The sequence below is a fragment of the Halorubrum lipolyticum DSM 21995 genome (assembly GCF_000337375.1).
Lineage (GTDB): Archaea > Halobacteriota > Halobacteria > Halobacteriales > Haloferacaceae > Halorubrum > Halorubrum lipolyticum.
The window spans coordinates 1-57,671 of record NZ_AOJG01000020.1; the positions used below are offsets into that span (position 1 = coordinate 1).

At 67.8% G+C, this 57,671-nt stretch carries 48 protein-coding genes, 4 tRNA genes and 3 rRNA genes (1 of these 55 running past the window's edge); 30 read left to right on the top strand and 25 right to left on the bottom strand.

Features of this window, described 5'->3' with window-relative positions; all coding sequences use genetic code 11:
* Window positions 1–3: 3 nt before the first annotated feature.
* The 8 genes from C469_RS08210 to C469_RS08245 all read right to left on the bottom strand — a co-directional run bounded on the left by C469_RS08210 (window position 4) and on the right by C469_RS08245 (window position 8,660).
* Window positions 4–237 carry a DUF7529 family protein gene (locus C469_RS08210; protein WP_008005559.1) on the bottom strand — a complete coding sequence of 78 codons (234 nt, stop codon included), beginning with the start codon at window positions 235–237 and terminating at the stop codon, window positions 4–6.
* 53 nt (window positions 238–290) lie between these two features.
* A complete protein-coding gene (locus tag C469_RS08215; protein WP_008005560.1) occupies window positions 291–698 on the bottom strand; it encodes a DUF7555 family protein in 408 nt (135 codons plus the stop codon).
* Between the two features lie 3 nt (window positions 699–701).
* A complete protein-coding gene (locus C469_RS08220) occupies window positions 702–2,060 on the bottom strand; it encodes an ABC transporter ATP-binding protein (RefSeq protein WP_049911163.1) in 1,359 nt (452 codons plus the stop codon).
* The gene (locus C469_RS08225) at window positions 2,057–3,421 is read right to left on the bottom strand and encodes an ABC transporter ATP-binding protein (RefSeq protein WP_008005562.1); all 1,365 of its coding nucleotides are present in this window, start codon (window positions 3,419–3,421) and stop codon (window positions 2,057–2,059) included. The genes C469_RS08220 and C469_RS08225 overlap by 4 nt, the downstream gene beginning before the upstream one ends.
* Complete coding sequence (locus C469_RS08230) at window positions 3,421–5,151, bottom strand: ABC transporter permease (protein ID WP_008005563.1); 1,731 nt, start codon at window positions 5,149–5,151, stop codon at window positions 3,421–3,423. Before C469_RS08230 ends, C469_RS08225 begins: the two co-directional genes overlap by 1 nt.
* Window positions 5,148–6,218, bottom strand: coding sequence for an ABC transporter permease (locus tag C469_RS08235; RefSeq protein ID WP_008005564.1), 1,071 nt, complete (start codon window positions 6,216–6,218; stop codon window positions 5,148–5,150). The genes C469_RS08230 and C469_RS08235 overlap by 4 nt, the downstream gene beginning before the upstream one ends.
* A 105-nt stretch (window positions 6,219–6,323) precedes the next feature.
* Window positions 6,324–8,213 (bottom strand): ABC transporter substrate-binding protein, encoded by a 1,890-nt coding sequence (locus tag C469_RS08240; protein ID WP_082230122.1) that lies wholly within the window; start codon window positions 8,211–8,213, stop codon window positions 6,324–6,326.
* Between the two features lie 84 nt (window positions 8,214–8,297).
* Complete coding sequence (locus tag C469_RS08245) at window positions 8,298–8,660, bottom strand: dihydroneopterin aldolase family protein (protein ID WP_008005566.1); 363 nt, start codon at window positions 8,658–8,660, stop codon at window positions 8,298–8,300.
* A gap of 140 nt (window positions 8,661–8,800) precedes the next feature.
* Between C469_RS08245 and C469_RS08250 the strand changes: the two genes are divergently transcribed.
* The 12 genes from C469_RS08250 to C469_RS08300 all read left to right on the top strand — a co-directional run bounded on the left by C469_RS08250 (window position 8,801) and on the right by C469_RS08300 (window position 19,202).
* Entirely contained in the window at window positions 8,801–10,144 is a 1,344-nt protein-coding gene (locus tag C469_RS08250) for an amidohydrolase (RefSeq protein WP_008005568.1), read from the top strand.
* 601 nt (window positions 10,145–10,745) lie between these two features.
* Window positions 10,746–12,104 (top strand): hypothetical protein, encoded by a 1,359-nt coding sequence (locus C469_RS08255; protein ID WP_008005570.1) that lies wholly within the window; start codon window positions 10,746–10,748, stop codon window positions 12,102–12,104.
* A 103-nt stretch (window positions 12,105–12,207) separates the two neighbouring features.
* Window positions 12,208–13,497, top strand: a complete 1,290-nt coding sequence (locus C469_RS08260) for an adenosylhomocysteinase (RefSeq protein ID WP_008005571.1) — start codon at window positions 12,208–12,210, stop codon at window positions 13,495–13,497.
* Window positions 13,498–13,555: 58 nt separating this feature from the next.
* A complete protein-coding gene (locus tag C469_RS08265) occupies window positions 13,556–13,792 on the top strand; it encodes an antitoxin VapB family protein (RefSeq protein ID WP_008005573.1) in 237 nt (78 codons plus the stop codon).
* Window positions 13,737–14,183, top strand: a complete 447-nt coding sequence (locus C469_RS08270; protein ID WP_241429992.1) for a type II toxin-antitoxin system VapC family toxin — start codon at window positions 13,737–13,739, stop codon at window positions 14,181–14,183. Before C469_RS08265 ends, C469_RS08270 begins: the two co-directional genes overlap by 56 nt.
* 147 nt (window positions 14,184–14,330) lie before the next feature.
* Complete coding sequence (locus tag C469_RS17200; RefSeq protein WP_169330833.1) at window positions 14,331–14,480, top strand: hypothetical protein; 150 nt, start codon at window positions 14,331–14,333, stop codon at window positions 14,478–14,480.
* A 53-nt stretch (window positions 14,481–14,533) separates the two neighbouring features.
* Window positions 14,534–15,304, top strand: a complete 771-nt coding sequence (gene nucS / locus C469_RS08275) for an endonuclease NucS (protein ID WP_008005577.1) — start codon at window positions 14,534–14,536, stop codon at window positions 15,302–15,304.
* Between the two features lie 108 nt (window positions 15,305–15,412).
* Window positions 15,413–15,943 carry a 50S ribosomal protein L16 gene (locus tag C469_RS08280; RefSeq protein WP_008005579.1) on the top strand — a complete coding sequence of 177 codons (531 nt, stop codon included), beginning with the start codon at window positions 15,413–15,415 and terminating at the stop codon, window positions 15,941–15,943.
* Window positions 15,944–16,084: 141 nt separating this feature from the next.
* On the top strand, window positions 16,085–18,139 hold the full coding sequence (locus C469_RS08285) for a DEAD/DEAH box helicase (RefSeq protein ID WP_008005581.1): 2,055 nt from the start codon (window positions 16,085–16,087) through the stop codon (window positions 18,137–18,139).
* A gap of 54 nt (window positions 18,140–18,193) precedes the next feature.
* A tRNA-Pro gene (locus C469_RS08290) sits at window positions 18,194–18,264 on the top strand.
* 119 nt (window positions 18,265–18,383) lie between these two features.
* Window positions 18,384–18,457 (top strand) — tRNA-Phe (locus C469_RS08295).
* 250 nt (window positions 18,458–18,707) lie between these two features.
* Window positions 18,708–19,202 carry a DoxX family protein gene (locus tag C469_RS08300; protein ID WP_008005583.1) on the top strand — a complete coding sequence of 165 codons (495 nt, stop codon included), beginning with the start codon at window positions 18,708–18,710 and terminating at the stop codon, window positions 19,200–19,202.
* Here the strand turns inward: C469_RS08300 and C469_RS08305 are convergent.
* Entirely contained in the window at window positions 19,199–19,486 is a 288-nt protein-coding gene (locus tag C469_RS08305) for a zinc ribbon domain-containing protein (protein WP_008005585.1), read from the bottom strand. The genes C469_RS08300 and C469_RS08305 overlap by 4 nt on opposite strands.
* A 75-nt stretch (window positions 19,487–19,561) precedes the next feature.
* Window positions 19,562–20,077 carry a hypothetical protein gene (locus tag C469_RS08310; RefSeq protein WP_008005587.1) on the bottom strand — a complete coding sequence of 172 codons (516 nt, stop codon included), beginning with the start codon at window positions 20,075–20,077 and terminating at the stop codon, window positions 19,562–19,564.
* Window positions 20,078–20,361: 284 nt separating this feature from the next.
* On the opposite strand from C469_RS08310, the gene C469_RS08315 reads away from it, so the two are divergent.
* Entirely contained in the window at window positions 20,362–20,556 is a 195-nt protein-coding gene (locus C469_RS08315; RefSeq protein ID WP_004048101.1) for a cold-shock protein, read from the top strand.
* Between the two features lie 228 nt (window positions 20,557–20,784).
* Here C469_RS08315 and C469_RS08320 read toward each other — a convergent pair whose 3' ends face one another.
* Window positions 20,785–21,099, bottom strand: coding sequence for a 2Fe-2S iron-sulfur cluster-binding protein (locus tag C469_RS08320; RefSeq protein WP_008005589.1), 315 nt, complete (start codon window positions 21,097–21,099; stop codon window positions 20,785–20,787).
* A 140-nt stretch (window positions 21,100–21,239) separates the two neighbouring features.
* Between C469_RS08320 and C469_RS08325 the strand changes: the two genes are divergently transcribed.
* The 6 genes from C469_RS08325 (at window position 21,240) to C469_RS08350 (ending at window position 29,071) form a co-directional block, all read left to right on the top strand.
* A complete protein-coding gene (locus tag C469_RS08325; protein WP_008005591.1) occupies window positions 21,240–22,391 on the top strand; it encodes a DUF7093 family protein in 1,152 nt (383 codons plus the stop codon).
* A 121-nt stretch (window positions 22,392–22,512) separates the two neighbouring features.
* The gene (locus C469_RS08330) at window positions 22,513–22,896 is read left to right on the top strand and encodes a DUF5611 family protein (RefSeq protein ID WP_008005592.1); all 384 of its coding nucleotides are present in this window, start codon (window positions 22,513–22,515) and stop codon (window positions 22,894–22,896) included.
* An 88-nt stretch (window positions 22,897–22,984) separates the two neighbouring features.
* Window positions 22,985–24,886, top strand: a complete 1,902-nt coding sequence (locus C469_RS08335) for a pentapeptide repeat-containing protein (RefSeq protein WP_008005594.1) — start codon at window positions 22,985–22,987, stop codon at window positions 24,884–24,886.
* 47 nt (window positions 24,887–24,933) lie between these two features.
* Window positions 24,934–27,297, top strand: coding sequence for a TIM-barrel domain-containing protein (locus C469_RS08340; protein WP_008005595.1), 2,364 nt, complete (start codon window positions 24,934–24,936; stop codon window positions 27,295–27,297).
* 204 nt (window positions 27,298–27,501) lie between these two features.
* Complete coding sequence (locus C469_RS08345; protein ID WP_008005597.1) at window positions 27,502–27,960, top strand: universal stress protein; 459 nt, start codon at window positions 27,502–27,504, stop codon at window positions 27,958–27,960.
* 130 nt (window positions 27,961–28,090) lie between these two features.
* Complete coding sequence (locus tag C469_RS08350; RefSeq protein WP_008005599.1) at window positions 28,091–29,071, top strand: ROK family protein; 981 nt, start codon at window positions 28,091–28,093, stop codon at window positions 29,069–29,071.
* A 49-nt stretch (window positions 29,072–29,120) separates the two neighbouring features.
* On the opposite strand, the gene C469_RS08355 is transcribed toward C469_RS08350, so the two are convergent.
* Window positions 29,121–30,131, bottom strand: coding sequence for a PrsW family intramembrane metalloprotease (locus C469_RS08355; RefSeq protein WP_008005601.1), 1,011 nt, complete (start codon window positions 30,129–30,131; stop codon window positions 29,121–29,123).
* Between the two features lie 118 nt (window positions 30,132–30,249).
* On the opposite strand from C469_RS08355, the gene C469_RS08360 reads away from it, so the two are divergent.
* The 3 genes from C469_RS08360 to C469_RS08370 all read left to right on the top strand — a co-directional run bounded on the left by C469_RS08360 (window position 30,250) and on the right by C469_RS08370 (window position 36,312).
* Complete coding sequence (locus C469_RS08360) at window positions 30,250–30,708, top strand: DUF7532 family protein (RefSeq protein WP_008005603.1); 459 nt, start codon at window positions 30,250–30,252, stop codon at window positions 30,706–30,708.
* Window positions 30,705–32,168: a DUF402 domain-containing protein gene (locus C469_RS08365; protein WP_008005605.1), complete on the top strand. Its 1,464-nt coding sequence runs from the start codon at window positions 30,705–30,707 to the stop codon at window positions 32,166–32,168. The genes C469_RS08360 and C469_RS08365 overlap by 4 nt, the downstream gene beginning before the upstream one ends.
* A gap of 157 nt (window positions 32,169–32,325) precedes the next feature.
* The gene (locus tag C469_RS08370) at window positions 32,326–36,312 is read left to right on the top strand and encodes a glycoside hydrolase family 97 catalytic domain-containing protein (protein ID WP_008005607.1); all 3,987 of its coding nucleotides are present in this window, start codon (window positions 32,326–32,328) and stop codon (window positions 36,310–36,312) included.
* Window positions 36,313–36,386: 74 nt separating this feature from the next.
* Here C469_RS08370 and C469_RS08375 read toward each other — a convergent pair whose 3' ends face one another.
* From C469_RS08375 to C469_RS08385, 3 genes are all read right to left on the bottom strand, one after another.
* A complete protein-coding gene (locus C469_RS08375) occupies window positions 36,387–36,713 on the bottom strand; it encodes a NifU family protein (protein WP_008005609.1) in 327 nt (108 codons plus the stop codon).
* A gap of 127 nt (window positions 36,714–36,840) precedes the next feature.
* Complete coding sequence (locus C469_RS08380; RefSeq protein WP_008005610.1) at window positions 36,841–37,167, bottom strand: hypothetical protein; 327 nt, start codon at window positions 37,165–37,167, stop codon at window positions 36,841–36,843.
* 122 nt (window positions 37,168–37,289) lie between these two features.
* Window positions 37,290–37,892: a 2Fe-2S iron-sulfur cluster-binding protein gene (locus C469_RS08385; RefSeq protein WP_008005612.1), complete on the bottom strand. Its 603-nt coding sequence runs from the start codon at window positions 37,890–37,892 to the stop codon at window positions 37,290–37,292.
* Between the two features lie 136 nt (window positions 37,893–38,028).
* Between C469_RS08385 and C469_RS08390 the strand changes: the two genes are divergently transcribed.
* Together C469_RS08390 and C469_RS08395 are read left to right on the top strand one after the other, a co-directional pair.
* Window positions 38,029–38,511 (top strand): RNA-binding protein, encoded by a 483-nt coding sequence (locus tag C469_RS08390; RefSeq protein ID WP_008005614.1) that lies wholly within the window; start codon window positions 38,029–38,031, stop codon window positions 38,509–38,511.
* Window positions 38,512–38,947: 436 nt separating this feature from the next.
* Window positions 38,948–39,790 carry an endonuclease/exonuclease/phosphatase family protein gene (locus C469_RS08395; protein WP_008005616.1) on the top strand — a complete coding sequence of 281 codons (843 nt, stop codon included), beginning with the start codon at window positions 38,948–38,950 and terminating at the stop codon, window positions 39,788–39,790.
* A gap of 54 nt (window positions 39,791–39,844) precedes the next feature.
* Here C469_RS08395 and C469_RS08400 read toward each other — a convergent pair whose 3' ends face one another.
* Window positions 39,845–40,528, bottom strand: coding sequence for a DUF1028 domain-containing protein (locus C469_RS08400; protein ID WP_008005618.1), 684 nt, complete (start codon window positions 40,526–40,528; stop codon window positions 39,845–39,847).
* A gap of 411 nt (window positions 40,529–40,939) precedes the next feature.
* On the opposite strand from C469_RS08400, the gene C469_RS08405 reads away from it, so the two are divergent.
* From C469_RS08405 to C469_RS08420, 4 genes are read left to right on the top strand one after another with little or no spacing between them, the layout of a single operon-like run.
* Window positions 40,940–43,015 carry a PrkA family serine protein kinase gene (locus tag C469_RS08405; protein WP_008005619.1) on the top strand — a complete coding sequence of 692 codons (2,076 nt, stop codon included), beginning with the start codon at window positions 40,940–40,942 and terminating at the stop codon, window positions 43,013–43,015.
* A 1-nt stretch (window position 43,016) separates the two neighbouring features.
* Window positions 43,017–45,482, top strand: a complete 2,466-nt coding sequence (locus C469_RS08410; protein ID WP_008005621.1) for a PrkA family serine protein kinase — start codon at window positions 43,017–43,019, stop codon at window positions 45,480–45,482.
* Window positions 45,473–46,858, top strand: a complete 1,386-nt coding sequence (locus C469_RS08415; RefSeq protein WP_008005623.1) for a DUF444 family protein — start codon at window positions 45,473–45,475, stop codon at window positions 46,856–46,858. The genes C469_RS08410 and C469_RS08415 overlap by 10 nt, the downstream gene beginning before the upstream one ends.
* Entirely contained in the window at window positions 46,855–48,933 is a 2,079-nt protein-coding gene (locus C469_RS08420) for a SpoVR family protein (protein ID WP_008005624.1), read from the top strand. Before C469_RS08415 ends, C469_RS08420 begins: the two co-directional genes overlap by 4 nt.
* Before the next feature lie 45 nt (window positions 48,934–48,978).
* On the opposite strand, the gene C469_RS08425 is transcribed toward C469_RS08420, so the two are convergent.
* Together C469_RS08425 and C469_RS08430 are read right to left on the bottom strand one after the other, a co-directional pair.
* Complete coding sequence (locus C469_RS08425) at window positions 48,979–49,713, bottom strand: alpha/beta hydrolase (protein WP_008005625.1); 735 nt, start codon at window positions 49,711–49,713, stop codon at window positions 48,979–48,981.
* Window positions 49,710–50,324 (bottom strand): VOC family protein, encoded by a 615-nt coding sequence (locus tag C469_RS08430; RefSeq protein ID WP_008005627.1) that lies wholly within the window; start codon window positions 50,322–50,324, stop codon window positions 49,710–49,712. The genes C469_RS08425 and C469_RS08430 overlap by 4 nt, the downstream gene beginning before the upstream one ends.
* A gap of 159 nt (window positions 50,325–50,483) precedes the next feature.
* Here C469_RS08430 and C469_RS17205 point away from each other — a divergent pair, with 159 nt between their 5' ends.
* Entirely contained in the window at window positions 50,484–50,630 is a 147-nt protein-coding gene (locus tag C469_RS17205) for a hypothetical protein (protein ID WP_008005628.1), read from the top strand.
* A gap of 43 nt (window positions 50,631–50,673) precedes the next feature.
* Here C469_RS17205 and C469_RS08435 read toward each other — a convergent pair whose 3' ends face one another.
* Entirely contained in the window at window positions 50,674–50,883 is a 210-nt protein-coding gene (locus tag C469_RS08435; protein WP_008005630.1) for a hypothetical protein, read from the bottom strand.
* 132 nt (window positions 50,884–51,015) lie between these two features.
* Window positions 51,016–51,822, bottom strand: a complete 807-nt coding sequence (locus C469_RS08440) for a hypothetical protein (RefSeq protein WP_049911171.1) — start codon at window positions 51,820–51,822, stop codon at window positions 51,016–51,018.
* 301 nt (window positions 51,823–52,123) lie between these two features.
* Between C469_RS08440 and C469_RS08445 the strand changes: the two genes are divergently transcribed.
* A complete protein-coding gene (locus tag C469_RS08445; protein WP_008005634.1) occupies window positions 52,124–52,927 on the top strand; it encodes a DUF7839 domain-containing protein in 804 nt (267 codons plus the stop codon).
* 64 nt (window positions 52,928–52,991) lie between these two features.
* On the opposite strand, the gene C469_RS08450 is transcribed toward C469_RS08445, so the two are convergent.
* From C469_RS08450 to C469_RS16305, 5 genes are all read right to left on the bottom strand, one after another.
* Window positions 52,992–53,067 (bottom strand) — tRNA-Cys (locus tag C469_RS08450).
* A gap of 140 nt (window positions 53,068–53,207) precedes the next feature.
* Window positions 53,208–53,337 (bottom strand): 5S ribosomal RNA (gene rrf, locus C469_RS08455).
* 231 nt (window positions 53,338–53,568) lie between these two features.
* A 23S ribosomal RNA gene (locus tag C469_RS08460) occupies window positions 53,569–56,485 on the bottom strand.
* Between the two features lie 269 nt (window positions 56,486–56,754).
* Window positions 56,755–56,826 (bottom strand) — tRNA-Ala (locus C469_RS08465).
* 158 nt (window positions 56,827–56,984) lie between these two features.
* Window positions 56,985–57,671 (bottom strand): 16S ribosomal RNA (locus C469_RS16305) (it continues 874 nt past the right edge of the window).
* Together the 16S, 23S and 5S rRNA genes with 2 tRNA genes alongside form the textbook arrangement of a ribosomal RNA operon.

Consider the following 57,671-nt stretch of genomic DNA (forward strand, 5'->3'; position numbering starts at 1 on the left):
CGCTCAGAGATGTGTATAAGAGACAGGGACGTGCATAAGTCCGAACCGGTCGTGGTCGTTCATGTCCCTGCTCACCGTGTCGGTGTGCGGTGCCATGACGACGGTCGTCTCCCAGCCGTCTTCCCGGCGCTCCTCGGCGAGCAGCTCCGTCTCCTCGAGGGTCTGTTCCCAGGCCTCGACGTGCGCCTCGCCGAGTCGCTGTCGCTTTTCTACGAACGGGTCCGGATCGGGAACCATGAGCTATTCGTCCGGTCCCGCAGGGCATAATTCTTTTCGAGTTCGGTCGGCGGTCAGCGCACGCCGAACCCCGTCTCCAGAAGGAACGAGACGCCGAGAACGATGACGCCGGCGAGAAACACCTTGCCGGCCACGCCGATCCGGTCGGTCGGCGCCGGGAGTCGGACCCAGCGGAGCGGCGGGAGCCGTCGGACGATTCCCTCCAGTCGCGTGCCGCGCGCGCTTATCGGCGGTCCCGACAGGTCCTCGATCGACGAAGGCCACAGCCGGACCGTGCCGTAGCCGACCAACAGCCAGCCGCCGACGAACGTCAACGCCTTCCCGCGGACGAAGCCGCCTCCGGTCGCGATTCCGACGGCGAGCGCGACCCCGGTCACCAACGCGGCGAGCGCGACGGCGTACGCGGCGGCGTCCGCCCACGCTCGCGCGAGCGTGGCGAGTCGGTCCCGAGCGGCGCCCATCGGTCAGTTCCGCGCTTCGATCACGTCGGCGGTTTCCCGATACTCCGACTCGTGGCGGTGGCAGTAGCTCAGCCGCCCGCTCTCGCTCACCTGGTGGAACGCCGGCTTGACGCCTTCGTCGACGCCGCTCGCGCCGACGCCGTCACAGACGCTGCCGAACGCCTGGTTGAACCGGTCGAGCGCCTCGGCCTCGTCGTGGTCGCCGGCGGTGTCGGCGACCTCCGTGAGGATCTCCTCGACCTCGTCGGGCACCGCGACATCGCCGAACAGCTCCTCGTACGTGTCGTCCATGGTGGCGAAGCGAGTCTCCATGCCGAACCGCTCGCGGAGCCGCTCGCGGATCGAGCGCTCGGCCCGCATCCGCTCGCGGAGGATCTCGCGGAAGGAGTTGAGGCTGTCCCAGAGATCGTCGTCGAGCTCCTCGTACCCGTCGGGGCGGATGCGGGCCGGACAGCGCGTACTGAACGGACAGCCCGAGGGCGGATACCGCGGGTTCGGCGGCGTGCCGTGGAGCGTGATCCGGTCGCGGCTCGCGGTCGGGTCGGGCTTGGGAATCGCCGACAGCAGCGCGTGGGTGTACGGATTCGCCGGGTCGGTGAACAGCTCCTCCGTCGGGCCGATCTCCATGATGTTACCGAGGTACATCACTGCGACCCGGTCGCAGATATGCCGGACGACCGAGAGGTCGTGTGCGATGAACAGGTACGTCAAGTCGAACTCGTCTTGAAGATCTTCGAGGAGGTTGATGATCTCGGCCTGGACGGAGACGTCGAGCGCCGAGACCGGCTCGTCGAGCACGATGAACTCCGGGTTGAGCGCGAGCGTCCGGGCGATCCCGATCCGCTGGCGCTGGCCGCCGGAGAACTGGTGCGGGTAGCGGTAGTAGTGTTCGGCCTCCAGCCCGACTTTGTCGAGCAGGTCCCTGACCCGCTCGCGCCGCTCCGCCGGGGTCTTCCACTCGTGGACGTCGAGCGGTTCGCGGACTATCTCGCCGACGGTCATCCGGTCGTTCAGGCTGGAGTCGGGGTCCTGGAACACCATCTGGGCGTTCTGTCGCCACTCGTAGAGCTGGTCGCCGCGGATCTCAGTGATGTCGGTCCCGTCGAAGAAGATCTCGCCGTCGGTCGCGTCCTCGAGCTGGATGAGGGTTCGACCGAGGGTGGTCTTCCCGCAGCCCGACTCGCCGACGAGCCCTAGGGTCTCGCCGCGGCGGATATCGAAGCTGACGCCGTCAACTGCCTTGACCGGCCTGTTGTCGAGCAGGCTGCCGCTGTCGTAGTACGTTTTCAGGTCGCGGACCTCGACCATCGTGTCGGACGTCGCGTCAGGTGTCGTGCTCGGTTGTGCGGTGTTAGAACTCATTCGCGCTCACCTCCGTGGGACCGCCCGCGGTGGCGGGCGATCGCCGCCTCGGTCGACTCGTCCTCCGGATAGAGGAGACACGCCGCCGTGTGGTCGTCCGCGGTCTCGTCGACCGGCACCGGGATCGGATGGACCGCTTCGCACTCCTCGAACGCCTTGGGACACCGTGGCGCGAACCGGCAGTACGTCGGCTCCTCGTTCGGCGTCGGAACACTGCCGTCGATCGTCGCGAGCCTCCCGCCCACCTGTCCGCCGGGTATCGAGTTGAGCAATCCCTCAGTGTACGGGTGTTTCGGGTTCGCGAACAGCGGTTCGACGTCGGCGGACTCGACGATCTCGCCGGCGTACATCACGTTGACCCGGTCGGAGACGTCGGCGATCACGCCCATGTCGTGCGTGATGAACATCACCGCGACGTCGCGAGTCTCTTGGATCTCGGCGATCAAGTCGAGGATCTGCGCTTGGATCGTCACGTCGAGCGCGGTCGTCGGCTCGTCGCAGATGAGCACGTCCGGTTCGCAGGCGAGCGCCATCGCGATCACGGCGCGCTGGCGCATCCCGCCGGAGAACTGGTGCGGGTACTCGTTGACCCGCCGCCTGGCGTCGGGGATCCCGACCGCTTCCAACAGATCGGCCGCCTCCTGTGTCGCCTCCTTACCGGTGAGCCCCTGGTGGAGCGAGAGCGATTCTTTGATCTGGTTGCCTACCGTGTAAACGGGGTTGAGGCTCGTCAGCGGGTCCTGAAACACCATCGAGATCCGGCCGCCGCGCATCTTCCGTTGCGCCTCGCCGGAGACCCGAGTGAGTTCGACGAATCCGCGCCGGATCGACGAGGGGTCGCCGGCGTCGCCGTCGAGGACGAAGACGCACTCGTCGCCGCTCGTGAGCCCGACCTCGTCGCCGTACCCGGCCGCGACCACGTCCACGAGGGGGACGTCTGCCGGGTCGGCGTACCCGAACTCGGCCGGCGTCGCGGCGGTCTGATCGAACACGCGCACCGGGTCGTACCGCGACTCGAGGTCGGCGACGGAGACGGTCCGTCCCGAGAACGCGTCGGCGAACGACCGAACGGTGTCGAGGTCGCGGTAGCGGATGCTGCTGCCGCGCAGGACGCGGCCGGGCGACTCGATGAGCCCCATCAGCGACCGGGCGGTGACGCTTTTGCCGCTCCCGCTCTCGCCGACAATCCCGACGGTCTCGCCGGGGTCGATCGTGAAGTCGATCCCGTCGATGGCCCGGATCGTCTCCTTGTCGGTGAAGAACGTCGTCTGGAGGTTGCGGACGTCGACGAGCGACTCGTCGCCGCCCCCGTCGTCGGTCGCGCCGGTCGGCGTGGCCGACGAGCGGTCGTCGGTCGACATCAGGCGCCACCTCCGGCGGTCGCGGCCTCGGCCTCGTCGACGTCGGCCTCCGGATCGATGGCGTCCCGGATGGCGTCACCGAGCGCGTTGAACGCGACGACCACCAGCACGATCGCGATCCCGGGGACGGTCGCGACGTGCCACGAGGAGGTTGCGACGTACGTCCGTCCGCCGTCGATGAGCCGTCCCCACTCCGGGGTCGGCGGGTTGATCCCCAGCCCGAGGAACGTCAGCGCGGCGGTGGAGATGATGACCCCGCCGATCAGAAGCGACGCGTAGATCAGGATGTAGCCGGCGATGTACGGCGCCATGTGTTTCTGCATCGTCCGCAGCGGCGTCTGGCCGTAGCTCTTGGCGGCGTCGACCCACTCCTGTTCGGAGACCTGGAGCGACGGCCCGCGTATCGCGCGCCACATCCCCGGCCAGAGAGTGAACGCGAAGATCAGCGCGAGCAGTAACCCGCCGTCTAACGGCTGTGCGATCGGGTGGTCCGCCTCCTGGAAGACGACGGAGACGAGCATGATGAGCAGCAGGGCGGGAACCGCCTGTATCGTGTCGCTCGTCATCACCGTCGCGATGTCGGTGATGCCTTTATAATAGGCCGAGAGGAGCGAGAGCACGACGGCGACGAACGCCCCGAGCCCGATGGCCGTCATCCCGATGGTGAGGGACGTTCGCGCCCCGTACGAGAGGTGCGTCATCATATCCTGTCCCCGGTTCGTCGTGCCGAGCGGTGCCCATCTGTCGTAGTCGTCGTAGCTCAACAGCCCGACGGTGTTCTGGCCGTCGGACCGGCTGTCGAGGTTGGCGAACACGTGGTTCACTTCCTGGACCTCGCCGTTCTCGTCGAGGTACTCGAAGCCGTTCGCGTTCGGTTCGTAGATGTTGTGTTCCGCCTCCACGGGGCTGACCGCCGGCGCCCAGAGCGCTAGCACGACGAAGATGAACACGATGGCAAAGCCGAACAGCCCCCAGTAGTTGCTCCGGAACCGACGGACCGTGTCGTCGGTCGGCGTCCAGTCGGCGCCCCGGTAGTGTGTGCGGTACGTCTCGTATCCCCGCCACACCCAGGCGAGGAGCGCGGTCGCGTACGCGAAGACGAGCCCGGTCCGGATCGCCCACGCGACCGCGGGAGAGAGCCCGAGGAAGGTGTCGTCCCAGCCGCCGTCCGGCGTGCGATGTCCCGTGTTCGAGATCAGTTCGCGGCTCGTGAGCGACGGCAACGCGGACGAGAGCGCGTCCACGCTGCCGGTGATCGCGGCGATCGCCGCGGAGAACGCGCCGCCGACCGGGGTGTACGCGATCAGCGCGGCGACGGCGACGAGAGCGCTCGCGAGCTCGACGCGTTTCGCCCAGCGATGCCCCCGACGCGACAGCTCGAGGCCGAGGACGTCGACCGTCGCGTCCGGCACGTACTCGCTGACCGGGATCGAAACGGCGAACGCCAGCGCGAAGCCGAAGACGACGGTCGCGACCGCCCCGGCGGCGGGGCCGAGCGTCCCGGCGACGTTCCCTCCGATAGCGGCCGGCGTGGCCGCGAAGAGGTCGACGACGAATCCGATGACCGCGAACAGCGTGTCGATACCGGCGAACACGCGGCCGATCTCCAGCGCGAGCAGCAACGCCAGCACGCCGAGCCACACGGCCGCCGGACGCGGGTTCTCTCCGAGGAGTTTGCGGAACGATTTATCAGAGTCTCGCTTGTCGACGTCGGTCTGTGTCGTGCTCATTGGTCGTACCCCACGCGCGGGTCGATGATCGTGTAGAGGAAGTCCTGAAGGATGTTCAAAAACAGGATGATCAGGGTGAAGATGAAAAGCAGCGCGCCCGCCATCGGGAGGTCGCCCTGCGTCACCGACTGGAAGAAGATCCGGCCGAGACCGTTGATGTTGAAGATCTGTTCGACGATCACGGATCCGCCGATGAGGAGGAACGCCTCGCTCGTGATCACCGGCAACAGCGGGATCAGGGCGTTCCGGAAGATGTGTTTCCAGACGATCACGCGGCTGGTGAGTCCCTTCGCGCGGGCGGTCTCGACGAAGTTGGCGTTGACCGTCTCCAACATCGCCGTCCGTCCGATCCGCAGCTCGGCCGCCATCGACGCCGACCCCAGAATGAGCGCCGGCGGAAGGATCAGCTTGACGTCGATCGCGAGGGCGGTCCAGTCGCTGACGTACGGCACCGGGAAGAACAGGAGATCCATCGTCGAGAACCAGTCGAAGTCCGGCGTTCCGGTGATACTGATGTCCCTCGACAGGAAGTCGGGGCCGAACGCGTACCAGTCGAAGCCGAACGGGCCCCCGCCGTTGCGCGTCTGTCGGAGCGTCGCGAGCGCCAGCACGCTCAGCCAGAAGTTCGGGAGCGCCTGCCAGAGGATCCCGCCGAAGGACGCGGTGTAGTCGCCGAGCGAGTTCGGGTTGAGACCGGCGTAGAAGCCGAGCGGAATCCCGATGAAGAGGGGCAACAGGATCGCCCAGAAACCGAGCCAGAGGGTCGCGGGGGCGGCCCCGACGACGATCTCGATGATGGGGCGACCGGCCTGAACGACCCACGACTGGCCGAAGTCGAACGTCAGGAAGCTGGTGATGAAGTCCACGTACTGTTGCCAGAGCGGCTCGTCGAGTCCGAGTCGCTCGCGGATCGCTTGGGCGTCACCACCTGTCGCCTGGGGGCCGAGAATCGCCGCGACGGGATCGATCGGCCCCATTCGAAGCATGACGAACAGGAAGCTCAACACGAGGAACAACACGGGGACCGTGAGCAGCAGCCGTTTGACGAAGTACTCCCAGCGGCTCATGGAAGTACCCGTTCTTGCGTGGTCATGGTGGGCATACGTCGAGTGAGTATCCGGGGAGAGACCCGTGATCTAACTAAATGCTTCGATAACGTGGGGAGACCGAAGTTACTCGGCCTCTTCTTCGAGGTTCGTGTGCCAGTCGAGGTAGAACCCGTTGGTCTCTTCCGGCATCACCGACGTGTTGGTGTTGAGCGGCTCGAGCTGGAACATACCGTACGGAACCGCGGGCCAGCTCCAGATCCAGCCGAGCGAGTACATCTGGAGTTCGCCGTCCTCACCGCGGCTCTGGAGCGTCGAGAACTGCGACGTCTCGAGTGACAGGTCGAGGCCGGTCCCGGACAGCAGGTCGCGGATGAGCTCAGCTGCCGTCTGGAACACCTCGCTCTCGTAGGTGGTGAGCGTCATCTCGGTCGGACTGTCGGAGGTGAATCCGGCCTCTTCGAGGACCGTCTGGGCCCCCTGCGAGTCGCTCTCCCCGAGGCCGTAGGGGTAGTCTTCGAGGAACGACTCGTACCCGTCCTGGCCAGTCGGCCAGATCGCCGGCGGCAGGAAGCTGTATGCCGGCGTGCCGCGGCCCGCGAACACCTCCTGGACGATCTGCTCTTTGTTCATCACGTACGCGACCGCCTGTCGCGCCGCCCGCTCCGTGTTCGAGGCGTTGAACCCGAAGTAGAAGGTGCTGATCTCGGAGACCCCGAGGTAGTTCACTTCCTCCTCGAGGTCGCCGGCCGGACCGTACGTCCCGACCTGTCGGCCGCGGTCGTCCTCCTCGGCGTCGATGGCGTCCGCCTCGTAAGCGAACGTCGGCATCTCGAACCGGTCGGCGTTCTGTTCGAGGGAGTACGTCCAAGCGGCCTGGTCGTCCTCGATGATCTCCCAGTTGACGGCCTCGACGCTTGCGGTCTCACCCCAGTAGTCGTCGTTGCGGACGACGCTGACGTCCTCGTCGACGTTGAACTCGTCGAGCTCGAACGGGCCGGTTCCGTTTGCCACGTCGGTGCTGAACTCGTCGTGGGAGACTTCGCCGTCGTAGCCCTCGATGTCGTCGACGTACCCCTCGGGGATCACCGCGAAACTGCTGTACGCGATGATGGAGAGGACGTCGGGGTTCGGGCCGACGAGCTGGATCTCGAGCGTCTGGTCGTCGATGACCTCGACGGCGAGCGAGTCGGGCTCCGGGTCGCCCTCGTCGTCCATCTCGACGTCGATCCCGAGCCCGGTAGGCTGGTTGAGGGTGAACGTCGCGCGCTCGGAGTTCGCCGACTCGACGGTGCGCCGCCAGGAGTACTTCACGTCCTGTGCGGTCACGGTTCCGCCCCCGTGGAACTGGATGTCCTCTTTGAGCGTGAACGTCCACGTGGTCCCGTCCTCGGAGACCTCGTACTCTTCGAGGAGCTGGTTTTCGACTTCGGGGACGCCGTTCGGGAACTCGGTGAGGTTCTCGTAGATCTGCGTGATGACGATCGACGACGCCGTGTCGGTCGACATGATCGGGTCCAGCTCGTCGAAGGTGCTGTTGATGAGGTTGAGCGTGTCGTCACCCTCGACCGTCGTCGTGTTGAGCTGCTGCCAGTGCTTGCCGAGCGCGCCGGTCAGCGGCACGTCGACGTAGTCGTACCAGAACAGCTCGGTGAATCCGTGGTACAACGGGGTGAGCACCGCGTCGTCGCGGACCGCCTCCTCCATCTCGACGTAGGCCTCCTGGCGGAGATCCTCGTCTTCCGGGAGGGGATTCTCGACCGCGCGTTCCCACGCGGCCTGCGCCTGGTCGGCGTAGGTGGGTCCGCTGTCTCCCCCGTCTTCGCCGTCTTCGCCGTCTTCGCCGTCCATTCCGTCGCTACCGTCTTCGCCGTCGGTGTCGTTACCGTCGCTACCGTCGGAGGGCTCCTGATCGGAACAGCCGGCGAGGCTTACCGCCGCCCCGCCGCCAAGGAGGCCGAGTAGCCGTCGTCGCTTCGTGCTCTCAACTGCCTCTCCATTTGCTGGATCGGGCATAGTACTTCGATTTTGCTAGGTGATACTAAAGTCTTCCTCAAGGTTCCGTATAGTCCTCAGGAGAATTCGAACGCGAGTGAACGCTCAGTTGGTCTCGTCGCTCGCCACGCCGTCGACCGAGACCAGCTCCATCAGCGGGTACCCGTCACGCATCGCCATCCGGGTGCGGACCGTCACGCCCTCGTAGGCGATCCGCATCTCGACGTCCATCAGCGAGCCGGTCAGCTCCGTGTAGCCGTTCTCGTGGTCGATCGCGTCCGCGACCCGATCGTCGTGGATCTCGACGGCCACCGACTCGCAGAAGGGCTGGTTCTCGATCGCCTCTGCCATCGCGGCCTCCAGGCTCCGCGTGCTCGACGGGCTGACGGGCGTCCCGGCGAACTGGTGGTACAGCGAGCCGAACTTGATCCCGGCCTCGAAACACGCCTGCTGGGCGTCGGTTGCCATGGGTCGAACTCCGACGGCGGCGGGGAAAGAACGTTCGGAGGCGGAACCGGCGAGGGCGACGACAGCGCCCTGGAATCACCGCGACGCCCGCCCCGCCGCCGAACGGAAGGCGTTAGGTCCGCCGGCCGGAATCGGGGTCCATGGACACGCTTCGCGTGACGGGCGGACGGGTGCTCCGACCCGACGGCCGCGTGACGGAGTCGGACGTGACGGTCGACCGCGACGCCGGCACGGTCGTCGCGGTGGGCGACGAGACCGTGAACGGTGGCGAGACGGCCGGAAGCGGCGAGACCGTCGAGGAAACTCTCGACGCCGACGACACCCTCGACGCCGACGGCGGGCTCGTGATCCCCGGGCTCGTCAACGCCCACACGCACGTCGCGATGACGCTGCTGCGCGGGTACGCCGACGACAAGCCGCTCGACCCGTGGCTGCGCGAGGACATCTGGCCGGCCGAGGCCGAGCTCACGCCCGACGACATCGAGGCGGGCGCCGCGCTCGGCGTCCTCGAGATGATCCGGTCGGGAACGACCGCGTTCGCGGACATGTACTTCGCGATGGACCGCGTCGCGGACGTGGTCGACCGCGCCGGCCTGCGCGCACGGCTCGGGCACGGCGTGGTGACTGTTGGCAAAGACGACGCGGACGCTCGCGAGGACGTCGAGGAGAGCCTGCGGGTCGCCCGCGATCTCGACGGCGCCGCGGACGGCCGGATCCGGACCGCGTTCATGCCCCACTCGCTGACGACGGTCGGCGAGGAGTTCCTCCGCGAGGGCGTTGCCGAGGCGCGCGAGGCGGGCGTGCCGGTCCACCTCCACGCGAACGAGACGACGGACGAGGTCGACCCGATCGTCGACGAGCGCGGGGAGCGCCCGATCGCGTACGCCGAGGAGATCGACGCGCTCGGGCCGGACGACTTCTTCGCCCACGGCGTCCACCTCGACGACTCCGAGATCGACCGGCTCGCCGACGCCGGGACCGCGGTCGTCCACTGCCCCGCGTCGAACATGAAGCTCGCCAGCGGGATGGCCCCGGTCCAGCGGCTCCGCGAGGCGGGCGTCACCGTCGCGCTCGGTACGGACGGGGCGGCCTCGAACAACGACCTCGACCCCTTCGACGAGATGCGCGACGCCGCGATGCTCGGGAAGCTCGCCGCGGCCGACGCGACCGCGGTGCCCGCCACCGCGGTCGTGGAGATGGCGACCGCCGATGGAGCCGACGCCCTCGGGCTCCCCGGCGGGCGGATCGAGCCGGGCGCGGCCGCCGACCTCGCGGTCGTCGACCTCGACGCCCCGCATCTGACGCCGGTCCACGACCCGATTTCTCACCTCGCGTACGCGGCGCGCGGGAGCGACGTGCGCCACACGGTCTGCGACGGCGAGGTGCTGATGCGCGACCGCGAGGTCCTGACGCTCGACGCCGACGCGGTTCAGGAGCGGGCGGCCGCGGCCGCGAGCGACCTCGTCGATCGAGTCGGCGAATAGGAATTTCGAGTCTTAGGCGCTCGGGCTCGATATCGGGAGTGGGTATAGCGAATTGGTGAAACGATTATTTGTAAGCGATCGAGTGACGTTGCTGTCGGCTGTTTATACGTGATCGACGCTTCTGCGGTGAACACCTCCAAAGCCCCAGCCGTGAGGATGGCCCTTTGAGTCCCACCCCGCACCGCAACCGCACAGCCTCACGCCTCCCCAGCCTCGTCGGTCGCCGGAGGCGACCGACTCCCTCGTGCGGGCTGCTCGCGCCCGGTGGGCGCTCGCAGGCGCACGCCACCGCCCTCGTTCAGTTATAAGCGATTGTCGCCGTCACTCTCGGCTTTTAAATACCTCATCGCTACCGACGAACTACAACACCCGCTCCCGATCTGCTTCATCACACACAAGCCGATCGAAGTCGGGTCGCGCCCGAGCCGCGAACCGGCCCTCTCGAGACGCAAATCGACGGCGGTACAGATCGATTAACCGCTCGGTCCCGCCAAAACGCCAAACCGCTGGGACAGCGCCGTTAACCCGAATACAATCCGGGTAAAACCGGCTTAACCGAGTTCCCTTTTTATACGGTAACGGTGTCACGACCCGAGTGGACATGAGCAAACGCACGATTGGCCTGCTGTTGATCGCGGTCGTCGCGCTCGGCGCGATGACCGGCGTCGCGGCCGCCGAGGGCGACCTCGGCGTGGCCGTCGACAGAGGCGCGGACGGGGCATCGACGGTCACGGTGACCGAGAACGACACCGCGGTCGAGAACGCCACCGTCAACGTGAGCGTCGTCGACCCCGCAAACGAGTCGTACGCGGGAGCGGGCGAGTACGAGACTGACGCGAACGGTACCGTCGACCTCGACGCCCCCGAGGAGGACGTGACGGTGAACGTGACGGCGAGTAACGGGAACGACACCGCGTCGACGACGGCCGACCTCGAGGCCCCCGACGGCCTCGAACTCGACGTCGAGGACACCGACGGCGAGCCGGTCGTCACGGTGACGGACAACGACACCGCGGTCGAGAACGCCTCGGTGAACGTCACCGCGGCCGACGAGAACGCCACGTACCTCGGCGCGGGCGACTACGAGACCGACGCGAACGGTACCGTCACCCTCGACGCCGCCGAGGAGGACGTGACGATCGACGTGACGGCCGAGTACGAGAACGACTCCGTCACGGAGACGGTCGATCTCGAGGTCCCCGAGGGGCTCGCAGTCGACGTCGAGAACACCAGCGGTGAACCCGTCGTCACGGTCACCGACGACGGCGAGTCCGCCGAGAACGCCTCGGTGAACGTCACCACCGCCGACGGTCAGAACGTCACCTACGTCGGCGCGGGCGACTACGAGACCGACGAGAACGGCACCGTCACCCTCCCGGCCGCCGAGGAGAACGTCACCGTCGACGTGACCGCCGAGTACGAGAACGACTCCGTCTCGACGACGGTCGACCTGGTCGCCGAGGGCGGCGAGGCCGACGAGGACCAGCCCTTCGGCCAGCTGATGCAGGACTTCATCGACCGTCTGCAGGACCGCGAGGGCGGCATCGGCGCCGCCGTCTCCGACTTCGCGACGGAGAACAACCCGGGGAACGCCCCGGACCACGCCGGGAACCCGGGCGGCCCGGACGACGCGGGTAACGGCAGCGACGCGGGCAACGCGAGCGACGGTCCCGGTAACGCGCCCGACCACGCTGGCAACGGGAACGACGGCGAGCAGGGGCCGCCGGACCACGCCGGTCCGGGCGGTGACGACGGCGACGCGAACGAGAGCGACGACGACCAGGGACCGCCGAGCGACGCCGGCCCGGACGCCGACGAGAGCGACGAAGAGGACGGGGACGACGCCGACGCGGAAGGCGATGACGACGACGCGGAAGGCGGCGATGACGACGACGCCGGGAACGGCCCGGGAAACGGCAACGGGCAGGGCAACGGTAACGGCAACGGCCCCAATAACTGACGGCGCGTCACGCGTCGGTTCGGTTCACACACTGACGGCGGTTCTTTTTCCGGACGCGCTCGGTGTCGGCAGGGTTTAGTGCGCCGTGAGCGAACCGAGAGGTATGAGCGAAACCGCGTATCCGCCGGTGTCGAAGCACCTCTCGGACCTCGAGACGGCCCGAGAGGAGGGGCGCCGGAAGATGGACTGGGCGCTCCAGCACATGCCGATTCTGAACGCCCTTCGCGACGACTTCGTCGAGGAGCAGCCGCTCGCCGACGAGACGATCGCGATGGCGATGCACGTCGAGGCGAAGACGGCGAACCTCGTCGAGCTGCTCGCCGACGGCGGCGCCGAGGTCGCGATCACCGGGTGTAACCCGCTCTCGACGCACGACGACGTGTCGGCCGCGCTCGACACCCACGAGTCGATCACCTCCTACGCGGTCCGGGGCGTCGACGACGAGGAGTACTACGACGCGATGCACGCCTGCATCGCCCACGAGCCCACCATCACCGTCGACGACGGGATGGACATGGTGAAGCTCGTTCACGAGGAATACCCCGACCTGATCGACTCCATCGTCGGCGGCGCCGAGGAGACGACCACCGGCGTCGACCGCCTGCGCGCGATGGACGCCGACGGCGAGCTCCACTACCCCGTCTTCGCCGTGAACGACACGCCGATGAAACAGCTGTTCGACAACGTCCACGGCACGGGCGAGTCGTCGCTCGCGACCATCGCGATGACGACGAACCTCTCGTGGGCCGGCAAGAACGTCGTCGTCGGCGGCTACGGCCAGTGCGGCAAGGGAGTCGCGAAGAAGGCCTCCGGCCAGAACGCGAACGTCATCGTCTGCGAGGTCGACCCGCGGAAGGCCTTAGAGGCCCACATGGAGGGGTACGAGGTGCTGCCGATGGTCGAGGCCGCGAAGAAGGGCGACGTGTTCATCACGACGACGGGCAACCGCGACGTGATCACCCGCGAGCACTTCGAGGAGATGCAGGACGGCGTCCTGCTCGCCAACGCCGGCCACTTCGACGTGGAGGTGAACCTCGACCACCTGGACGAGTTGGCCGTGGACCGCTACGAGGTCCGCGACGGCGTCGAGGGGTTCGAGATGGCCGACGGCCGCGTCCTGAACGTGATCGCCGAGGGGCGGCTCGTCAACCTCGCCGCGCCCATCTCGCTGGGCCACCCGGTCGAGGTGATGGACCAGAGCTTCGGCGTGCAGGCTGTCGTCGTCCGCGAGCTGGCCGACAACGGCGAGAACTACGAGGCCGGCGTCCACGACGTGCCCGACGAGCTCGACCGCGAGGTCGCGGACATCAAGCTCGCCGCCGAGGGCGTCGCGTACGACGACCTCAGCGACGAACAGCGCGAGTACATGGACAGCTGGGAGCACGGGACGTAAGCGGGCAGCGGCGAACCCTGAGAAAAGCCTTTGTGAGTCTGCATACAACCGTATGCACATGTCGAAGAGCATCCGCCTCTCCGAGGAGGCCTATGACCGGCTCGCCGCTCACAAGCGCGAGGACGAGACGTTCTCCGACGTCGTTCTTCGGCTCGCCGGCGAGCGATCGCTGCTGGAACTTGCTGGGGTTCTGAGCGACGACGAGGCAGACGCGCTCCGTGAAGCCGTCGAGGAGCGGCGTGATCGACGCGCCGCCGAGCTGGAGGACGCCGCTGACCGGCTTCGGGAGGCGTAGCGTGCTGCTGGACGCGTCGTTCCTCATCGACTTGATGAACGGAGACGAGGACGCCGTCGAAAAGGCTCGGGAGCTGGAGACGGAACTGGTCCAGCAGCGCATCTCCTCGATGACGCTGTTCGAACTGTACTACGGTATCTCCCGAGCGACCGAATCAGAAAGCGAGCGTCAGAAGGTCGAAGACGTCCTCGCCTCGAAGCCGATCCATCCGGCCGACACCGCCGTCATGCGGAAGGCCGGCCGGCTCGCAGGTGAGCTACAGAACGAAGGGACGCCTGTGGCCGACGGCGACGTGATCATCGCCGCCACTGCCGAGGTCGTCGACGAACCGGTCCTGACCCGAAACGTCGAGCATTTCGAGCGACTAGATGTCGAGATCGAAAGCTACTGAGGACGGAATTTCGACGCTGAACACCCTTCACTGAACCACACGGTGTCGTGAGCGGCTGTGACGGCGTGAACGCGCGGACGAAGCGATTGGATCGGCGCGATGGCAACGGGCCGACCGGCTTTTGTGCGGCGCGACAGTACCGATCTCATGAACCTGACCGCGGTGTTACACGCCGGGTTCGGCGTATCAGTTCTGGCCGGGATCCTCATCTCTGACACGACGCTCCGAATCGCCGCCTTCGCGCTCGGCGCGGTCCTCTTCGTCGCCGGCATCGTCGTGTCGCGGCGGAGCGACTGAAACCGCACGCCCGGCACGCGCCCTTTTTCAGCCGCGACCGCCTATGGAGGCCAGTGACAGTCACGAGCGTCCACGACCCGAGCCACCGCGAGGCCCTCTGGGAGCTGGAGGACGCCTTCGAGCGCGGCGACCTGATAAGCGTCTTCGGGCGCTGCACGGTCGCGTATGAGGGTCGCGCCGCCTCCGATCTCGGCGCGGGCGACCGGCTGCTCGTGTTGAAGCCCGACGGCGCCGCCCTCGTCCACACGGACGAGGGACGCCAGCCGGTCAACTGGCAGCCGCCGGGGTCAGAACACCGCGCCGCGGTCCGCGGGAGACAGCTTCGCGTGCGCTCCACGCGAACCAACCCCGACGAGACGCTGACAGTCCGTTTTTCCGACGTCCACCAGCTCTCCGCGATGGCCGTGACGGGCGGGCGCGACCTCACCCTCCACGGGAGCGAGGAGGACCTCCGGACCCGGATCCTCGAACGCCCCGAACTCGTCGAACCGGGCTTCGAGCCCCGCGAGACCGAGCGCCCGTCGAGCGCCGGCCCGATGGACGTGTTCGGCGTCGACGCCGCGGGCAACCCCGTCGTCGTCGAGCTGAAACGCCGGCGGGTGGGCCCGGACGCGGTCGGGCAGCTGGCGCGATACGTGCGGGCGCTCGGCGAGGAGCTGGGGGCAGCGGAGGCCGATCCCGACGGCACCGGCGGCGACGGCGACGACGACGCACCCTTCGTCCGCGGCGTCCTCGTCGCGCCCTCGGTCACGGACCGGGCCGCAGAGCGACTCGCGGACCGGGGGTTCGACCACGTCGCGCTCGAGCCGACGCCCGAAGAGTGAGGCGGGGACGACCGAGAGACGGCCGGTCGGGATCCGAATCGCGAGCCGGCGACGCCTCGGTATCGAAGGGTTTATCGCCGCAGCACGGGCTACATCGGACAAGTAGCCATGTCTGACAAACCCGCCTCTATGTATCGGACGATCGACAAGCCGTCGTACACCCGCCGCGAATACATCACGGGCATTCCGGGCTCGAAGATCGCCCAGCACAACATGGGCGACCTCTCCGCGGAGCCGGACGACTACCCCGTCCAGATCAGCCTCCGCGTCGAGGAGGAGCTCCAGATCCGCCACGGCTCGCTGGAGAGCGCGCGCCTCTCTGCGAACCGTCACCTGATCAAGGAGCTCGGCGAGGGCAACTACAAGATGACCCTCCGCAAGTTCCCCCACCAGGTCATCCGGGAGAACAAGCAGGCGACCGGCGCCGGCGCGGACCGCGTCTCCGACGGGATGCGGCAGGCGTTCGGCAAGCCGGTCGGGACCGCCGCGCGACTCAACGAGGGCGACGTGGTCTTCACGGCGTACTGCGACGTCGAGCAGGCGTCCGTCGTGAAGGAGGCGTTCCGCCGCGCGTACAACAAGCTCTCGCCGCCGTGCCGGATCACGGTCGACCGCGGCGAGAAGCTGCTCGTCTCGTAGCGATCCCCGACGCTCCCCGTCCGTTCGAGGCGGGTCTTTTTCCGTGCGACCGCTCCGCGTAGCCTCGCCGTCGCTCGCGCGGCCCCTGCGTCGCCCACCGAGCCGAACCCCTGAAATACCTCGCTCGCGTACCGAACCGCAGTGTCACAGCAGTTGGCCGAGGTCGAGACGCTGTTCCTCCACGAGGCGCGGAGCGACTACACCGTCGTCGCGAACCGAGACGGGAGTCGGGTGCTCCGCGGGCGGCTCGAACTCAAGGAGACCTCCGCGGGGCCGCGCCCGGGGAAGTTCCGAGTGATCCGCGACGGCGAGGACCAGCCCCGCCAGCCCGACGAGTTCGTCGACCTCGCCCGCGCGGCCGGCCGGATCCGGATCTCCGAGCAGACCTCGCCGGAGAACCGAAAGCGGCTGAAAGAGATGCTCGACGGCTACCAGCTGGAGGCGACGGCGGTCCGGACCTGCCGGCGCTGCGCGAACGACGGCCGGTACGGCCCCATCACGAGCGACGGCGCGATCGAGCACAACGGCGAGCTGATCTGCCGCGACTGCGCCCGCAGAGAGCTCGAACGCGAGCTCTCTTATAAAGGCGAGTTCACGGGCGCCGCCGAGGAGCGCCTCGAAGAGCTCCTCTACGAGTCGGGCGACCTCGACCGGATCGTCAACCTTCTGCAAGGCGGACTCGACCCCGACCTCACCAAGTACGACGAGGTCTCCGCCAACGTCGACGACGTCTCGCCGGTCCGGACCGAGGACCTCGACCTGCATCCGGACCTGTCCGCGCACCTGCAAGGCCGCTTCGAGGAGCTGCTCCCGGTCCAGAGCCTCTCCGTGCGGAACGGCCTCTTGGACGGCGACGACCAGCTCGTCGTGAGCGCGACCGCGACCGGGAAGACGCTGGTCGGCGAACTGGCGGGGATCGACCGGGCGCTGAAGGGGGACGGAAAGCTCCTCTTTTTAGTCCCGCTCGTCGCGCTCGCCAACCAGAAGCACGAGGACTTCAAGGACCGCTACGGCGACCGGCTGAACGTCTCGATCCGCGTCGGCTCCTCGCGGGTGAACGACGACGGCAACCGCTTCGACCCGAACGCCGACGTGATCGTCGGCACCTACGAGGGGATCGACCACGCGCTCCGCACCGGGAAGGACCTCGGCGACATCGGCACCGTCGTCATCGACGAGGTCCACACGCTGAAAGAAGGCGAGCGCGGCCACCGCCTCGACGGCCTCATCTCGCGACTGAAGTACTACAGCGAAGAGCGGATGGCGACCCACGAGGGCTACGGCGGCACGCAGTTCGTCTACCTCTCGGCGACGGTCGGGAACCCCGAGTGGCTCGCCGAGAAGCTCCGGGCGACGCTCATCGAGTACGAGGAGCGACCCGTCCCCATCGAGCGCCACGTCACCTTCGCGGACAGCCGCGAGAAGGCCGACATCGCGGACAAGCTCGTGAAGCGGGAGTTCGACACGAAGTCGTCGAAGGGGTACCGCGGGCAGACGATCATCTTCACGAACTCCCGGCGGCGCTGCCACGAGATCAGCCGGAAGCTCCGGTACGACTCCGCGCCGTACCACGCCGGGCTCGACTACAAGCGCCGGAAGAAAGTCGAGCGGCAGTTCGGGAACCAGGACCTCTCGGCGGTCGTCACCACCGCGGCGCTCGCGGCCGGGGTCGACTTCCCCGCCTCGCAGGTGATCTTCGACTCGCTGGCGATGGGGATCGAGTGGCTCTCCGTCCAGGAGTTCTCGCAGATGCTCGGCCGGGCCGGTCGGCCGGACTACCACGATCGCGGGCGCGTCTACCTCCTCGTCGAGCCCGACGGCGTCTACCACAACTCCATGGACCGCACCGAAGACGAGGTCGCGTTCACCCTCCTCAAAGGCGAGATGGAAGACGTGGCGACCCACTACGACGAGACCGCCGCGGTCGAGGAGACGCTGGCGAACGTCGTGGTCGCGGGCAAGAAGGCCAAGCGGCTCAACGACCGGATGATCGGCGAGGTGCCGACGAAACACGCGATCGGCAAGCTGCTGGAGTGGGAGTTCATCGACGGCTTCGAGCCGACGCCGCTCGGCCGCGGGATCACGCGTCACTTCCTCGCACCCGACGAGGCGTTCTTCATGCTCGACGCGATCCGGAAGGGGACCGACCCCTACCAGGTCGTCGCCGACCTCGAACTGCGCGACGACGAGGAGTGAGAATCCGCCGCGCAACGAAACTCTTTACCGGTCGATGCGGGTACGTATGGGTGCGGGACCGTGGGTTAGTGGTATACTCCGGGCCTTGGGTGCCCGTGACCCCGGTTCGAATCCGGGCGGTCCCATCCCGAAATTTCTGCTCGGTATCGCTCCAGCACCGACCGACGGCGACGACGCCGCTCTCCGATCCGGTCGCCGCCTTTCGAAATCCTTTTGTCTCGAATCGGCGTTGGTCCGAGTGCGAGCCGCCTTAGCTCAGACTGGGAGAGCACTCGACTGAAGATCGAGCTGTCCCCCGTTCAAATCGGGGAGGCGGCATGCTTTTTCACGTGAACAGCATCTGTGAGCCCCGCCTGAAGATCGAGCTGTCCCCCGTCCCCGTGAGCGTAGCGAGCGGGGAACAGTGAGACGACCGAAGGGAATCTCACGCGTTTCAAATCGGGGAGGCGGCATATTTCGAGACGGTGAGCGGAGCGAACCGTCGAGAAAACGACGCGATCCCGGTTCGGGCAGTCTCCGACTTCGATCGGGAGGAACGCTCATTATGCCGCCGTCGCTATCCACACGGGTGAGCGACGACCCCCAAACCGACCGCGACGATCCCGACGACGGACCGCTCGCCAGCCGGAAGCGCCCGCTCCGGTACGTGATGAGCGCGGCGTACGTAATCGCGGGGATCACGCACTTCCTCGCGCCGACGGCGTTCGCGCGGGTCGTCCCGCCCGGCCTCCCGCGACCGCGCGCCCTCGTGTACCTCTCCGGGATCGCGGAGATCGGGCTGGGACTCGGGGTCGCGTGCGATCGGACGCGGCGCGGGTCGGCGTGGGGGATCATGGCGCTGCTCGGCGCCGTCTTCCCCGCGAACGTCTACATGGCGACCGACGACGTGGCGGCCGAGCTCGCGCCCGACCGCCTCTCGGGGATCGCTCGCGCGGCGGCGTGGGCGCGGCTCCCGCTGCAGGGCGTGTTGCTGCTGTGGGCGTGGTGGCACACGTCCCCGGACGCCGGGTCCGAAAGCGGCGCCGAGACCGAGGCGGAGACGAGAGCTGAGGCGGCGAGCTAAGCGCCGGGACGGAGCGGCGCCGCGCAGCGGCGACAGTAGTCGAAACCCGACTCGTTGGCCGCGCCGCACTGGGGGCACGTCGCGGTCGAATGGCTCGAGTCGTCCGCCGATCCCGGGCCGTACTCCTCGTCTTCCGTATACTTCTCTACCTCTCCGGCCCGTCGGCGCCGGCGGAGGTCGCGTCCCTCCCGGACGATCCCGCGGAGCACGCGGAGTCCGGCACCGAGGGCGACGAGCAGGAGCGCCCCCGTGACGGCGAGGTAGATCGCCCCGAGATCGATCATACGAGCCCTACGGGCCGCGGACGTAGATATTGTGGGACGATCGCACGGGACACGGCCGACCGCAGCGCCCGGGAGTCAGTACCGGAGCGTGGCGTCGAGGATGCCGGCCGTCTGCCCGGCGCCGACGACCGCGAGTGCGACTGCGGTCAACGTCGCCGACGGCGCGACCGCGACGCCGAGCGCCCCGGCGACACAGCAGACGGCGCCGAAGTCGTAGATCCGGGCGCCCGCCTCGACGCGCCTCCGAGTACGGGCGAACCCGACGGCCGGGAGGAGCGCCCAGCCGTACAGCGAGACCGCGAGCAGCGCCTCCGGGGAGACGCCGAGAGTCCCGTCGAGCGCGAGGAACCCCGCGACGCCCGCGAGCGTGACGGGCGTGCCCGCGAGGACGACGAGCTTCCACGTCCGGAGCACGCCCTCGGCCATGTCGCGCCACGAGGCCGCGACGAACGCGACGAGCAGGACGCTCATGACGACGTGCGCGACGAACAGCGCGTGCGTCGAGACGACGCCGAGGGCCGTCGCGGCGACGACGAGCCACGCCGCCGGCACGAGCAGCGCCGGACCGTTCTCGCGGAGGCGTCGGAACACGACGGAGCGGTTCGGCGCGGTCCGGCATAAGCGTCGGGGCGATCCCCCGGGCGATCATTCGGCACCGGCAACGTCTGCGCCCGTCTGCCGAGTCGATCGGATCCGGACTTCGGAGCGTTTCGGGGACGAAACAGCCGGATCGGTCGGGCTCTCGGATCGAGTCCGGTCGTACGGTCACCGATCGTCGCGATCGTCGCCGATTGGGGAAACGAATGTCCGCCTACACCCGTGGTAACTGTACACTCGCAATCCTTATGCCGGGACGGGGCGTCCGTTAGGATGCAATGGCGACCGGAAAGGTTGATTTCTTCAACGACACTGGCGGCTACGGATTTATTGAGACTGACGACGCTGACGACGACGTGTTCTTCCACATGGAAGACGTCGAAGGGCCGGACCTCGAAGAGGGCCAGGAGCTCGAGTTCGACATCGAGTCCTCGCCCAAGGGGCCCCGCGCGTCCAACGTCGTTCGGCAGTAAGCCGATCCGATACGGTGGGTCGGTCCGGCTGACGCCGAACGCGACTCTGACACGCGACAACGAGACTTCTGCCCGCCCCCGGACGCACGTCCGACGCGGGTTCTTATCACGACACTGAGCGTCGCCGCCGCCGATCGGTCGAGCCGTCACGGACGGTTCGGGCGGCGACGACGAGCGGCGCGCTCGTCGCGCGCCAATTTATAAGAGAGGAGCGGCGCGACCGCCGAGTCAGATATGTTGCCCGAAGAGCCCCCGGCCCTTGGTCACCTCGACGTCGCCCTCGACTTTCGTCTGGCACGCGAGGCGCACGTCGTGGCTCGGGTGGTGCGGCGGGAACCAGAGGCGGGCCTTCTCCTTTTTCCCCGGCTCGCTCACCTCGCCGTCGACCTGAACCGCACAGGAACCGCACGACCCCGAGCCCCGGCAGTTGAGCTGCTTCATCTTGCCGTTGTACACGGAGAGCCCGGCCTCCGCCAACACGTCGCGCAACACGTCGCCCTTCTCGCACTCGATCTCTTCTCCCTGGTAGGATACGGTCGGCATAGACGATCGAGTGGTACGCGACCGACCCACAAAGAGTCTGGGTAACGCGATCGACGCGACCCCAAGCCGGGGCGAGCGTGCGCCGAACGTCTGACGACGGACGGGGCGTTTTTTACCCTCGGACCCGCAGGTGAAGCGTAATGGGACTCAGGTGTCTGCTCGGGCACGATTTCGGCGAGCCCGAACTACGGCGCGAGCGCGAGGAGGACGGGAACGAGGTCGTCACCACCGTCACCGAGGTGAAAACCTGCGCTCGCTGCGGCGAGACGCAGGTGGTCAGCGAGAACACCGAGGTCACGACGATGGAGCAGCTGACCGACGAGGCCACCGCCGCGGGCGACGAGCCGACCGGAGCCGACGCCGACCCGGAGCGCGGGCCCCCTGCGACGGGCATCGGAGGGATCGGTTCCGACGGTGTGGAGGCCGGAGGCGGCTCGGGGAGTACGGATGCCGACGCCGCCGGATTCGGGGGCGACATCGACGGCGACGACGCCGTGATCATCGACGAGAGACCCGGAGAGGAAGGACCGGCCGGTAGCGGCCGCGATCCGGGTCCGGCCGACGCCGGGACCGCGGAGGCGGCGCCCGACGATTCGGTCGCGTCGACGGCAGACGTGGGAGCGGACGCGGACGGCGAGACGGAGGCGGCCGACGACGGCGGCGCGGAGCTGATCGACGACGGCCCGTCGAGCGCGGGCGACGAGGGCGACGGCCTCGAACCCGACGAGGGCGAGTACGCGGCGTACCCGGAGGCGGAGACGGCGGAGGCGGCGGAGACGCCCGCGGACGAAGAGCGCGCCGAGACCGACGACGGCGTGATCCTCGACGAGACGGAGGAGCCGGCCGACGACCGCGAGCGCGGCGCGTGGCCGGACGTGGACGAGTCGGACGAGGGGGACGGGGAGCCGACCCCGTGGCCCGAACACGGCGGCGAGGACGAGGGGTTCAGCGCCGAGGTCGGCGAGGGCGACGCGGGCGACGTGGAATTCGGCGGCGGGCTCACGCCCGAGGCCGCGGACCCGCCCGCCGACGGCGAGGACGCGGAGTACGTCGAGGCGCCCGCGCCCGGGGCCGAGGGGGACGGGACGGCCGAGGGCGGGGCCGTGGTCGACGAGGGCGTCGAGATCACGCGCGGCGACAGCCCGGACCTCAGGACGTCGACCGCCGACGTGGCGACGGAGTACTACTGCCCCGAGTGCGAGATGACCCGCGCCGCCGACGGCAACTCCATGCGCGCGGGCGACATCTGTCCGGAGTGCAAGCGCGGGTACGTCGACGAGCGACCGGTCTGAGCGCGGACGCGTCCCGAGCGGCGCCCGATCGATCGCCCGCCCGCGGCCCTCGATCGACGGTGAACCGGGCGAAGACCCCGTGACGAAACTGGTTTACGGCCCCCTGTCGAACGAACGCGGCATGAAGGAGTACAAGATGCGACGCGGCGAGCATCTGGACGACCGTATGCCCGACTTGAAAGGCTCCATCGAGGAGTACTTCGGCGAGGTCACCGCCACGGAGGAGTGGCAGGGCCACGAGCTGTACGTCGTCGAGGACCCGGACAACCCCGTGTTCGACCGCATCGTCGCCGGCGCCGCGGAGTACGGCGGCAAGAAGGACAAGCTCGCGGTCCACTTCGAGGAGCGTCCAGCCGAGGACGTGATCGCCGAGGGGAACGCCGACGCCGCGGCCGACGCGGTCGACGCGAAAAACGAGTTCTTGCTGGAGGCGACCGGTCGCGACGCGAAGTCCCGGCGCGACTCGCTGAAGCGCGAAGTCGAGGACGACGCGCCCGACTACTGAACGGTTCGCGCTGGACCGCCGAGCGGGCGCCGATCGAGGGACCGAGAGGTTGCAAACAGTTTAGTGCTCTCCGGCGAGGTACCGAGCCGTGACGCGAGGGACCGATCCCGAGACGGCGGAGCCGAACGCGGACCGGCGGGAGGGGACGTGTGATTACTCCCTCCCGGTCCCCGACTACCTCGAATCGTACCCGTGGCTCGACGAGACGCCGAACTGGGGGATCGACGCGTCGACACCCGGCGTTCGGGACGGTGCTTGGCGCTGTCCCCACGACGCCGAAGGGGGCGCCGACTACTGCGCGTTTCACCGGGATGCCGGGGACAGATCCCCGGACGCGGAATCCGTCTCGACGCTTCTGATCCGGCGTATCGAGGCGGCGAACGAGACGTCCGACCCCGAACGACGGCGGCGGATGCTCCAGTTTATCGGCGCGCGGCTCGGTCGCCTCGACTTCGAGTCACAGGTCGTCGGCGGGGAGAGCAGGTCGACGATCGACCTCCGGCACGCGTCGATCGGCGCGGTCTCGTGTCGCCGGACGGAGTTCAGACAGCCGATCGACTTCTCGGCCGCCGTCTTCGACTCCGGGGCCGCGCCGCCGGAGTCGCCGGGGCGCGAGGTGCTCGATCCCGCTCTCGAACAGATCCCGTTCGGGATCGATTTCACGCACGCGGACTTCGCCGACATCGTCCGGTTCGACGGGACGACGTTCCGGCGACCCGCGCTGTTCCGTGACGCCGAGTTCGACCACCCGACGAGCTTCGGGGACGCGCGGTTCCGCGATCACGTCTCGTTTCTCACGGCCGACTTCCGCGACATCGTCATGTTCGACGACGCGCGGTTCCGGCGCGATGTCCGGCTGCAAGCGTGCGAGTGCGTCGACCTCGTCGATTTCAAGCGGTCGTACGTCGGCGGGCGTCTCAACCTCGATCGGGTGGTGTGTCGCGGGGATGTCGAACTCGACGAGGCGAACCTAGCCGACCGCCCCCCGGATGCCGACGACAGGTGGCTGGAGACGACCGCCGGTCGGGTGACGGCGGACATGGCGGTCGTCACCGGTCGGCTGTCGTGTAACGAGGTCGCGTTCGGTCGTGAGATTCGGGTTCGCGAGGCCGAGATCGGTCGCCTGCGGCTCCGGGAGCCCGAGACCGATGGAGCCGCCGCGTACGTCGATCTCGCCAGGTCGACGATCGGGAAGGGGACGCTGGGTCAGCCTCCCGCCGGCGGGTCGGTGATATACGACCTCCACCGAACGACGCTCGGGAACGTGCGGTTCGAGAGCGATCCCGACACGACGGTGATCGACCGGATCAGGTTCCACCGGACGGAGTACGACGGGTTCGACTTCACCGACGACGACGCGCTCGACCTCGACGCCGCGAGCCACCGGATCCACGGGTTCAGCGTCGACGCCATGTCGGTTCCCTGCTACTGCGGCGACGGATCGGAACACGAGGGACGGTTCATCGTCGACGATCCGGCGTGTCCCAGACACGACCGCGAGTTCGGTCACGGGGCGATGCAGGCGACGTACGCGTACGCGAAAAACGGGGCGGACGACGCCGGCGACAACGCCAGCGCGGGGTCGTTCTTCTACCGCGAGATGTGCGCTCACCGGTACGAACACCGGTACGACGCGCTCACGCGGGGTGCCGGTCCGATCGGGCGGGTCGCGGCGGCGACGCGGTGGGGACGGTCGGCGCTGCTCGCCGCGACGACGGGGTACGGTGAGCGGCCGTATCTCGTGGTCGTCTCCTCGTTCGTCGTCGTGGCCGCGTTCGGCTCCGCTTACTGGGCCGCCGATCTACTCCGAACGGAGTACACCGTGATCGAGGCGTTCGTGTTCTCGTTCCAGTCGTTCGTCGCCTTCGTCCTCGGACCGCCGGACGGCGCCACCCTATACGTCGAGGCGCTCTCCGCGATACAGGGGTTCATCGGTGCGTTCCTGATCGCGCTGTTCGTCTTCGCGTTCACGCGCCGGATCCACCGGTGAGTGGGGCGACCGGCATACAAAAGTCGGTGGGGGGTGAACCGGGAGCCATGTCAGCGATCGTCGTGTCAGCCGTCGATTCCTACGACGTGAGCGAACGGACGGTTACGCTCTCGTGTGCCGTGGAGTCCGACGAGCGAGACGTGACGCGGACCGTCCCGGTGTCGATTCGGTTTCACGCGCCGGGGATCTTTCGGTTCGAGCTGCGAGCGAATCCCGAAACGCCGGCCGCGGAAGCACCGCGAACGTATTCAGCAGACGAGGTCCGTGAGCCGGTATCGCTTTCCGTCACCGAGAACGACGGCGTCCTCGTCGCGGAGACGTCGGCACTGACCGTTCGGATCGGGACCGACGAGTGGCTGTTCGACGTGTCCGACGCGAACGGACGGTCCCTACTGAGCGAGCAGCGGTCCGACCGGAACGCGAAGGGGGAGGTCCGAAGCCGCCCGCTCGGGTTCGAGGAGGAGGAAGTGAACGGCTGGCCGCTCCGGGTCGATGGCACCCGGACCGCGTTCGCTCTCGGCCCCGACGAGCGGATATACGGGTTCGGGGAGAAGTTCACGGAGTTCGACAAGCGCGGCCGCGAGATCGAGTCGTGGATCACGCAGCCGAACGGGACGGAGACCGAGCGTTCGTACAAGAACGTTCCGTGGTTCGTCTCGACGCGGGGGTACGGGCTCCTCGTGGACACCGTTCGCCGGACCCGCTTCGACGTGGGGCGTTCGTCGTCGGTGACGAACCAGATCCGCGTCGACGGAGACGACCTTCGGTTCGTGTTCGTTCACGGCCCGGAACTCAAGTCGGTCCTCCGTCGCTACACGGCGATGACGGGGCGGCCGAACCGCCCCGAACCGTGGACGTTCGGCGTATGGATGTCGCGGCTGAGCTACGAGTCCCGCGAGGAGGTCGAGTCCGTCGCGGCGCGACTCCGTGAGCGGTCGATCCCGTGCGACGTGGTACACATCGACCCCGCGTGGATGTCGCTCGACGACATGTGCGATCTGCGGTGGGACACGGACGCGTTTCCGGACCCCGAGGCGATGATCGAAGAGCTCGCTGCGGAGGATTTCAGGGTCTCGCTGTGGGAGTTCCCGTACGTGCAGGTCGACTCCCCGCTGTTCGAGGAGTTCGCACGAAAGGGGTACTTCGTCGAGGACGGGTCGGGGTCGCCGTACGTCCTGTCTCGACTGAGTGCGGACAACAGGGGGAGTATCGTCGACTTCACCGACCCGGACGCCCGGGAGTGGTGGGCCGAGCGACATCGACAACTGACGGAGATGGGAGTGGACGCGTTCAAACTCGACTTTGGGGAGTACCTGCCGCGGGACGCGGTGCTGGCCAACGGTCGGACGGGCGCGGCGATGCGGAACCGGTACCCCAGGGAGTACCAGCGAACGGTGAGGGATGCGATGCGAGCGGCCGGGAGAGAGCAACCGACGCTGTGGGTCCGTGCCGCGTGGACGGGCGATCAGGTGTTCCCGATCCACTGGGGCGGAGATCCGAACACCACCTTCGAGTCGATGGCCGCGAGCCTGCGAGGGGGACTCAGCCTCGCGCTGTCCGGATTTTCGTTCTGGGCGGCTGACATCGGCGGGTTCCGGGGGACGCCGTCGACGGAACTGTACGTCCGGTGGGCGCAGTGGGCGCTCCTCGGGAACAGCCACGCGCGGTTCCACGGGACGACCCCGCGAGAGCCGTGGGAATTCGGTGAGACGGCCGAGCAGATCGTTCGCGAGCACGCCGAGGAGCGGTACCGCCTGCTACCGTACCTCTGCTCGTACGGGGAGCGAGCGAGCCGAGAGGGACTCCCGGTCATGCGACCGCTCGTGTTGGAACATCAGGGCGATCCGGCCGCGCGGGCGATCGACACCCAACACTACGTGGGTGAGGAGCTCATGATCGCCCCGGTGCTGTCCGCCGACGGGCGGCGGGAGGTGTACCTCCCGGAGGGGGAATGGGTCGACTACTGGACCGGAGAGCGATACGCGGGCGCCCAGACCCTCTCGCGCGACGTGCCGCTCGACACGGTCCCGCTGTTCGTCCGAGCGGGGAGCGTCGTGCCGACCCGCGAGGCGAGCCAACACGTGGGCGAGGGACCGTGGACGCTGCGGCTACGGGTGGAGTTCGAGTCGGAACCGACCGGAGAGCGGGAGGAGATAGCCTTCGAGTACCACGGCCGTACCGGAGACGAACGCGGGACGATAACCGCGATCCGCGAGCCGGGCTCGAGCGACGTCCGCGTCGAGACCCCCGACGGGTGTCCGATTGCCGAGGTGCGGGCCGCCCGGTTCGGAGAGCCGCCGTCCACTCTCAGTGTCGACGGCGCGACGTACGCTCGCGTCGACGACGACCCCGGCCCGCGCGAGTGGACCTTCGATCCGGACACCGGAGTCGCGCGCGCCGTCGTCGCCTAACGGTCGCCCCGGTCCGACGCACCCGGATTTCTCGCGGTCAATGACCGGCTATTTCCGCAGCGTCGCGTGTTTTCACCGCCCGGTCGTCGGAACACGCCGAACCGAGACGGGACGGGGAACGTCAGGATCGATCGGTGTGAAAGTTTATTCGGAACTGAGTTAATACTTCGACGGATTTAAGCCGTCAGGGGACGAAGGGGAAGTATGAGCATCGAGACAGTCGTACTAGCGGTCGGAACGGAAGACGAGGAACGAACAGAGCAGCTCGCGAGGGAGGCTATCGCGGTGGCCAAGCCCGCGGGCGCGACGGTCGTGTTGACCCACGTGTTCTCCGACGAGGAGTTCGAAGCGGTCAGGTCGCGGCTGGGCGTCGACAAGACGAGCGAGGGGTCGACCCCCAACGCCGTCGCCGAGCGACACACGACGACGCGGGCACTCGCGAAGGTGCTCAACGACGCCGGCGTCGACTACGAGATCCGCGGCGCGGTCGGCGACCACGCCGACGAGGTCGTCGCAGCGGCGAAGGCCGTCAACGCCGACCGCATCCTCGTCGGTGGACGCAGCCGATCGCCGACCGGAAAGGCCGTCTTCGGGAGCGTCGCACAGGAGATCATGCTCTCGGCGCCGTGCCCGGTGACATTCGTGCGAGACGTCGACGCCTAAGCGGGCGAACCCCCCTACGGGTCGATCACGACGAGATCGCGCGCGTCGCGACGACTCCTCGCTCACCGATCGCGGCGAACGGTCCCCTGAAGCGTCCCGTTTAAGTAACACCGGTTCGCGGGTTTACCCGATGTACTACGTGGGCGTCGATCTCGGAGCGACGAACGTCCGGGCGGTCGTCGGCGACGAGACCGCGACGATCCTCGGGTCCGAGTCGCGAGGTACCCCGCGCGGGCCGAGCGGGATCGCGGTCACCGAGGCCGTTCTCGACGTGATCCGCGGCGCGTGCGAGGCCGCCGGGATCGATCCGACCGCGGCCGTCGCGGCCGGGATCGGCTCGATCGGGCCCCTCGATCTGGCCGCCGGGGTCGTACAGGGGCCGGCGAACCTCCCGGACACCGTCGAACGGATCCCGCTCGTCGGGCCGGTCTCGCAGCTGTTGGACACCGACGAGGTCCACCTCCACAACGACACCATCGCGGGCGTCATCGGCGAGCGGTTCCACTCCGAGCGCAACCCCGACGACATGGTGTACCTCACCATCTCCTCCGGGATCGGCGCCGGCGTCGCCGTCGACGGCAACGTGCTCTCGGGGTGGGACGGCAACGCCGGCGAGGTCGGTCACATGACCGTCGACCCGCACGGCTTCATGACCTGCGGCTGCGGCCTCGACGGCCACTGGGAGGGGTACTGCTCCGGCAACAACATCCCGAAGTACGCCCGCGAACTGCACGAGGAGGACCCGGTCGAGACCGTCCTCCCGATCGAAGACCCCGACTTCTCCGCGGTCGACGTGTTCGAGGCGGCCGGCGAGGACGTCTTCGCGGACCACGTGATCGACCAGGTCGCCCACTGGAACGCGATGGGCGTCGCCAACGTCATCCACGCGTACGCCCCGCTGGTCGTGAGCGTCGGGGGCGCGGTCGCGCTCAACAACCCCAAGCGGGTGCTCGACCCGATCCGCGAGAAGCTCGCCGACATGGTGTTCATCAACGTCCCGGAGGTCCGGCTCACCGAGCTCGGCGACGAGGTGGTGGTGAAGGGCGCGCTCGCGAGCGCGCTCACCGGGGGCACGGGCGACCGGTCGCGGGTGGAGTCGCCGCCCGAGTGAACGGGCAGGGAGGCGGAGGAGCGCGGAGGCGGATCGGGGGCGACCGCGATCAGTCTTCGAACTCGGTCATCTCGGGCTCGACGGGCGGATCGACCGCGTCGCGCGTGTCGAGGTACGCGTCCCGGTACCGGCGGAGCTTCCGTAAGAGGACGTACCCGAACGCTCCCTGAAACAGGATCACGAAGACGAACAGCGAGAGGACCTGCGGCAGCCCGGTCGCCAGCGAGAGCACCGTCGTCACCGGTCCGACCAGCGAGTTGTACAGCGCGTGGATCGCGGCGGCGATGACGAGCCCCTTCACGACGATCGGCCCGCGGTTCCCGGGGTTGAACTTCGCGAGCCCGAGGTAGTACCCCGCGAACGCGGAGTAGATGACGTGTCCCGGGCCGGCCAGCGCGCGCAGCGCGGCGATCCCGTCGCCCGCGCCGAGGGCGGCGAGGCCGAGGGACAGCTCCGCCAGCTCGACGGTCCGAGCGATGTACACGAGGTTCTCGATGACGACGAATCCGAGCCCGGCGATGGCGCCGTACACCGCGCCGTCGATGACCGCGTCGAACCGGTCGTCGGTGTACGCGTAGAGCCGGACCGCGAGCAGCTTCACCGTCTCCTCGATCGGCCCGACGATCACGAAGAAGAAGAGGACGAGCCCGGGGAATCCGAACGGAGAGAAGTACGGCTGGGCGTAGCTGTTGAGCACCGCGGCGAACGTCGCGGTCAGGATCGACAGCAGGAACGTCGCCACGAGCAGCGAGAGCGGCTCACCGGTGGTCACGTCGGAGACGTACACGTACGCGGCGAGTCCGAGCGCCGGGACCGCCGAGAGCCCGACGAGCATCGCGACCGTCGGGTCGAAGACGAGCCCGAGCCCGAAGGAGCCGAGGATCGCGAGGAGCCCGAGGAGCGCGACGAAGACGACGAACGCCTTCGCCGACCGAGTGATGAGCCAGTGCAACGCGACCGAGAGGCCGTCGAGGGAGGTGCGCTCCTCCCACGTGGCGATGTCGTAGAGGTCGCGGTCGTCGTCGGCGCGCGACTCGACCGGATCCGACCGGGATGGCATGTCAGCGGGTTCGGACCGGGGCGACTTAAGCCGTGGCAGGGGTCGGGGCGCGACGCGGCCGAACGATCGCACGAAACGGAGCCGACAGAATTGAAACCGCGGCGACCGAAGAGGCGGTATGCACTTCGACGCACGGACCCAGCGGGCCCTCCGCGAGGCGGGGCTCGACGCGGACGCGATCGCGGCGGCGTCCGACCGAGTCGCCGAGCTCGTCGACGAGGACGCCGACCGCCTCCGGGAGTTCTTCGAGCCGGCGGGACCCTACCACTCCGACATGGAGACGGCCCACAGCACCGCCGAGAGACAGGAACACGCGAGCGCGGACGTCGACCTGTTCACCCACGGGAGTGACCTCCGCGGCTACCTCTCGCTCGACGGCTGGGGCGTCCCGGTCGAGGGCGGGCGGGTGCTGCGGACGGCGGAGACGGGAGGCGTGGACGGCGGGAGCGGCGAGACGGCAGGCGACGGCGAGGGGGAGGGAGGAGACGCCGACGAGGTCCCCGTCCTCGTCGAGCTCTCGCTCGGCGCGACCGTCCACGACCGCGTCCGGTTCGCGCGCGACCCCGACGAGCTATGAACGTCCGGGTACGCGGCATCTACGCGACGGCGCTCACGCGGACGCTGCTCGACGCGGGCCACGAGGTCGTCGACGCGTCGCCGCCGATCCGCCGGCGCTTCGACGCCGAGTTCGAGACGGCGCCGCCCGACGTTCGGATCGCGACGACCGACGACCGGCAGGGCGTCGGCGCGCACGGCGACCCGGACGCGGTCGCGTCTCTCCGCGACCTCCTGACCGACGCCGGTCTCGACGCGATGGCGTGGGGCGATCCGACGCCGCCCGGGACCGTCCTCGACGGGACGGTGACCGAGACGCTCGGCGGCGGGGCGGTGGTGGAGCTTCGCGTCGGCGGAGACGAGGGCGGGAGCGGCGACGCCGCCAGCGCCGAGGGGTACCTCCCCTACGGGGCCGTCGACGACCGGGTCGAGACGGGCGATCCGGTCCGGGTGCGGGTCCGCGAGTCCGCGGCGCCGTGGACGGACCGCCGCCCCGAACTGGGCGGGTCGCTGCGGGCGGGCGGCGGGCTCGTCGCGCTCGAGCCGGGCTCGGGCACGCGCGTCGACGTGCGGAACGACGAGGCCGCCCGGGAGCTCGCGGGGATGCTCGACCTGCTCGGGCTGGAGCCGCCGGAGGGGTGGCGCGCCGTCTGGAAGGCGCCCGCGGTCGACGCGGAGACCGAGGAGCTGCGGGCCGGGCTCGACCGAGCGGTCGCGGCCGCCGAGGGGCTCGACGACGCCGTCGACGCGGCCGGCGGCGTCGGCGTCCTCGACGGTCCGGACCTCGTCCGCGAGGAGCCGCTGGCGACTCCGCACGCCGGGGTCTGGGTGTGGTTCGGCCGCGAGAGCCGGTTCTCGCTCGACGACCGCCGCCGCGAGGCGACGGCGACGATGCCGGGGCACCACCGGGTGAAGGCCGGGTCGGCGGACGCGTCCGCGGGCGTCGACCTCGCGGAGGCGCTCTGCGAGCCCGACCCGGACGCCGCGTTCCCGTTCGGGGTCGTGACGGACGCGTTCGGGCCGGCCGAGGGCGACGCCCTCCGACTCGAACACGGCAAGCCCGACGGGAGACTGATCACGCTGGGCGAGGCGACGGTGACCGCGGTCGACGCCGACGGCTCGGTCACGGTCGAGCGAGAGATGACCGGCGGCGGGACCTACGACGGGCTGGACGTGCCCCGCGAGGCGGGCGACGTGGCCGAGACCAGCCTGAAGGAGGGCCGGTGGTGGTACCCGACCACCTACCGCGGGCGCGACGGGACGGTTCGGGGAACCTACGTCAACGTCTGTACCCCGGTCGAGGTGTTCCCGGGCGCCGCCCGCTACGTGGACCTCCACGTCGACGTGGTGAAACGCCCGGACGGCGCCGTCGAGCGCCTCGACGACGACGAACTGCGGGAGGCGGAGGCGGCCGGCGACGTGCCGGAACCGCTCGCGGAGAAGGCCCGGAGCGTGGCGTCGGCGCTGGAGAACGCTTTTTAAAAACGACGACACGACGGAAAGCCGACGACAACGACGAGACCGAAAGCCGACGGCGACGACCGCGACGCACGTATTTTTAACTCCATTTCGGACGAGAGAAACACCTCTCGTTCGTTACAATAACATTATAAATCATCGCATACACGACCGAACCGAAATGGATGAGAAACAATCTCAGCACGAATTCGAGGAGACGAGTCGTCGGGGGTTCCTCGGCGGCGTGGGAGCGCTCGTGGCCGCGGCCGCGTACTCGCGGGACGTGTCCGGGTCGGCCGCTGACGAGGTCGAAAACGGCGACGACGACCCGGTACAGACCGTCTCGTCACCGGACGGGTCGATCTCGGTGACGGTCGACGTCGGTGACGGCGTCCCGACCTACGAGGTCGCCCGCGGCGGGACGACGTATGTCGAGCCGTCGCCGATCGGCTTCGACTTCCGGAACCAGTCGGCGTTCGGGGCGTCGAGCGCGGAGGGGGGAAGCGACGTCCCCCTGAACGTCACCGGCACCGAACGCGAGACGGCCACGGAGGCGTGGGAGCCCGTGTGGGGCGCGTTCGATGCGGTGTCCGCGGCGTACGAACAGCTCAGCGTCGGACTCGCGGAGGCGGGCGGCGAAAGTGACTCCGACGGCGAGAGCGGCTCCGGCGGCGAGAGCAGCTCCGGCGGCGGGAGCGGGACCGACGACGCCGGCCGCCACGCCACCCTCCAGGTCCGCGTCTTCGACGACGGGATCGGGCTGCGGGTCGTCCTCGGCGAGGGATTCGCGAGCAACGCCGACCGGGCGGTGATCGAGGCGGAGAACACGGGCGTCGAGTTCGCGGACGACTACGACGCGTGGTGGATCGCGAACGAGGTGACCAACCCGCGGTTCGAACAGGAGTACGCGGAGACGCCCCTCTCGGAGATCCCGGGCGGGACCCGACCGACGCAGCCGACCGACACGCCGATCCGGACCGGCGCGCACACGCCCCTGACCGTCGACGCCGGCGACGCCGACGGCTCCGGCGGGGCGTACCTGAGCGTCCACGAGGCGAACCTCGACGACTACGCCGCGGCGACGCTCGCCCCGCGCGACGACGGCGGCGGGACCGGCTTCCGCACCGAGCTCACCCCCCTGCCCGACGGGACGAAGGCGTCGCTGGAGCTCCCCGCGACCACGCCGTGGCGGACGATCCAGCTCGTCGACCGGCCGGGCGAGCTGATCGAGTCGCAGCTCGTCCCCCTGCTCTCCGACCCGCTCGACGAGTCGGCGCTGCCGACCGTCGGCGGGGAGTCCGACACCGACTGGATCGAGCCCCGGAAGTACGTCGGCATCTGGTGGACGATGATCGCCGGGTCGGCCAACTGGGAGTACAGGTCGGACGACGCGATCGCCGGCGGGGGCGGGAACCCCGCCGCGTACGTCCACGGCGCTCGAACCGAGCGGATGAAGCGGTACATGCGGTTCGCGAGCGAGAACGGCATCGACAGCGTGCTCGTCGAGGGGTGGAACGAGGGGTGGGACACCTACCCCGGCGACGGCAGCGGCTTCGGGTTCGGCGTCGACGACTCGTACCCCGACTTCGACGTGCGGGAGGTGACCGGCTTCGGCGCGTCGCTCTCCGACCCGGTGGAGATGACGATCCACAACGAGACGGCCGGGAACCTCCCGAACTACGAGGACGCGATCCTCGACGGAGACGCGTTCGCGGGGTACGACGAGCAGGGGATCAACTCTATCAAGAACGGGTACGTCTCCGACCCCGGCCTCGGGATCGACGGCGACGGCTCGGAGCCGACCCACAACCAGCACAACCAGCTCGCGGTGAACCACCACCGGCTGGTGATCCGCGAGGCCGCCGCGAACCGCCAGCTCCTCGAGATCCACGAGGGGATCAAGCCGACCGGCGAGATCCGCACCTACCCGAACGTGGCGAACCGCGAGGTCGTCAAGGCCCAGGAGTACGACGGCTTCACCCAGCTCGGCTCGAACGTCGGCCGCGACCACCACGTCACGCTCCCGTTCACGCGGAACCTCGCGGGCCCGGTGAGCTACCAGCCGGGCATCTTCGATCTCACCTTCAACGACGACCGCGGCGGTCAGATCCAGACGACGCGCGCGAAGCAGCTCGCGATGTACCCGACGTACCTCAGCGGGCTCCAGATGGCCGCCGACCGCGTCGAGGCGTACGTCGACGAGACGTTCGCGGTCGGCGAGGCGCTCCAGGCCGCCGCCGGCGACCTCGACGGGCTCGTCACCGACGACTCGTGGCGGAACGCGTTCGGTACCAACTTCGTCGCCGTCGACCCCAACCGCGCGCCGAGCGGGTCGTCGGTCTCGTTCACGGTCCGCGACGTGCCCGCGGCCGGGAGCTACGACCTCCACCTCCGGTACGCGAGCGACGCCGAGGAGAACGCCGGCCGGGTGACCGACGCCGGGACTCCCCGAGCGACGCTGCGCGTCAACGACGACCGCGAGACGATCGAGCCCGCGTTCACCGACTACTGGGACGACTGGCAGGTGTTCACGACGGAAGTCGAGCTGGCGGCCGGCGACAACGAGATCGCGATCGAGCTCGACTACGAGGCGAGCGACGACGGCTTCGCCGGCGACGTGGGCGGCTTCAACCTCAACACGGTCGCGGTCGCCGAGTCGGGCGCACCGTCGCCGGTTCCCGCCGAGTACGAGGGGTACACGCCCGAGAACGAGAACTTCGACGCGGAGCCCGAGTTCGGCTTCATCGAGTCGGTCCCGGCGGCCGGCTGGGACGAGACCCGCGTCGTCGGCGCCGCGATCGGTGACTCCCTCGCGATCGCCCGCCGACACGGCGAGGAGTGGTACGTCGGCGTCATGACCGACGGCGACGGGCGGGCGCTCGACGTACCGCTCGAGTTCCTCGCGCCGGGGAACTCGGGCGGTGGCGCGTCTGGACAGGGGAACGGAAACGGGAACGGCGGTGGCAACGGAAACGGGAACGGCGGTGGCAACGGAAACGACCGAAACGGTCCGAAGTACGTCGCGGAGCTCTACTCGGACGCGCTCGGCGCGGGCGTCGACGCCGACCCGACCGGGGTCCGCATCGACGAGGCGATAGTCACGCCGAGTACGACGCTGCTCGCGTCGCTGGCGCCGAGCGGCGGGACCGCGGTCAGACTGCGTCCGGGGCGGGGCCGCGAGATCAACCGGCTCCCCGAGTACGAGCGCCCGGAACAGGAGATTTCGGTGTCGATCGCGGAGGAGGCCGACCTCGGCGAGTCGTTCGTCACCGGGACCGGCACCAACGACGCCCCGTTCGTCGGCGGGACCACGGTCGAGATCGTCGTCGACGGGGCGGTAGAGGCGGTCGGCAACGTCCGGCTCCCGCCGAACGCGACGGACGAGACGGTCGATCTCGGCTTCAACATCTCGCGGATCGGCACGTTCGATATCGTCGTCCGCGAGGCCGACGGCGGGGCCGAACTGGCGTCCGGGAGCGTCACCGTCGCGCCCGGGGACCTCGTGGCGGAACTCACCGATCCCGCCGGGGACGACGACGGGCCGGGCGAGTACGTCTACCCGACGGGCAGTGACTTCGAGGAGGGCGCGTTCGATCTGCGCTCGTTCCGCGTGCTGGAGACGGACGAGGAGTACCGGTTCGCGTTCGAGGTGGAGAATCTGTACGACACGTTCGGCGGGGCGTTCTCACCGCACTACTTCCTCGTCTACCTACGCGACCCGTCGGCCGACGAAGGACGGACGACCGAGCTCGGCGGCGGCTCGGGACTCGACGTCACTGCCGAGTTCGCCCGAACTTGGCAGTATCGGATCGACGCGAGCGGCTTCGGTAGAGGGATCACCGACGCCAACGGAGAGTCTCTCGGAACCCCGGAGGTTTTCGTCAGCTTCGAGTCGAACACAGCCGTGGTCTCGATACCGAAATCAGTGGTCGGCGACGCCGATCTCTCGGACTGGGAAGCGCTGCCGGTCGTCGGCTCGGAAGACCAAGGGAGCTTGCGCCCAGTCAGGATCGACCCCGAAACGTTCGTCTTCGGCGGCGCGCGCGAGGGTGCAGTCGAGAACGCGCCGCGCGTCATCGACCTGATCACGCCCGAGGGCGTCTCGCAGTCCGAGGCGCTCGACTACGGTCCCGACTCGCTGGCGTCGCTCCCGTTCACGCCGCTGTAGCGGGGCGAAGCGTCGGGACGAGAGCCGAGAGGAAGGAGTCCGGCCGGGGGGACTCCCCGGTCGAAACGGCGCTCTCAGAAGTGGTTCGCGGACTCGGTCTCGTGTTTCAGCTCGCCGCCGCGACCGCCCTCGACGGTGGAGGCGCCCTGATCGCCGGAGGAGGCCGACCGGACCGTCACGTTCTCTACCTCGTCGAAGTCCATGATCAGGTCCCGGCGGATGTTGTCGGCGGTGATGTTCGAGATGCCGCAGCCGGAGCAGGTGCCGCCGAGCTCGACGACGACCTCGCCGGTCTCGGCGTCCGCCTCGCGTACGACGCTCGTGCCGCCGTGCATCTGGATGATCGGCATCTGTCCGACCATCCACTCCTCGACCCGGTCCGCGAGGCTCTCGTCGCTCATTGGCTTCACTTCGCGGTCGAGCCTATGGAAGCTTGCGGTTTGCGAGCACGGCGAAAGCGAGAAAGGAACTGTATCACCGTCGATCCTTCGGGAATGGAGCGTTCGAAACCTGTTTCGATTACGGCTGTCACTCGTCGCGCTCGTCCGTGCGCTCCGACTCGCTCGGGAGCCGCGTCGGGTCCGCCGGGTCGTCGCCGTGCATCGAGTCGTCGCGTTCGAGGAGGTACAAGAGCGGACCGAGCGCGGCCAACACGAGCACGCCCGGAAGCGGCGCGTCGGGGACGAGGACGGCGGTGATCCCGGCGGCGCCGGACGTGACGACGACGAAGGCGGCCCACAGGGGCGGCGACCCGAGGTCGACGCCGACCGCGTCGGCGTCGCGGTAGACGAGCGCGGCCGCGACGGCGACGAGGAGCGCGGCGATCCCGGCGCCGAGGACCGTGATGACGGACATACCGATCCTTCGGTCGAGAGGCGAAAAAGGGTGTCGCGAGCGGGCGAGCGGTTTGACGTGAAATTCGGAGCGAAGAGAAGGGGGAGGGAGAGAAAGAGAAGACCGCCGGCCGCGCGCGACGCCTACGGCGCCTCGCCGGTCTCGATGCTGAACGAGTCGCGGGGGTACGCGACGCAGGTCAGGGTGTAGCCGTCGTCGATCTCGGCCTCCTCGAGCATCTGCTGGTTGTCGTGCTCGACGAAGTCCTCGGAGGGACCGTCCGTGATGTGGCCGGCACAGGAGACGCACTGGCCCTGGCGGCAGGCGTACGGGAGGTCCCACCCCTCGTCTTCGCCCTGTTCGAGGATCGGCGCGTCGTTGGAGAGCTCGACGGTCTCGCCCTGCTTGACGAACTCGACCTCGAAGTACTCGACCTCGTCTTCGGGGATGTCGCCGGGGCCGGAGCCACCGGCCTCACCGTCCTCCAGTTCGCCCTCCTCGCCCTCGCCGCCGGCGGGGATCGCTCCGCCGCCGCCACCGCCGCCGATCGAGCGGTTCCCCGGCTCGGGGAAGTCGGTCTCGGGCACGGCGGAGGCGCGTCGTTGGAGCACCTCGTCCGAGATGTCCGTCGCGGGCTCCCACCCCGTCCCCTTCAGCGAGCTGACGAAGACGACGAGCAGCGTCGCGATCGCCCCGAGAACGATCGCGGGGACGTTCGCGATGTTCGCAATGAGCGGAATGAGCATACCAGTGGATATGAAGAGGTGGTTTAAGGCCGTTTTGATCGGTCCAACCGCGTGAGAGGCCGGTAGTGCCGGTCGTTCGACCGTCACCCATCGGCGGAGCGGTCCATTTATCGGCCGAGCGGTCGACTGGGACCGCATGGAAGTCAAATCGCGGCACCACCTCCGGAGCGACGACATCACGACGATCCGCGAGGCGGTCGCCGACCACCTCGGCGTCGACATCGACGGGGACACCTTCGAGTTCGTCGAGTTCGTGGACGCGAACTACGAGCTCGTGCTGGTCGACGGGGAGCCGGCGGTGTTCTACGTCGACGACGACGAGCCGTTCCTCACCGTGCGAGGCGCGAACGACTACGAGCCGAAAACGGGCGTCGTCACGGTCGACGCGGGCGCGATCTCGTTCGTCTCCGACGGCGCCGACGTGATGCGCCCCGGGATCGTCGAGGCCGACCCGGAGATCCGCGAGGGCGACCTCGTCGTCGTCGCCGAGGAGACCCACGAGAAGGTGCTCGCGGTCGGCCGCGCGATGGTCGACGGCGACGACATGGTCGGCGACAGCGGCAAGGTCGTCCAGTCGATCCACCACGTCGGCGACGAGCTGTACGAGTTCGCGGCGTGACCGGGCGGTGTCAGGAGGTTATTTATAAACGGCGTGAGCGATCGCGACCATCGTTTATAAAAGAACGAGCCGTCGGCGCGTGCCCACGAGCGGCGCGCGCGAGGGAGCCCGCGACGGCGTTTATAAACGCCGTCGCGGCGAGGCTGGGGAGGCGTGAGGTGTGGGGCGGTTGCGGTCGGGCGGTCCTCGCGGCTGGGGCTTTGGGGATGTTCACCGCGGAGAAGTCGATCACGCACTGTCGAGCGGCTGGCTTCGGAGGAGTTCGCTGTCGATCCGCCAAAAACCGGTCATACGCAAGCGGCTGAGGCTTGGAGGCGTTCGCCCAAGAACCGCCGGCAACCACTTATAAACGGGCGACTGGAGTATCAACACCACAGCCGTCGAACTCGCGATCGCTCCGCGCCTTTTAATCGCCTCGCCCGCGACCCCCACGTCAATGACCGGGATCCGGGTGCTGAGCTACAACGTCCGCTACGCCAACCGCGGCGACCACCACGACGCGTGGCACGAGCGTCGGGACGCCGTCGGGCGGCTCGTCCGGTTCCACCGCCCGGACGTCGCCGCGTTTCAAGAGCCGCTGCCCGACCAGCGTCGCGACCTGCGCGAGCGCCTCCCGGCGTACGAGTTCGTCGGGCGGGGGCGCGAGACCGGCGGCGAGGGAGAGGGGTGCCCGATCGGGGTCCGCGCCGACCGCTGGGCGGTCGCCGACGACGGCACGTTCTGGCTCTCCGAGACGCCGAGCGAGCCGTCGACCGGCTGGGACGCGGACTACCCGCGGATCACGACGTGGGCGCGGGTTCGGGCGGTCGACGGCGACGCCGCGCTCCTCGTCGTCAACACGCACTTCGACCACGTCAGCGCGCACGCGCGCCGCGAGTCGGCGCGGCTGCTCCGCGAGCGACTCCCGGGGATCGCGGGACGAGACCCGGACGACGCCGGCCGCGGCTCGACGCTCCCGGTCGTGTTCGTCGGCGACCTCAACTGCACGGCGGGGTCCGACCCGCACCGGATCCTCGTCGGCGACGGCCCGGCGGCAGACGCGGGAGACCCGAGCGACGGCCGACTCGCGCTCCGCGACGCGGCCGCGAGCGCCGACCTCCGACACGGCCCGGAGACGAGTCTCACCGACTTCGCGCGGCTGATCGACGGTCGTCGGATCGACCACGCGCTCGTCTCGCCCGGGGTCGGCGTCGAGGCGTTCGCGACGCTCGCCGACCGCGACGACCGAGGGCGGTACCCCTCCGACCATCTGCCGATCCTCGCGCGGCTGGAGCTGTGAAGGAGAGTCGAATACCCTTATAAAAACACTCGAACCCGCCGCCCCCGAAGCTCGCTACTCCTCGTCCGCGTACTTCGCCAACACCGTCTCGTAGCCGCGTTTGGCCGTCTCGTACGTCTCGCGGAGGTCGGCGATCGGCGTCTCGCTCGCGTCGACGCGGAGGTCGTTGTAGTACGGGTCGTCGACCGCCTCCTCCGTGTTCGTCACCTGTAGCGCCGCGGACTGGACCTCCAGGTCCTCCCGCTTGTCGCCGCCGGCCTCGTGGCCCGCCGCGAGCGCGTCGATCAGTCGCTCCGCCAGCGGGGCGTCGCCGTGAGCGTCCGACTCGTAGGCGGCCGCGACGTCGTCGATCACGTCCTCGCCCGTCAGCAGGTTGCCCGCGACCGTGTAGTTCTCGCCGACGACGTGGCCGTACCAGTCGTTACACTCGTCGCCGGAAAAGGCGAAGGTCCCGTCGGCGTCGATCCCGTGGAGCTGGCGCTGGGGTTTCCCCTCGTCCGCGTTTAAAAGAGCGTCTAAGGCGTCGTCGACCGCGAGCCCGTCGCCGAGGTACTCGATCCCCTTCCGGCCGAGTTCGACGTTGACGAGCGACTGGGTCGCCACCGCGCCGTCCGCCGACGCGAACGGACACAGCGTCCCGACCCCCGGGAGGCGCGTGGTCACCGCCACGCCGTACCGGATCCGGTCGCCGCCGTCGTCGTCCGTGTACCGCTCGCGAACGCAGATGCTGAACGTCACACCGGGCGTGGGACGCGAACCGGCAAAAGGCTGCGCACCGGGGGCGGCGTTTCCGGTTTCGTCCGCGAGCCGACCGCACGCCGGTTCGCGCGGACGGTCGCGGCGTCGAGGGGACGAGCGGAGGGCCGAAAGGGGGGCTTCACGGCCGCTAAGGGGAGCCAAACCGCCGGCACCGGAGACGGTCGCAGTGTCGTGTGTGGTGCCAACGGGCGACACACTTATGCGTGACAAACCCTCCCATACATATAGCCTCGGTTACGGGCGAACGGCGATCCGTCGCGGGTCGCTCTCGACGACAGCGGCGTTCGCGGCTCCATGAGCCGTCGTCTCAGGCACGCGGAGCCGTGCCGCCGCGCGTCGGGGGCGCTCGCGGCGGTCGCTGCCCGTCCGAGCGACCAGAGACGAGATACAATGGCAAACCGACACACGCTCGAACGGCTCAGCGAGGAGTACCGGACGAACGTCCCGGACGACCTCCGGGACCCCCGCTCGTTCGACTGGTACCTCGACGCGCTGTACGAGGAGCCGCGGATCGCGCGGAACGCCCACCAGCGCGTCGCGGACATGTTCGACCACTACGGCACCCGGTACGACGAGGAGCGCGGCGTCGTCGAGTACGCGCTCGCCGCGGACGACCCGCTCCACGACGGCGAGAACGTCTTCTACGGCCGAGAGGTCCACGAGGCGATCCACGAGTTCGTCAACAAGGTGAAGTCCGGCGCCCGCGGACTCGGCCCCGAAAAGCGGATCAAGCTCCTGCTCGGTCCCGTCGGCTCCGGCAAGTCGCACTTCGACTGGCTGGTCCGCCGGTACTTCGAGGCGTACACCCGCGAGGAGGCCGGCCGGATGTACACCTTCCGCTGGGTGAACCTCTGTTCCGTGATCGACGACCAGGACCCCGGCGACGACGCGGTCCGCTCGCCGATGAACCAGGACCCGCTCGTGCTCATCCCGCGCCCCCAGCGCGAGGCCGTGATCGACGAGATCAACGAGCGGCTCGACGCCCCCTACACCCTCCGGAACGACCAGCACCCGGACCCGGCCTCGGAGTTCTACCTGAACGAGCTGCTCGCGCACTACGACGACGACTTAGAGCGCGTCCTCGACGAGCACGTCGAGGTCGTCCGGCTCGTCGCCGACGAGAACCGCCGGGAGTGCATCGAGACGTTCGAGCCGAAGGACAAGAAGAACCAGGACGAGACCGAACTCACCGGCGACGTCAACTACGCGAAACTCGCCGTCTACGGCGAGTCCGACCCGCGCGCGTTCGACTACGCCGGCGCGTTCTGTAACGCCAATCGCGGGCTGTTCTCCGGGGAGGAACTGCTCAAGCTCCAGCGGGAGTTCCTCTACGACTTCCTCCACGCCTCCCAGGAGTCGACGATCAAGCCGAAGAACAACCCGCGGATCGACATCGACCAGGTGATCGTCGGCCGGACGAACATGCCGGAGTACCGCGAGAAGACCGGCGACGAGAAGATGGAGGCGTTCAACGACCGTACCAAGCGGATCGACTACCCCTACGTGTTGGAGTACGAGAGCGAGTCGGAGATCTACCGTAAGATGCTCGACAACGCCGACGTGCCGAACGTCCACGTCGAGCCGCACGCGCTGGAGATGGCCGGGCTGTTCGGCGTGCTCACCCGGTTAGAGGAGCCCACCGACGAGACGGTGAGCCTCCTGGATAAGGCGAAGGTGTACAACGGCGAGCTGGAGGACGAGGAGATCGACCGCCGGAAGCTCCGCGAGGACGCCGCCGAGTCCGCCGACGTGGGCGAGGGGATGGACGGGATCTCCGCGCGGTTCGTCGGCGACGAGATCGCGGAGGCGATCATGGACGCCACCCACCGCGACCGCAGCTACCTCTCCCCGCTGTCCGTCTTCGACCACTTCGAGGCGAACCTCGGCGGTCACGGCTCGATCGCGGAATCGGACCTCGACCGCTACGAGCGACTCCTGGAGACCGTTCGCGAGGAGTACCGCGAGCGCGCCATCGAAGACGTGCGCCACGCGTTGGCGTACGACGTGGACGAGCTCCGCCGACAGGGCGAGAAGTACATGGACCACGTGATGGCGTACATCGACGACGCCACCGTCGACGACGAGCTGACGGGGAGGGAGACCGAGCCGGACGAGACGTTCCTGCGCGCGGTCGAAGAGCAGCTCGACGTGCCCTCCGACCGCAAGGACGACTTCCGGCAGGAGGTGTCGAACTGGGTCTCCCGTCGCGCCCGCGAGGGGCGCGGCTTCGACCCGCGGGAGAACGACCGGCTCCGGCGCGCCTTAGAACGCAAGCTCTGGGAGGACAAGAAGCACAACATCAACTTCTCGGCGCTGGTCTCCGCGACCGACCTCGACGACGAGGAGCGGAGCGCGTGGGTCGACGCCCTAGTCGATCGCGGCTACTCGGAGGACGGCGCCGCGGAGGTGCTCGAGTACGCGGGCGCCGCCGTCGCCCGCTCCGAGATCGAAGACGGCGGGGACTGAGATGACAGAACGCGACACGCCGGACGGGGGCGCGTTCGTCCGCGACGCCGACGAGACGCTCCGCGGGGCGTACGACCCGCCGATGAGCCTCGAGGAGTACGTCGACCGGGTGTTGGCCGACCCGACCGCCGCCGCCTCCGGCGCGCGGTACCTCCTCGCGGCCGTCGAGTCGCAGGGGACCCGCGAGGTCCGCGAGCGCGGCGAGCGGCTGGAGCGGTACCGGTTCTTCGACGACCCGTTCAACGACGGGGAACACGCCGTGCTCGGCAACACCGGGGCGCTCAACGCGTTCGTCGACGACCTCCGGGCCGCCGCCGCGGGCCGCGGCAACGACGAGACGATCGTGTGGATCGACGGCCCCACGGCCACCGGGAAGTCGGAGTTCAAGCGGTGTCTGGTGAACGGGATCCGGGAGTTCTCGAAGACCGAGTCCGGGCGACGCTACACCGTGGAGTGGAACGTCACCGGGGCCGGAACCGGACGCGGGGGCGGCGCGGGCGCCGCGTCGCTCTCGTACGGGGACGGCGGCGACGCCGGGGCGTGGTACCGGAGCCCCGTCCAGACCCACCCCCTCTCGGTGTTCCCGGAGGCGGTCAGGGAGTCGATCGCCGACGCCGTCGACGACGACGCCTACCCGATCGCGGCCGACGTGGACCTGGACCCGTTCAGCCGCGAGGCGTACGACCACCTCGAATCGGTGTACCGCGACGAGGGGCGGCGAGACCTGTTCTCGGCGATCACCGACCGCGACCACCTGCGAGTGACGAGCTACGTCGTCGACGTGGGCGAGGGGATCGGCGTGCTTCACGCCGAGGACGACGGGAGCCCGAAGGAGCGGCTCGTCGGCTCGTGGATGGGCGGGATGCTCCGGGAGCTCGACTCGCGCGGCCGGAAGAACCCACAGGCGTTCAGCTACGACGGCGTGCTCTCACAAGGGAACGGGGTCGCGACCGTCGTCGAGGACGCCAGCCAGCACGCGGACCTCCTCCGCCGGCTCCTCAACGTCCCCGACGAGCGGCGCGTGAAGCTCGACAAGGGGATCGGGATGGATCTCGACACCCAGCTGATCGTCATCTCGAACCCCGACCTCGACGCCGAGCTCGACCGCCACGCCGAGCGCGAGGGAGCGGACCCCCTGAAGGCGCTGAAGCGCCGGCTCACCCGCCACGAGTTCCGCTACCTCACGAACCGACGGCTCGAGGCGGAGCTGCTGCGCCGCGAGGTCGGCGGGCCGCGCGGCGTGCCGACCGTCGACGGGATCGAAGGCGACGGGGAGACCGAGGCCACCCTGGACGACCCGGCCGCACCCGACGGCGATCCGGCGAGGGCCCCCGCGAGCGAGCCCGGAGCGGCGGCCCTCACGATCGGCGTCCGCGACGGCGACGGCGGGGTCACGGAGCGCGAGCTCGCGCCCCACGCGGTCGGGGCGGCCGCGCTGTATGCCGTCGTCACGCGGCTCGACACCGACGACCTCCCGGCGGGGATCGACCTCGTCGAGAAGGCGGACCTGTACGAGACCGGCGAGATCCGACGCGATCGGAGCGGCGAGGAACAACCGATCACCGTCGACGACGTCGAGTTCGGCGACGGGGACGGCCGGAACGGGGTCCCGGTCACCTACGTCCGCGACGTCGTCGCCGAGTTGCTCGGGTCGGACGCAGACCGCAGCCACCCGGAGCTGCCGGTCGAGCGCGTGATCATGCCGACGGACGTGCTCGACGCGATGGCCGGGGGGCTCTCCGACGCACCGGTGTTCTCGCGGTCGGAGGTCGCCGAGTTCGAGAGCCGGAAGGCGCCGGTCGCCGAGCGGGTGCGCGAGCGGCAGCGGGCCGACGTGGTCGACGCGATCCTCGCCGAGGAGACCGTCTCGGAGGCCACCGTGGCCGAGTACGTCGAGCACGTGTACGCGTGGGACGCCGACGAGCCGGTCGAGACCGAGCGCGGCCCGGAGGAGCCGGACGCGCTCGCGATGAAGGTGTTCGAGACGGAGACCCTCGGTCGGTTCGACGAGGGCGACTACCGCGGGACCGACCCCGGGGAGTCGGTCGCGACGTTCCGACGCGAGCGCGTGATCCGTGCGCTCACCCGGTACGCGTGGCGGAACCGCGGCGACGCGTTCAGCGTCGACGACGTGGAGCTCGGCGAGATCCCGGAGCTGAAGGCGGTGCTGGAGTCGAACGACCTCGCGGACGTGAAGCGGCGGTTCCCGGACCTCGACCCCGCCGAGTGGACCGACCCGCCCGCCGACACCGAGACGGAGCGCACGAAGGCGGCGACGATAGACCGGCTCGTCGACCGGGGATACAGCCCCGCGTCCGCCGAGCTGACGAGCCGCGCCGTGATGCGGAGCGTCCGCGACGAGTGGGTGAGCCTGGCCCTCGACGGCGACGCGGGTGACGGCGACGCGTCGGATCGCCCGGGAGCCGACCGCGGCGGCCGGAACGGAGGTGGTCGGACGTGGGACTGACCGAGGACCGCGAGCGCTTCCGCGAGGTGGGCGAGGAGCGCCGCGAGGACCTCGCGGAGTTCATCAGCCACGGCGATCTGGGCGGCTCCGGTCCCGACCGGGTCCGGATCCCGGTGAAGATCGTCGACCTCCCCGAGTTCGAGTACGACCGACGGGAGGCCGGCGGCGTCGGGCAGGGACGGGGCGGCCAGCCCCAGCCCGGCCAGCCGGTCGACCCCGAGCCCGGCGAGGGCGACGAGGAGGGCGACCCGGGCGAGGAGGGCGGCGAACACGAGTACTACGAGATGGACCCGGAGGAGTTCGCGCGCGAGCTCGACGAGGAGCTGGGGCTCGACCTCGAACCGAAGGGGAAACAGGTCGTCGAGGAGGTGGAGGGCGACTTCACCGACACCGCCCGCGCCGGTCCGCGGGGGACCCTCGACGTCGACGAGTTCTTCAAACGCGGGCTGAAGCGCCACCTCGCCACCGACTTCGACGAGGCGTACGTCCGCGAGGGGCTGTTCGTCGCGGGCGCCGACGTGGACGACGTGTTCGCGTGGGCGCGGGGGCAGGGCGTGCCCGTCTCGCGGGCGTGGATCGCCGACGCCGCGTCGACCGCGGTCGACGAGCACGGCGAGCCAGTGGAAGCGCTCGATCGGTGGGAGAGCTTCGACGCGCTCGACGACGAGGTCGACCGCGAGCCCGCCACGCGTCGGATCCGTCGAGAGGGGCTCGACAGCGTCCCCTTCCGCCGGGAGGACGAGCGGTTCCGCCACCCCGAGGTGATCGAGGAGCGCGAGCGCAACGTCGTCGTGGTGAACGTCAGGGACGCGTCCGGCTCGATGCGCGAGACGAAACGCGAGCTGGTCGAGCGCGTGTTCACGCCGATGGACTGGTACCTGACGGGGAAGTACGACGCGGCGGAGTTCCGCTACGTCGTCCACGACGCCGAGGCGTGGGAGGTCGACCGCGAGGAGTTCTTCGGGATCCAGTCGGGCGGGGGAACCCGCATCTCCAGCGCCTACGAGCTGGTCGCCGAGATCCTCGAGGAGTACCCCTACAGCGAGTGGAACCGCTACGTGTTCGCCGCCGGCGACTCCGAGAACGCCGGCACGGACACGACCGAGTCGGTGATCCCGCTGATGGAGTCGATCGACGCCAACCTCCACGCGTACGTAGAGACCCAGCCGGGCGGCGCCGCGCCGAACGCGCGGCACGCCGACGAGGTGGAGAGCGCGCTCGGCGACGCCGACGACGTCGCCGTCGCGCGCGTGTCGGACCCCGACGACGTGACCGACGCCATCTACGAGATCCTCAGCACGGAGACGGAGGGCGACGGCGACGCGACCGCCGGCGGGGCGGCGAAGGGGCGGACAGACGGGGGTGAGCGGCGATGAGAGACGAGCGCGTCGAGGCGAAACGCGAGGCGGAGTCGCTCGACGAACCCGCCGCGGAGGCCCGCGAACTCGCCGAGCGGCTCGGGCTCGCGCCGTACCCGGTGCGGTACTGGGTCGTCGACCACGACGAGATGAACGAGCTGATCGCGTACGGCGGCTTCCAGCGGCGTTACCCCCACTGGCGCTGGGGGATGAACTACGAGCGGCAGGCGAAAAAGGACCGCCACGGCCTCGGAAAGGCGTTCGAGATCGTCAACAACGACGACCCGAGCCACGCGTTCCTCCAGGAGTCGAACTCGCCCGCCGACCAGAAGGCCGTGATCACCCACGTCGAGGCGCACGCGGACTTCTTCGCGAACAACCGCTGGTTCGGGCTGTACGCCGACCGCGGAGAGGGAGGGCCGAACGCCGCGGCGCGGCTGGAGCGCAACGCCGACCGGGTCGCCGCGATCGCCGACCGCCCGGCCGTCGACCGCGACGAGGTCGAGCGCCTGATCGACGCCGTGAGTGCGCTGGAAGACACGATCGACCAGCACAACCCGGTCGACGCCGCGCGGTCGGTCGACGAGCCCGGCGTCGCCGAGGACGTGAACGACCCCGACGAGGACCCGCTCGCGGCGATCGAAGACCGGATCGCGGAGCTGGATCTCTCCGAAGAGGTGCGCCGCGACGTGTTCGACGACGAGTGGCTCGAGGCCAGGGGCGAGGGCGTCGAGCCGGAGGAGCCGCGCCCGGACGTGCTCGCGTTCCTGCGCGATCACGGGAAGCGCTACGATCCCGACAGCGGGAAGGCGGTCGACCGCGAGCCGTGGGAGACGACCGTCATCGACGCGCTCCGCGAGGAGGCGTACTACTTCGCGGGCCAGAAGTCGACGAAGGTGATGAACGAGGGGTGGGCCACGTATTGGGAATCGATCATGATGGGCGGCGAGGGGTTCGCCGGCCCCGACGAGTTCCTCACGTACGCCGACCACATGTCCCGGGTTCTCGGCTCCCCCGGGCTCAACCCCTACAAGCTCGGGTTCGAACTGTGGACGCACGTCGAGCTGCGAGCCGCTCGCCGCGACGTGATCGACAAGCTGCTCCGGGTCGAGGGCGTGACGGCCGAGAACTTCCACTCGCGGGTCAACCTCGATCGGGTCGCCGACGCACTGGAACCGCATCCCGCGATCGCGGGAGCGGGCCCAGCGACGCTCGACGAGCTGGCCGAGCTCGCCGCCGACGGCGACCCGCGCGTCGACGCCGAGGCGGTCGACCGGGTGCTGTCGGCCCGAGACGAGGGGGAGACGGACGGCGACGACGAGAACGGTCTCGACGCCGGCCCGGACATCGAGCGGTACCCGTGGAAGCTACTGACGCGCGAGGGGCTCGCAGAGCGCCACTACGTCCTCTCGAGACCGGAACACCGGGGTGCGCTCCGAAACGTCTCGCGGGAAACACTGGCGGAGCGGGCGCGGTACATGTTCGACGTCGATCGGTACGCGACCGTCGACGAGGCCCTCGCCGACGTGGACCGGACCGCCGGCTGGGACCGGATGCTGGAGGTGCGCGAGAGCCACAACGACGTGACGTTCATCGACGCGTTTCTCACCGACGAGTTCGTGCGCGAGGGGAACTACTTCACCTACGAGTACAGCCGGGCGACCGACCAGCACCGCGTCGCCAGCGTCGACGCCGACGACGTGCGGAAGAAGCTCCTGTTGCGCTTCACGAACTTCGGGAAACCGACGGTCGTCGTGCTCGACGGAAACTTCCGGAACCGCGGCGAGCTCCTCTTGGGCCACCGGTACAACGGAGTCCCCCTCAACGAGGAGTCGGCGACGGAGACCTTAGAGCGCGTCTTCGAGCTGTGGGGCCGCCCCGTGAATCTCGCGACGATCCGCGTCGAGTACCCCGATGAGGCGATCCGACGCGCCAAGCGGCGAGGCACCGAGCCGGACGGGAACGAGGTCGGCGTGCGGTTCCAGTACGACGGCGGAGAGGTGACCGAACACGACCTCGACCCGGAGATCAGAGAGCGGATCGCGGCCGACGAGGTCGACTACGACACGAAACCGGACGACTGGCTGGCGTGACGAGCGGACAAAGAGAAGGCGCGATCGACCGCGACCGACCCGGGCCTACGCCAGGTCAGCGACCATCTCGGAGACGAACGCCGTCTCCTCCTCGTTGATCCCGTGCCCCATCCCCTCGTATATCCGCTCGTCGACGTCGGCACCGAGCGCCTCCAACACCGCGGTCGTCTCGTGGACGCGCTCCTCCGGGATGTGCGGGTCGACGTCGCTACAGCCGAGGAACGTCGGGGTCCCGCCGACCGCCTCGGCGGCGTCCCCGGCGATTTCGGCCGCGTGAGAGACGTAGTCGTCGACGTCGATCGACTCGCCGATCAGGCCGCCGCTCAGGACCGCGAGCCCGCCGTACCGGGTCGGGTTCCGCGCGACGAACTCGCTGGCGAGGCAGGCGCCCTGCGAGAAGCCGGCGACGAGGACGCGTTCGGTCGGTATCCCGGCGTCAGTCGCCGTCTCGACCGCGCGGCCGACGGCGCGGAGCCCGGAGCTCCGGCCGGGCTCGTTGTCCGCGACGGGCGCGAGGAAGGAGTTCGGATACCACGTGTTCGCCGCCGCCTGCGGCGCGAGCAGTGAGAGACCGGAGGTCTCTCTGACAGCCGGCGGCGAGAGCGCGACGTCGCGGTCGCCCGCGATCTGCTCTCCGAACTCGACGATGCTGCGCGCGGTCGCGCCGCGACCATGGACGAGGACGACGGCGGCGTCGGCCGCGTCGACATCGGTGCCGGCGGTCACCAGCGGCTCGTCGACGTGCGGGTCGTCGCCCGCGTGCGGCGATCCGCGGCTCATACGCCGACGCCCGCGTCGGCGTCGGGCAGGTCGTGTTTCTTCACCGGGAGCCCGAGCTCCTCGAGGGCGCCCTTCATGTGGCGGTCCTGCGCGAAGTCAGCGCCGTCCTCCTCGCGGAGGCGCTGGGCGGTCGCAAGCACCTCGCCCTTGCGGTCGTCGGGGATCTCGTACTTGTCGGCGGAGAGCTCGATGACGAGTCCGTTGTTGTCCTGGGTGTAGATGGAGTGGAAGATCCCCCGGTCGAACACGTTGTACCCCTTGCCGGCCTCCTTGAGCGCTTGCATGATGTCCTCGTACTCGTCGGGCTCGACGCTGAAACAGAGGTGGTGGACGGCGCCGGTGCCGGCGCGCTGGCCGCGCGCGGACGGCCGGTCGTCGCTCACGAAGAACGTCAGGATTCGCCCGTCACCGGTGTCGAAGAACAAATGCGTCTGCGAGGGATCGTCGAGGTTCGGCTGGCGGAGAACGAGCGGCATACCGAGCAGGTCGCGGTAGAACGCGATCGTGTCGGCCTCGTTGCTCCCCCAAACGGTGATGTGGTCGGTGCCGGTGGTGTGGAACGGTGCGTCCGGACGCTCCGGCGTGACCGGTGCCGGGATGTCGTCGCTCATACCACCGATACGAAGCGAACACGTATAAAAGCGAAAGGGACCGCCGAGCCACCGGCTGACATCGGTGTTATCCGGTCTTGGGAGCAGCGCGAACGCCGCACTCGAGCGGTGTCGACGCCGAAACGAACCCCTTAATCCGACCAGCGTGAACCGAAAGACATGGACATACTGCTCCACTCCGGCCTCGAACACCCGAACACCCTGTGGATCGCGGCCGCCGCGGTCGTCTCGTTCGTTCTCGGCGTCGCCTCGGTCACCTACGGTCGGCGACTCACGGCCCCGTTCCGAGACAGCACAGAGGAGTAGCTCCGAGCGCCCGAACAGAGGCGCGACCCGTCAAATCGAGCGGTTAGGACTGCTGCCAGACCGGCGGCGCGACGCCGAGCGCCCGAACGACGACCGGATAGCCGAAGGCGACGACGAACACGAGAAGCAGCGACACCAGAAACGGGAGCTGTCCGACGACGCTCTCGACGAGCGCCAACACGGCGAACATCACGACGAACATCACGCCCCAGTGGGGGGCGAGCTGGCGGACCTTCCCAGTGGTATCACTCATACGCCTCGTAACGGGCCCGACAGATATAGATTATCGGACTCGCGCGCACTCCGAGGCGGGCGATGACGCGTCGAGAAGGTGACGGAACCGGGACGGAAATCGGGAAGCGAGCGAGTCGAGTGGAACCGAAGGCTAGTACCGCGAGGGGATAAACGCCGTCGAGAGCAGGAGCACGACCGAGATCAGCGCAAGGACCACCGCGCGCGTCAGTCCGGTGTTGTACTGTTCGAAGCGGTCGATTTCCGCGACCTGCGACTCGTACCCCTCGATGTCGGTCGACAGCGTCATCGTGGACGCGTCGGGGAAGTGCGCGATGAACTCCGTCTCGCCGATCGTAACCGTTGTATCCTGTTCGATCTCGATCGTGTTAGTCTGCGTCCCCTCCCAGACGATCACAGCCTGATCGGCGGTGACTTCGTCGACGGTCACGGAGTGCCCGTCGTACTCGAAGGAGTCTCCCGTTGCGTACGAGCGCTCTTCGGGAGCGGGGAAGTACTCGTCCGCCGGGACGAGGGTCGTCTCACCGTCGTCGGTGACCGCGACGTACTCGCCGTCGTCGCGCTCTACCGTCTCGTTGTCCGCGGCGTCATCGGACTCGAGGATCGCCTGTCGGTCGAGCACCTCGACGAGCGTGACCCCTGACGGATCGTCGCCGGCGATCTCAACGGTCCACTCGCGGTCGTCGACCGCGACCGTTGACCCGTTCGCCCACGTCTCCGAGAACTCCGCCGTCTCGTTCTGCTCGAGCGTCCCGATCGGCGCCGAGTCACCCTCCGAGATCCCTGCGACGGTGTACGTCTCACCGTCGACCTCAACCGAGTCACCTTCCGAGACCTCGAAGTCTGGGTTTTCGAGGGCGATTTCCGGACTATCAGCCGTCGCGGTGAGCACACCAGCCACGCCCGCAACGAGAAGGAAGAGCGCGGCATACACGGCCACAGCGCGTCGTTGCATAGTTCCAGCATGGGTCACCCGGTGTATAACGGTTACTAAGCCGCGCTCTCGAACCCCAGAACAAATCGCCGAGTACCTCGGTGCGGCAACCACAATCGCGGTGGCGATCGTTCGCTGACGAAGCCAGTGATCTCCGAGGGTTTGCACAAGTAGAGTCGAACAGTAGACAACCAGATCGGATCTTGGTCAATGGAGATTTCATTGGGTTCGGCATATCGACCGAGAACACGCGTTGACGATCGAGTTCTGCAACAGTACTTTAATTGCGCGCTGCGGAACACGAGCAATGACAGATCCCGACAGGGCGACACCGCCGGCCGTCCTCGACAGCAAGCGCGACGCGACGAGATACCAGGTCCTCGTGGAGATCGCCGCTCGACAGCCCGCAGTAAGCCAGACGGAAATCGCCGACGCGATCGGCGTGACATCGCAGGCCGTCAGCGATTACGTCAGGGACCTTGTGGAACACGGCTACGTCGAGAAGGAAGGCCGAGGACGGTATGCAGTGACGAAGGAAGGCGTCGATTGGCTGATCTCTCGAACCGACAGCCTAGAAGCGTACCTCGACCGCGTCAGCTCTGACGTGCTCGGTAGCGTCGACGTCGACGCCGCGATCGCGATGGACGATGTCGACGAGGGAAGCGACGTGGGCCTGCTCATGCGTAACGGTGTCCTCCAGGCGAACCCCGCAGGCGGGACGGCGACGGCTGTCACCGTTACCGCCGCCGCGGCAGGCGAAGCCGTCGGCGTCGCCGACTTCGAAGGCGTAGTCGACTACGAGACCGGATACGTCACGGTGCTCCCCGTACCGCCCGTCACGAATACCGCATCCGTGGACCCCAACGTGCTTCCGTCGACCCGCCCGTCCGAGAGCCTCCTCGCCGTCGCCGGAACCGAAGCGTACGCGCTCGCAACGCAAGCAGATATGCGGCCGGACATCAGGTTCGGGACAGTCGACGCCGTTGCCGAAGCCGCAGTGCGGGGGCTGGACGTATTACTAGTGATCACAGCCGACCAGTTGCCGCAACACACCGCACGGCTCCGCGACGAGAATATCCCTCACGAGGTGCTCGATACAGGCGACTTCTGAGACGGAGACAGACGGTAACCGGCTCAGCGAGCGCGTCGCTACCGGATATCGGCGTTCGATGAAAAGCCAAGGGCCGGATTTGAACCGGCGTTGGGCGGCTCTGCAGGCCGCTGCGTCTGACCAGACTCTGCCACCTTGGCGCTATCGGACGTACCGCAGTCGAGCGTTTAAGCCTAGCGGTCGCACGTGCGGGTTGGCGCTCCCGCTCGCTACATATGAAAACAGCCCACGGACGCGATGTCCGTGGGCTGTAAACTGGGAGTATTCTCCCGGATGAATGGGCAGGCGGCGAACCGCGGTTCCCAGAGGATCGCTCACTCCAGTACTTCCCGGTACGCTGGTGGGCTTAACTTCNTAACTTCCGTGTTCGGAATGGGTACGGGTGTGTCCCCACCGCTCTGGCCGCCTTTATGCCGACTCTCGGTCTCGAACCGAGACTCTCTCCTCTAGAGAGACGCCTGTGTCGGTGGTTCCGATCTCGCGATCGGCCAACCGTGTATATGTGCGATCCAGTTACCGCCTGAACTCATACGAACTGTGGTGTCAGTGCCGTATGACTGTGGCTTCGGTCTGTTAGTGCTCGTGGACTCANGTGCGATCCAGTTACCGCCTGAACTCATACGAACTGTGGTGTCAGTGCCGTATGACTGTGGCTTCGGTCTGTTAGTGCTCGTGGACTCAACACCTCGTTGCCTCGGTGCGTACATCCCGAGTCTATCGAACTCGTCTTCTACGAGTGACCTCATCGGTACTTCTTTTCCATGTGGGTTTCGAGCTTAGATGCGTTCAGCTCTTACCCCGTGTCGCGTGGCTACCCGGCATTGCTCTTGCGAACAACCGGTACACCAGTGGCGACCAAACGTAGTTCCTCTCGTACTATACGTTCGTTCACGTCAAGTACCTTGACACCCCCAATAGATAGCAGCCGACCTGTCTCACGACGGTCTAAACCCAGCTCACGACCTCCTTTAATAGGCGAACAACCTCACCCTTGCCCGCTTCTGCACGGGCAGGATGGAGGGAACCGACATCGAGGTAGCAAGCCACCCGGTCGATATGTGCTCTTGCGGGTGACGACTCTGTTATCCCTAAGGTAGCTTTTCTGTCATCTACGGGCCCCATTCCGGAGCCTCGTAGGTTCGCTAGACCACGCTTTCGCGTCAGCGTCACTCGTTGGGAATGACACTGTCAGACCATCTTGTGCTCTTGCGCTCTTCGCCGGATTCCCGACCCGGCTGAGATGATCTTCGGGCGCGCTCGATATCTTTTCGAGCGCGTACCGCCCCAGTCAAACTGCCCGGCTACCGGTGTACTCCTCCCGGAGTGAGAGTCGCAGTCACCGACGGGTAGTATTTCAATGTTGTCTCGGTGGCCCGCTGGCGCGGGTACCTGTGTAGTGACTCCTACCTATGCTGCACATCGGCGACCACGTCTCAGCGACAGCCTGCAGTAAAGCTCTATAGGGTCTTCGCTTCCCCTTGGGGGTCTCCAGACTCCGCACTGGAACGTACAGTTCACCGGGTCCAACGTTGGGACAGTGGCGCTCTCGTTTATCCATTCATGCAAGCCGCTACTGAAGCGGCAAGGTACTACGCTACCTTAAGAGGGTCATAGTTACCCCCGCCGTTGACGGGTCCTTCGTCCTCTTGTACGAGGTGTTCAGATACCCGCACTGGGCAGGATTCAGTGACCGTACGAGTCCTTGCGGATTTGCGGTCACCTGTGTTGTTATTAGACAGTCGGAGCGCCCGAGTCACTGCGACCTGCTCCGTCGAGAGCAGGCATCCCTTCTTCCGAAGGTACGGGACTAACTTGCCGAATTCCCTAACGTCGGTTCTCCCGACAGGCCTTGGCTTGCGCTGCCAGAGCACCTGTGTCGGATCTCGGTACGGACATCGTGCTCGTCTTTTCACGGGCCCTATGTACGGCTGACTTGCGCTATCTCGCGTTTCTCTCGCTTCGTGCCGTGACGGCTTCCACGAGGTTCCACGATTTGACCGGGCGAAAGCCCGGCTCAGCGTTCCACACGGCGTCGACTTTTACTGCACGATGGCACTGGAATCTTAACCAGTTTCCCGTTGATGTAGTCGAATTACGGTACATCTTAGGACCGGCTGACCCTCGGCTGAGTGGCAGTGCCGAGGAACCCTTGCTCTTCAGGCCGTCGAGGTTCTCACCCGACTATCGCTGCTACTGTGACCAGGATTGTCGTTTCTGAACGGTCCACACGAGTTCTCACCCGTGCTTCCATCCGAACAGAACGCCAACCTACGCGGTTGCCCCTGTCAAGGGCACGGCCAGGTCTCGGTGGTAGATTTGAGCCCCGATCATTTTGGGCGCCTCAAACCTCGGCCGGTAAGCTGTTACGCTTTTCTTAGAGGGTAGCTGCTTCTAAGCTCACCTCCCGGCTGTTTAGGGCTTGAGACCACCTTCGAATCGCACTTAATCTACACTTTGGGACCTTAACCCGGCTCTGGGTTGTTCCCCTCACGGTACACAGGCTTACCCCGCGCACCGGACTCCCTTCGTCTACAGCGCCTGCGGGTTTGGAGTTCGACAGGATGGCCGACTCCTCTCGGAGGCGGGTCATCCAATCGGTAGCTCTACCCCGCGGGCTACCTCGGAAGAGGTCATGCTTCGACATGTTTCGGTTGGAACCAGCTGTTGCCAGGCTCGATGGGCCTTTCACCCCTATGCGCAGATCACGAGAGGATATTGTAGAATACCAACTCTAACGGGCCTCCACGTGGCTTTCGCCACGCTTCACCCTGCCTGCGTATAGATCGCCTGGTTTCGGGTCGCACCCAATTGACTCCCCGCGCTTGAACACGGTGGCCCTCGCAATGCTGCGGCCGTATCGGTTTCCCTGCGCCTTCCCCGGTTCACGGGTTAGACTCGCCAATCAAGTGCACTCCCTGGGTCGTTTTTCAAAACGCACGACACGACGCCGGCTCGACTCTCTTCCTACTGGAGGATCGCTCCTCGGTCGTTTTGAGAATCGCCTTGTACGCCCTGTCGCTCGATCGCCAGCTGATTTCAGGCCCTATTGCACCGCCCTTCTCGGGGTGCTTTTCAGCGTTCGCTCACGCTACTTGTTCGCTATCGGTCTCGAGGAGTGTTTAGCCTTCTCAGGGGATGCCTGAGTTGTTCACAGAGGATATCCGACCCCTGCTACTCTGGTATTGACGCCTTCTGTACTGCTTCATTCTACGGGGTTGTCACCCTGTTTCACGCTCCGTTCCAGGAGACTTCGAATGAACTGTCGAGAATTGGTTGTCAACCCGAACACCACATTGGTCCGAAGACCTTCGGTTTGGGCTGTGTCGCTTTTACTCGCGGTTACTCACGACATCGCGGTTGCGTTCTTTTCCTTCCCTTACTGAGATGTTTCAATTCAGGGAGTTCCCTATTGCGCGTGGCAATTGTAAACGGATTCCGATTCGGAGATCTCATGTTCTTTCCCTCCATGCGGGTCCCATGAGCTTTTCGCAGCTTGGCACGTCCTTCGTCGGCTCTCGAGCCGAGCCATTCACCAGCTGGCACAGTAGCCAGTAGTGTGTCAGTCGGTTCTATACAGAACCGCTGACGGTGTCAAGTGACTAGATGTCACCCGACTGTATATGGTTCACTGACGTTCCACGAACTCGTATGAGTTCAGTGGACGTCTGGATCGCACGTATACACGGTCGTCATTGGATCACGTCCAGGCATGGAGCGTGTCCGTCGAACCCTTCCCATCCGCGGTTTCCCGGAATGGTGCATCGGTCGTCGTCTACCCAATCCGAATCGCGTCTCCCACTTAAGGGGACGGATTCGCATCGGAGACATGGACTCACTGGGATTCGAACCCAGGGCATCCTCCTTGCAAGGGAGGCACTCTACCGCTGAGCTATGAGCCCACCTTCCCGATTGGGAAGGATGATTGCAGTGTGAACCGTGGTAGTTCGTCGGTGTCCAGGCCGGTGTGTGGGCGGACACGAGAGACCATGAATGAGTAGTGACCGTCTTGAGAGACGGTCGTAAGGTGAGCTCGCCCAGAGGGCGAGTCTCGGGTCGGTGGAGGTGATCCAGCCGCAGATTCCCCTACGGCTACCTTGTTACGACTTAAGCCCCCTTGCGAAGCCCAGATTCGACGCGTGTGACGCGCCTCATCCGGACCTCACTCGGGTGCTTTGACGGGCGGTGTGTGCAAGGAGCAGGGACGTATTCACCGCGCGCTTGTGACACGCGATTACTACCGAATCCAGCTTCATGTGGGCGAGTTGCAGCCCACAATCCGAACTACGATCGAGTTTCTGAGATTACCGTCTCCTTTCGGAGTTGGAACCCTTTGTCTCGACCATTGTAGCCCGCGTGTTGCCCAGCACATTCGGGGCATACTGACCTACCGTTGCCCGTTCCTTCCTCCGTGTTGGCCACGGCGGTCTCCCTACTGTCCCCAGCCACTTCGCAGTGCTGCTGGCAAGTAAGGATGCGGGTCTCGCTCGTTGCCTGACTTAACAGGACGCCTCACGGTACGAGCTGACGGCGGCCATGCACCTCCTCTCTGAAACTCGGATAAGGTCATCAACCTGATCGTCATTATTACAGTCGATGCTGGTGAGATGTCCGGCGTTGAGTCCAATTAAACCGCAGGCTCCTCCGGTTGTAGTGCTCCCCCGCCAATTCCTTTAAGTTTCATCCTTGCGGACGTACTTCCCAGGCGGTCTGTTTAGCGGCTTCCCTACGGCACAGCACCCACTCG

What these genes read in the sequence shown, in the direction of transcription:
- C469_RS08210 (WP_008005559.1), bottom strand. Translation starts at nt 237, where the DNA reads ATGGTTCCCGATCCGGACCCGTTCGTAGAAAAGCGACAGCGACTCGGC.
- C469_RS08215 (WP_008005560.1), bottom strand. Translation starts at nt 698, where the DNA reads ATGGGCGCCGCTCGGGACCGACTCGCCACGCTCGCGCGAGCGTGGGCG.
- C469_RS08220 (WP_049911163.1), bottom strand. Translation starts at nt 2,060, where the DNA reads ATGAGTTCTAACACCGCACAACCGAGCACGACACCTGACGCGACGTCC.
- C469_RS08225 (WP_008005562.1), bottom strand. Translation starts at nt 3,421, where the DNA reads ATGTCGACCGACGACCGCTCGTCGGCCACGCCGACCGGCGCGACCGAC.
- C469_RS08230 (WP_008005563.1), bottom strand. Translation starts at nt 5,151, where the DNA reads ATGAGCACGACACAGACCGACGTCGACAAGCGAGACTCTGATAAATCG.
- C469_RS08235 (WP_008005564.1), bottom strand. Translation starts at nt 6,218, where the DNA reads ATGAGCCGCTGGGAGTACTTCGTCAAACGGCTGCTGCTCACGGTCCCC.
- C469_RS08240 (WP_082230122.1), bottom strand. Translation starts at nt 8,213, where the DNA reads ATGCCCGATCCAGCAAATGGAGAGGCAGTTGAGAGCACGAAGCGACGA.
- C469_RS08245 (WP_008005566.1), bottom strand. Translation starts at nt 8,660, where the DNA reads ATGGCAACCGACGCCCAGCAGGCGTGTTTCGAGGCCGGGATCAAGTTC.
- C469_RS08250 (WP_008005568.1), top strand. Translation starts at nt 8,801, where the DNA reads ATGGACACGCTTCGCGTGACGGGCGGACGGGTGCTCCGACCCGACGGC.
- C469_RS08255 (WP_008005570.1), top strand. Translation starts at nt 10,746, where the DNA reads ATGAGCAAACGCACGATTGGCCTGCTGTTGATCGCGGTCGTCGCGCTC.
- C469_RS08260 (WP_008005571.1), top strand. Translation starts at nt 12,208, where the DNA reads ATGAGCGAAACCGCGTATCCGCCGGTGTCGAAGCACCTCTCGGACCTC.
- C469_RS08265 (WP_008005573.1), top strand. Translation starts at nt 13,556, where the DNA reads ATGTCGAAGAGCATCCGCCTCTCCGAGGAGGCCTATGACCGGCTCGCC.
- C469_RS17200 (WP_169330833.1), top strand. Translation starts at nt 14,331, where the DNA reads ATGAACCTGACCGCGGTGTTACACGCCGGGTTCGGCGTATCAGTTCTG.
- C469_RS08280 (WP_008005579.1), top strand. Translation starts at nt 15,413, where the DNA reads ATGTCTGACAAACCCGCCTCTATGTATCGGACGATCGACAAGCCGTCG.
- C469_RS08305 (WP_008005585.1), bottom strand. Translation starts at nt 19,486, where the DNA reads ATGATCGATCTCGGGGCGATCTACCTCGCCGTCACGGGGGCGCTCCTG.
- C469_RS08315 (WP_004048101.1), top strand. Translation starts at nt 20,362, where the DNA reads ATGGCGACCGGAAAGGTTGATTTCTTCAACGACACTGGCGGCTACGGA.
- C469_RS08320 (WP_008005589.1), bottom strand. Translation starts at nt 21,099, where the DNA reads ATGCCGACCGTATCCTACCAGGGAGAAGAGATCGAGTGCGAGAAGGGC.
- C469_RS08325 (WP_008005591.1), top strand. Translation starts at nt 21,240, where the DNA reads ATGGGACTCAGGTGTCTGCTCGGGCACGATTTCGGCGAGCCCGAACTA.
- C469_RS08330 (WP_008005592.1), top strand. Translation starts at nt 22,513, where the DNA reads ATGAAGGAGTACAAGATGCGACGCGGCGAGCATCTGGACGACCGTATG.
- C469_RS08340 (WP_008005595.1), top strand. Translation starts at nt 24,934, where the DNA reads ATGTCAGCGATCGTCGTGTCAGCCGTCGATTCCTACGACGTGAGCGAA.
- C469_RS08345 (WP_008005597.1), top strand. Translation starts at nt 27,502, where the DNA reads ATGAGCATCGAGACAGTCGTACTAGCGGTCGGAACGGAAGACGAGGAA.
- C469_RS08350 (WP_008005599.1), top strand. Translation starts at nt 28,091, where the DNA reads ATGTACTACGTGGGCGTCGATCTCGGAGCGACGAACGTCCGGGCGGTC.
- C469_RS08355 (WP_008005601.1), bottom strand. Translation starts at nt 30,131, where the DNA reads ATGCCATCCCGGTCGGATCCGGTCGAGTCGCGCGCCGACGACGACCGC.
- C469_RS08360 (WP_008005603.1), top strand. Translation starts at nt 30,250, where the DNA reads ATGCACTTCGACGCACGGACCCAGCGGGCCCTCCGCGAGGCGGGGCTC.
- C469_RS08365 (WP_008005605.1), top strand. Translation starts at nt 30,705, where the DNA reads ATGAACGTCCGGGTACGCGGCATCTACGCGACGGCGCTCACGCGGACG.
- C469_RS08370 (WP_008005607.1), top strand. Translation starts at nt 32,326, where the DNA reads ATGGATGAGAAACAATCTCAGCACGAATTCGAGGAGACGAGTCGTCGG.
- C469_RS08375 (WP_008005609.1), bottom strand. Translation starts at nt 36,713, where the DNA reads ATGAGCGACGAGAGCCTCGCGGACCGGGTCGAGGAGTGGATGGTCGGA.
- C469_RS08380 (WP_008005610.1), bottom strand. Translation starts at nt 37,167, where the DNA reads ATGTCCGTCATCACGGTCCTCGGCGCCGGGATCGCCGCGCTCCTCGTC.
- C469_RS08385 (WP_008005612.1), bottom strand. Translation starts at nt 37,892, where the DNA reads ATGCTCATTCCGCTCATTGCGAACATCGCGAACGTCCCCGCGATCGTT.
- C469_RS08390 (WP_008005614.1), top strand. Translation starts at nt 38,029, where the DNA reads ATGGAAGTCAAATCGCGGCACCACCTCCGGAGCGACGACATCACGACG.
- C469_RS08395 (WP_008005616.1), top strand. Translation starts at nt 38,948, where the DNA reads ATGACCGGGATCCGGGTGCTGAGCTACAACGTCCGCTACGCCAACCGC.
- C469_RS08405 (WP_008005619.1), top strand. Translation starts at nt 40,940, where the DNA reads ATGGCAAACCGACACACGCTCGAACGGCTCAGCGAGGAGTACCGGACG.
- C469_RS08410 (WP_008005621.1), top strand. Translation starts at nt 43,017, where the DNA reads ATGACAGAACGCGACACGCCGGACGGGGGCGCGTTCGTCCGCGACGCC.
- C469_RS08420 (WP_008005624.1), top strand. Translation starts at nt 46,855, where the DNA reads ATGAGAGACGAGCGCGTCGAGGCGAAACGCGAGGCGGAGTCGCTCGAC.
- C469_RS08425 (WP_008005625.1), bottom strand. Translation starts at nt 49,713, where the DNA reads ATGAGCCGCGGATCGCCGCACGCGGGCGACGACCCGCACGTCGACGAG.
- C469_RS08430 (WP_008005627.1), bottom strand. Translation starts at nt 50,324, where the DNA reads ATGAGCGACGACATCCCGGCACCGGTCACGCCGGAGCGTCCGGACGCA.
- C469_RS17205 (WP_008005628.1), top strand. Translation starts at nt 50,484, where the DNA reads ATGGACATACTGCTCCACTCCGGCCTCGAACACCCGAACACCCTGTGG.
- C469_RS08435 (WP_008005630.1), bottom strand. Translation starts at nt 50,883, where the DNA reads ATGAGTGATACCACTGGGAAGGTCCGCCAGCTCGCCCCCCACTGGGGC.
- C469_RS08445 (WP_008005634.1), top strand. Translation starts at nt 52,124, where the DNA reads ATGACAGATCCCGACAGGGCGACACCGCCGGCCGTCCTCGACAGCAAG.